At 62.8% G+C, this 57,671-nt stretch carries 50 protein-coding genes and 1 pseudogene (2 of these 51 running past the window's edge); 26 read left to right on the top strand and 25 right to left on the bottom strand.

Annotated elements, in window-relative coordinates; translation table 11 throughout:
• The 4 genes from aztD to aztB form a co-directional block, all read right to left on the bottom strand.
• A protein-coding gene (gene aztD / locus E5720_RS16955; RefSeq protein ID WP_136171615.1) for a zinc metallochaperone AztD crosses the window boundary here: on the bottom strand, nucleotides 1-358 show its beginning. It extends 893 nt beyond the left edge of the window; the window shows 358 of its 1,251 coding nt (coding positions 1-358); the start codon lies at nucleotides 356-358; the stop codon falls past the left edge of the window.
• Between the two features lie 101 nt (nucleotides 359-459).
• Nucleotides 460-1,365, bottom strand: a complete 906-nt coding sequence (gene aztC / locus E5720_RS16950) for a zinc ABC transporter substrate-binding protein AztC (protein WP_136171614.1) — start codon at nucleotides 1,363-1,365, stop codon at nucleotides 460-462.
• Nucleotides 1,362-2,591 carry a hypothetical protein gene (locus tag E5720_RS16945; RefSeq protein WP_247596015.1) on the bottom strand — a complete coding sequence of 410 codons (1,230 nt, stop codon included), beginning with the start codon at nucleotides 2,589-2,591 and terminating at the stop codon, nucleotides 1,362-1,364. The genes aztC and E5720_RS16945 overlap by 4 nt, the downstream gene beginning before the upstream one ends.
• Complete coding sequence (aztB, locus tag E5720_RS16940) at nucleotides 2,591-3,493, bottom strand: zinc ABC transporter permease AztB (protein WP_136171613.1); 903 nt, start codon at nucleotides 3,491-3,493, stop codon at nucleotides 2,591-2,593. The genes E5720_RS16945 and aztB overlap by 1 nt, the downstream gene beginning before the upstream one ends.
• 29 nt (nucleotides 3,494-3,522) lie before the next feature.
• Here aztB and aztA point away from each other — a divergent pair, with 29 nt between their 5' ends.
• On the top strand, nucleotides 3,523-4,155 hold the full coding sequence (gene aztA, locus E5720_RS16935) for a zinc ABC transporter ATP-binding protein AztA (RefSeq protein ID WP_247596014.1): 633 nt from the start codon (nucleotides 3,523-3,525) through the stop codon (nucleotides 4,153-4,155).
• A gap of 92 nt (nucleotides 4,156-4,247) precedes the next feature.
• On the top strand, nucleotides 4,248-5,873 hold the full coding sequence (locus tag E5720_RS16930) for a long-chain fatty acid--CoA ligase (protein WP_136171611.1): 1,626 nt from the start codon (nucleotides 4,248-4,250) through the stop codon (nucleotides 5,871-5,873).
• 61 nt (nucleotides 5,874-5,934) lie between these two features.
• Here E5720_RS16930 and gdhA read toward each other — a convergent pair whose 3' ends face one another.
• Complete coding sequence (gene gdhA / locus E5720_RS16925; RefSeq protein WP_136171610.1) at nucleotides 5,935-7,278, bottom strand: NADP-specific glutamate dehydrogenase; 1,344 nt, start codon at nucleotides 7,276-7,278, stop codon at nucleotides 5,935-5,937.
• A 156-nt stretch (nucleotides 7,279-7,434) separates the two neighbouring features.
• Between gdhA and E5720_RS16920 the strand changes: the two genes are divergently transcribed.
• The 4 genes from E5720_RS16920 to E5720_RS16905 all read left to right on the top strand — a co-directional run bounded on the left by E5720_RS16920 (nucleotide 7,435) and on the right by E5720_RS16905 (nucleotide 11,846).
• Nucleotides 7,435-7,908: an Rrf2 family transcriptional regulator gene (locus tag E5720_RS16920; RefSeq protein WP_136171609.1), complete on the top strand. Its 474-nt coding sequence runs from the start codon at nucleotides 7,435-7,437 to the stop codon at nucleotides 7,906-7,908.
• A gap of 2 nt (nucleotides 7,909-7,910) precedes the next feature.
• Entirely contained in the window at nucleotides 7,911-9,137 is a 1,227-nt protein-coding gene (locus tag E5720_RS16915; protein ID WP_136171608.1) for a globin domain-containing protein, read from the top strand.
• Nucleotides 9,138-9,291: 154 nt separating this feature from the next.
• Nucleotides 9,292-10,467 (top strand): hypothetical protein, encoded by a 1,176-nt coding sequence (locus tag E5720_RS16910; RefSeq protein WP_136171607.1) that lies wholly within the window; start codon nucleotides 9,292-9,294, stop codon nucleotides 10,465-10,467.
• The gene (locus E5720_RS16905) at nucleotides 10,464-11,846 is read left to right on the top strand and encodes a PQQ-binding-like beta-propeller repeat protein (RefSeq protein ID WP_136171606.1); all 1,383 of its coding nucleotides are present in this window, start codon (nucleotides 10,464-10,466) and stop codon (nucleotides 11,844-11,846) included. Before E5720_RS16910 ends, E5720_RS16905 begins: the two co-directional genes overlap by 4 nt.
• 34 nt (nucleotides 11,847-11,880) lie before the next feature.
• Here the strand turns inward: E5720_RS16905 and upp are convergent, their stop codons facing one another.
• Nucleotides 11,881-12,504, bottom strand: coding sequence for a uracil phosphoribosyltransferase (upp, locus tag E5720_RS16900; RefSeq protein ID WP_136171605.1), 624 nt, complete (start codon nucleotides 12,502-12,504; stop codon nucleotides 11,881-11,883).
• 120 nt (nucleotides 12,505-12,624) lie between these two features.
• On the opposite strand from upp, the gene E5720_RS16895 reads away from it, so the two are divergent.
• The 16 genes from E5720_RS16895 to E5720_RS16820 all read left to right on the top strand — a co-directional run bounded on the left by E5720_RS16895 (nucleotide 12,625) and on the right by E5720_RS16820 (nucleotide 35,958).
• Nucleotides 12,625-13,827 carry a CoA transferase gene (locus tag E5720_RS16895; protein WP_136171604.1) on the top strand — a complete coding sequence of 401 codons (1,203 nt, stop codon included), beginning with the start codon at nucleotides 12,625-12,627 and terminating at the stop codon, nucleotides 13,825-13,827.
• Complete coding sequence (locus tag E5720_RS16890) at nucleotides 13,824-15,344, top strand: carboxyl transferase domain-containing protein (protein WP_136171603.1); 1,521 nt, start codon at nucleotides 13,824-13,826, stop codon at nucleotides 15,342-15,344. Before E5720_RS16895 ends, E5720_RS16890 begins: the two co-directional genes overlap by 4 nt.
• Nucleotides 15,345-15,485: 141 nt before the next feature.
• A complete protein-coding gene (locus E5720_RS16885) occupies nucleotides 15,486-16,595 on the top strand; it encodes a ring-opening amidohydrolase (protein ID WP_136171602.1) in 1,110 nt (369 codons plus the stop codon).
• Between the two features lie 103 nt (nucleotides 16,596-16,698).
• Nucleotides 16,699-18,204 carry an amidase gene (locus E5720_RS16880; protein ID WP_136171601.1) on the top strand — a complete coding sequence of 502 codons (1,506 nt, stop codon included), beginning with the start codon at nucleotides 16,699-16,701 and terminating at the stop codon, nucleotides 18,202-18,204.
• Between the two features lie 41 nt (nucleotides 18,205-18,245).
• Nucleotides 18,246-19,964, top strand: coding sequence for a PucR family transcriptional regulator ligand-binding domain-containing protein (locus E5720_RS16875; RefSeq protein WP_136171600.1), 1,719 nt, complete (start codon nucleotides 18,246-18,248; stop codon nucleotides 19,962-19,964).
• Between the two features lie 47 nt (nucleotides 19,965-20,011).
• Nucleotides 20,012-21,406 (top strand): amidase, encoded by a 1,395-nt coding sequence (locus E5720_RS16870; protein ID WP_247596013.1) that lies wholly within the window; start codon nucleotides 20,012-20,014, stop codon nucleotides 21,404-21,406.
• A 149-nt stretch (nucleotides 21,407-21,555) separates the two neighbouring features.
• Nucleotides 21,556-22,728, top strand: a complete 1,173-nt coding sequence (locus E5720_RS16865) for an XdhC/CoxI family protein (protein ID WP_136171599.1) — start codon at nucleotides 21,556-21,558, stop codon at nucleotides 22,726-22,728.
• A 20-nt stretch (nucleotides 22,729-22,748) separates the two neighbouring features.
• Nucleotides 22,749-24,398, top strand: a complete 1,650-nt coding sequence (locus tag E5720_RS16860) for a PucR family transcriptional regulator (RefSeq protein WP_247596012.1) — start codon at nucleotides 22,749-22,751, stop codon at nucleotides 24,396-24,398.
• 142 nt (nucleotides 24,399-24,540) lie between these two features.
• On the top strand, nucleotides 24,541-26,016 hold the full coding sequence (locus E5720_RS16855) for a solute carrier family 23 protein (protein WP_136171598.1): 1,476 nt from the start codon (nucleotides 24,541-24,543) through the stop codon (nucleotides 26,014-26,016).
• A gap of 80 nt (nucleotides 26,017-26,096) precedes the next feature.
• Nucleotides 26,097-27,014: an FAD binding domain-containing protein gene (locus E5720_RS16850; RefSeq protein ID WP_136171597.1), complete on the top strand. Its 918-nt coding sequence runs from the start codon at nucleotides 26,097-26,099 to the stop codon at nucleotides 27,012-27,014.
• Nucleotides 27,015-27,016: 2 nt separating this feature from the next.
• Complete coding sequence (locus E5720_RS16845) at nucleotides 27,017-27,655, top strand: (2Fe-2S)-binding protein (protein WP_136171596.1); 639 nt, start codon at nucleotides 27,017-27,019, stop codon at nucleotides 27,653-27,655.
• Entirely contained in the window at nucleotides 27,652-30,144 is a 2,493-nt protein-coding gene (gene cutA, locus E5720_RS16840) for an aerobic carbon-monoxide dehydrogenase large subunit (protein ID WP_136171595.1), read from the top strand. Before E5720_RS16845 ends, cutA begins: the two co-directional genes overlap by 4 nt.
• Nucleotides 30,141-30,815: a carbon monoxide dehydrogenase subunit G gene (locus tag E5720_RS16835; RefSeq protein ID WP_136171594.1), complete on the top strand. Its 675-nt coding sequence runs from the start codon at nucleotides 30,141-30,143 to the stop codon at nucleotides 30,813-30,815. The genes cutA and E5720_RS16835 overlap by 4 nt, the downstream gene beginning before the upstream one ends.
• A 269-nt stretch (nucleotides 30,816-31,084) precedes the next feature.
• Nucleotides 31,085-33,184, top strand: a complete 2,100-nt coding sequence (locus E5720_RS16830; protein WP_136171593.1) for a hydantoinase/oxoprolinase family protein — start codon at nucleotides 31,085-31,087, stop codon at nucleotides 33,182-33,184.
• A gap of 14 nt (nucleotides 33,185-33,198) precedes the next feature.
• A complete protein-coding gene (locus E5720_RS16825; protein WP_247596344.1) occupies nucleotides 33,199-35,115 on the top strand; it encodes a hydantoinase B/oxoprolinase family protein in 1,917 nt (638 codons plus the stop codon).
• A 9-nt stretch (nucleotides 35,116-35,124) separates the two neighbouring features.
• Nucleotides 35,125-35,958, top strand: coding sequence for an NmrA family NAD(P)-binding protein (locus E5720_RS16820; RefSeq protein ID WP_136171591.1), 834 nt, complete (start codon nucleotides 35,125-35,127; stop codon nucleotides 35,956-35,958).
• A 21-nt stretch (nucleotides 35,959-35,979) separates the two neighbouring features.
• Here the strand turns inward: E5720_RS16820 and E5720_RS16815 are convergent, their stop codons facing one another.
• Nucleotides 35,980-36,609 carry a MerR family transcriptional regulator gene (locus E5720_RS16815; RefSeq protein ID WP_136171590.1) on the bottom strand — a complete coding sequence of 210 codons (630 nt, stop codon included), beginning with the start codon at nucleotides 36,607-36,609 and terminating at the stop codon, nucleotides 35,980-35,982.
• 108 nt (nucleotides 36,610-36,717) lie between these two features.
• Between E5720_RS16815 and E5720_RS16810 the strand changes: the two genes are divergently transcribed.
• The gene (locus tag E5720_RS16810) at nucleotides 36,718-37,200 is read left to right on the top strand and encodes a DUF4188 domain-containing protein (protein WP_136171589.1); all 483 of its coding nucleotides are present in this window, start codon (nucleotides 36,718-36,720) and stop codon (nucleotides 37,198-37,200) included.
• Nucleotides 37,201-37,382: 182 nt separating this feature from the next.
• Here E5720_RS16810 and E5720_RS16805 read toward each other — a convergent pair whose 3' ends face one another.
• The 13 genes and pseudogenes from E5720_RS16805 to E5720_RS16745 form a co-directional block, all read right to left on the bottom strand.
• Entirely contained in the window at nucleotides 37,383-37,997 is a 615-nt protein-coding gene (locus tag E5720_RS16805; RefSeq protein WP_136171588.1) for a TetR/AcrR family transcriptional regulator, read from the bottom strand.
• Between the two features lie 31 nt (nucleotides 37,998-38,028).
• Complete coding sequence (locus E5720_RS16800; RefSeq protein WP_247596011.1) at nucleotides 38,029-39,000, bottom strand: DMT family transporter; 972 nt, start codon at nucleotides 38,998-39,000, stop codon at nucleotides 38,029-38,031.
• A 4-nt stretch (nucleotides 39,001-39,004) separates the two neighbouring features.
• Nucleotides 39,005-40,162: an acyl-CoA dehydrogenase family protein gene (locus E5720_RS16795; protein ID WP_136171587.1), complete on the bottom strand. Its 1,158-nt coding sequence runs from the start codon at nucleotides 40,160-40,162 to the stop codon at nucleotides 39,005-39,007.
• A 94-nt stretch (nucleotides 40,163-40,256) separates the two neighbouring features.
• The gene (locus E5720_RS16790; protein WP_210729891.1) at nucleotides 40,257-41,681 is read right to left on the bottom strand and encodes an aldehyde dehydrogenase family protein; all 1,425 of its coding nucleotides are present in this window, start codon (nucleotides 41,679-41,681) and stop codon (nucleotides 40,257-40,259) included.
• Entirely contained in the window at nucleotides 41,678-43,258 is a 1,581-nt protein-coding gene (locus E5720_RS16785; RefSeq protein ID WP_136171586.1) for a 5-guanidino-2-oxopentanoate decarboxylase, read from the bottom strand. Before E5720_RS16785 ends, E5720_RS16790 begins: the two co-directional genes overlap by 4 nt.
• A gap of 1 nt (nucleotide 43,259) precedes the next feature.
• Complete coding sequence (locus tag E5720_RS16780; protein WP_136171585.1) at nucleotides 43,260-44,066, bottom strand: SDR family oxidoreductase; 807 nt, start codon at nucleotides 44,064-44,066, stop codon at nucleotides 43,260-43,262.
• Nucleotides 44,067-44,120: 54 nt separating this feature from the next.
• A complete protein-coding gene (locus E5720_RS16775) occupies nucleotides 44,121-46,166 on the bottom strand; it encodes an acetate--CoA ligase family protein (protein ID WP_136171584.1) in 2,046 nt (681 codons plus the stop codon).
• A 32-nt stretch (nucleotides 46,167-46,198) separates the two neighbouring features.
• On the bottom strand, nucleotides 46,199-47,305 hold the full coding sequence (locus E5720_RS16770) for an ABC transporter ATP-binding protein (protein WP_136171583.1): 1,107 nt from the start codon (nucleotides 47,303-47,305) through the stop codon (nucleotides 46,199-46,201).
• Nucleotides 47,302-48,093: an ABC transporter permease gene (locus E5720_RS16765; RefSeq protein WP_210729890.1), complete on the bottom strand. Its 792-nt coding sequence runs from the start codon at nucleotides 48,091-48,093 to the stop codon at nucleotides 47,302-47,304. Before E5720_RS16765 ends, E5720_RS16770 begins: the two co-directional genes overlap by 4 nt.
• 41 nt (nucleotides 48,094-48,134) lie before the next feature.
• Complete coding sequence (locus tag E5720_RS16760; RefSeq protein WP_136171581.1) at nucleotides 48,135-49,046, bottom strand: ABC transporter permease; 912 nt, start codon at nucleotides 49,044-49,046, stop codon at nucleotides 48,135-48,137.
• The gene (locus E5720_RS16755; protein WP_210729889.1) at nucleotides 49,043-50,101 is read right to left on the bottom strand and encodes an ABC transporter substrate-binding protein; all 1,059 of its coding nucleotides are present in this window, start codon (nucleotides 50,099-50,101) and stop codon (nucleotides 49,043-49,045) included. The genes E5720_RS16760 and E5720_RS16755 overlap by 4 nt, the downstream gene beginning before the upstream one ends.
• A 413-nt stretch (nucleotides 50,102-50,514) precedes the next feature.
• Entirely contained in the window at nucleotides 50,515-51,822 is a 1,308-nt protein-coding gene (locus E5720_RS16750; protein ID WP_168708370.1) for a plasmid pRiA4b ORF-3 family protein, read from the bottom strand.
• An 86-nt stretch (nucleotides 51,823-51,908) separates the two neighbouring features.
• Nucleotides 51,909-52,040 (bottom strand): annotated as a pseudogene (locus E5720_RS16745) (TerD family protein); the annotation flags it as partial.
• Nucleotides 52,041-52,230: 190 nt separating this feature from the next.
• Here E5720_RS16745 and E5720_RS21835 point away from each other — a divergent pair.
• Complete coding sequence (locus E5720_RS21835) at nucleotides 52,231-52,836, top strand: hypothetical protein (RefSeq protein WP_210729888.1); 606 nt, start codon at nucleotides 52,231-52,233, stop codon at nucleotides 52,834-52,836.
• The gene (locus E5720_RS16735) at nucleotides 52,833-53,408 is read left to right on the top strand and encodes an AAA family ATPase (RefSeq protein WP_136171579.1); all 576 of its coding nucleotides are present in this window, start codon (nucleotides 52,833-52,835) and stop codon (nucleotides 53,406-53,408) included. Before E5720_RS21835 ends, E5720_RS16735 begins: the two co-directional genes overlap by 4 nt.
• Nucleotides 53,409-53,436: 28 nt before the next feature.
• On the opposite strand, the gene E5720_RS16730 is transcribed toward E5720_RS16735, so the two are convergent.
• From E5720_RS16730 to E5720_RS16710, 4 genes are all read right to left on the bottom strand, one after another.
• The gene (locus E5720_RS16730; protein ID WP_136171578.1) at nucleotides 53,437-54,096 is read right to left on the bottom strand and encodes a hypothetical protein; all 660 of its coding nucleotides are present in this window, start codon (nucleotides 54,094-54,096) and stop codon (nucleotides 53,437-53,439) included.
• A gap of 360 nt (nucleotides 54,097-54,456) precedes the next feature.
• Nucleotides 54,457-54,831, bottom strand: coding sequence for a hypothetical protein (locus tag E5720_RS16720; protein WP_136171577.1), 375 nt, complete (start codon nucleotides 54,829-54,831; stop codon nucleotides 54,457-54,459).
• 27 nt (nucleotides 54,832-54,858) lie between these two features.
• Entirely contained in the window at nucleotides 54,859-55,590 is a 732-nt protein-coding gene (locus tag E5720_RS16715; RefSeq protein ID WP_136171576.1) for a hypothetical protein, read from the bottom strand.
• Nucleotides 55,587-55,895 (bottom strand): type VII secretion target, encoded by a 309-nt coding sequence (locus E5720_RS16710; RefSeq protein ID WP_168708369.1) that lies wholly within the window; start codon nucleotides 55,893-55,895, stop codon nucleotides 55,587-55,589. The genes E5720_RS16715 and E5720_RS16710 overlap by 4 nt, the downstream gene beginning before the upstream one ends.
• Before the next feature lie 111 nt (nucleotides 55,896-56,006).
• On the opposite strand from E5720_RS16710, the gene E5720_RS16705 reads away from it, so the two are divergent.
• A complete protein-coding gene (locus E5720_RS16705) occupies nucleotides 56,007-56,630 on the top strand; it encodes a hypothetical protein (RefSeq protein ID WP_136171574.1) in 624 nt (207 codons plus the stop codon).
• A 56-nt stretch (nucleotides 56,631-56,686) separates the two neighbouring features.
• Here E5720_RS16705 and E5720_RS16700 read toward each other — a convergent pair whose 3' ends face one another.
• Nucleotides 56,687-57,671, bottom strand: partial view of an AAA domain-containing protein gene (locus E5720_RS16700; RefSeq protein ID WP_136171573.1) — the final stretch only. Its footprint extends 3,863 nt past the window's final position; only the last 985 of its 4,848 coding nucleotides appear in the window; the start codon falls outside the window, past its right edge; it ends in the stop codon at nucleotides 56,687-56,689.

The following is a 57,671-nucleotide window of genomic DNA, read 5'->3' as shown; positions in this document are numbered from 1 at the left end:
TGTAGGACTGCGAACGGTCGGTCCATGTCCCGGCGTCGAGGGCGGTGAATGCCCCCGAACCGCTGACCACAAGGTGCCGTCCGTCGCCGGCCGGGTTGAGCCGAGTGAAACCTTCGATACCGGAGATGTCCTCGACCGTCTCGAGCGTTGTGGCGTCGAGGATCAGGACGCCACCGTCGTAACTGGTGGCCAGCCGCGGTTGCGGCTCCGAATTGGACTGTACAGCAGCCGTTTCGGTAGCGGCGTCGACAGACTCCGCTTCCGTGCCGGCTTCGGACGAGCAGGCCGCGAGAAGCGCGACCGAAGTGCCCAGCGCGACAACCACGCCGAGGTTGCGATACGAACGAATAAATTTCATGAACGGAAATGTACCGCTAGTTGCAAATGATTGTCAAAACCATTTAAGTACACAGTTCAAGTGTGACAACAGTTTTGGTCTGCTTCGATTCCGCATGGGCGCTAGGACAGGCCAGACGCGACCATCGTCGAGTTGTACTCCATCATGTCCAGGTACGTCGACGCCGCGGAGTTCTCGTCACCCAACGATTCGGTGTACAACTCGACCACCCCGATGTCCACGCCGGCCTCCGACGCCATGACCTGCGCCAACCGGTCGGGCTGCGAGGAGTCGACGAATATCGTTCTCACCCCTGCTGCACGCACCGTCCCAGCCAGGTCGGAGAGGTCCGATGCACTGGGCGAGGCCAGTGTCGTGCCACTCGGAATTATCGCTCCGATGATCTCGAAGTCGTATCGATCGGCGAGGTAGCCGAACACGTGATGGTTGGTCACCAGTGTGCGCTTGTCCGGTGCGATCATTCCGAATCGTTCGCCCATACGCTTGTCGAGTTCGACGAGCTGCGCACCGTATTGCGTAGCAGCAGAATCGATTGCGGACTTGTCCACCCCCTCTACCGAATCCTTCACCGCATCGCGGATCAAGTCGACCACCGCACGCATTCGGTTCGGGTCGGTCCATACATGTGGGTCCTGCACTCCCGCCGACTGCCCGGTCACGTACGCGATGGGGTCGGCGGCCGGCCCTGCTTCGACGACATCCACGCCCTCGGAGCGTGCGGCCTCGATTGTGTTTGCAACGCCGCCCTCCAACCCGAGGCCATTGGCTATCAACAGCTCAGCCGACTCGACCTGCGCGGCCTCCGACGCCGAGATTTCGAACGAGTGCGGATCCGAATTGGGCGGCATCAATACCAGTACCTCGGCCTGCTCACCGACGATGTTCGACGTGATGTCACCGAGAATGTTCGTCGTGACCACCACGGTCGGCTTGTCGGCAGCACCCGAGTCTGCGCATCCAGCCGAGACACCAACGAGCAGAAGAACCAGCAGCACTATCCTTTTCATGCGCCGACCACGCCGAACGATGCAGGCGAGAAGCCGAGATCGAGGGTGCGGGAAATACGCCCTGCGTCGCGGTAGTCGATCTCGACGACGGTGTCTGCTACTGGGTCGGAGACGTACACCCTGTTGCCGCCGACCTGCACCGACGGCACCGGGCCGTCTTCGTCGTACCGCGCAGACAGCACCGGCGTCGACGACAGTTCCGCGCCGGTCGCCCAGTCGAACGTGCGAAAGGTGCCATCCGTCTGCAGTGAGAAAATGGTCTTGCCGTCACCCGACACACCGGATGCCAGTGCCTTGTCTGCGGTTTTCGCCTCGACCCAACGGCCCGAGCGGGTGTCGAGTGCGAGTACACCCTCGGCGATGGCCGCGGAGACGATCGCTCCCTTGCCTTGATGGTCGAACGACCATGCCCGATTTCCGACCGTCGGGTAGGGCAGCTTGGCCGTAGTGAAATCGTCCTCGACCTTCAGCACGCCATCCTCGCATGCGAGCACGAAGTAGCGTGAGAACACAGCCGCGCCATGCATCTCGGGGCATGCCCCATCGAGAGTACGCACCAGTTCGCCTGCCTCGTTGCGTAATTCGAGTGCGTTCGGCAGATCGTCCTCGTCACCCCCGCTCGATACGACGTACTGGTCGGATACTGGGACGGCGATGCCATGGTGGGGCGCGAGAGCATCGATCGTGGTGGCCACGGTGACCTCGCCCTTGCTCAGCGTGTCGAAGTCGACGACGTCTGCCGTTCCCGTGCCGTCGTAGAACACTGCCACCTTGCGGTCACCTACTAAGACGTGGGCAGGATCCTCGCCGTCGAGCGATCCGATCTCGGCCGGGTCCTTGACGTACGAGTGGGAGTGGTCTCCGTGCTCGATGGTCCACGAACCCGGATCCAGGAAGTCGACGCGTCCCCCTTCGCCGTCGACCGCGACGACGTAGCGGCCGTTCACCGTGGTCAGCTGCGCTGGATTCCCGACGTCGAAAGAACCGACGGATTCCTCGGTCGCCAGGTCGATGACCTCGATCCGTCCCGAGTCGGCGTCCGCGATCACCAGCCGCGGTTCCGAGCCCTCGACCTCCGTCGATCCAGCCTCCGCGGCGAGGTCACTCCCGGTGCGTGCAGCACCGGCCGTCGATTCGGCGGGGACTTCTCCCGAGGATTCGGTGCTACATCCTGCAATCGCCACTGTGAGTACACCGACGGTCATGATCAATTTTGGTACAGACATCAAAACTCCTCACTGAAGCGTTTGAGATTCACGGGTCGAGTGCCGTCGGTCGGCCCCATCAGCTGCCCCTCCGCCTGCTTTGCTCTCGAAGCTTCCCGACTCGATTTCACGGCCGCGATCACGAAGAACTGCAACACCGCCAGACCGGCAATGGTGGCGCCCGCTGCGGTGTTCGCGTTCCAAGACACAACGAGACCGATCACTGTGGCCGACCACCCGAGCAGCGTCGCAATAATCATCGACTGCACGATCGAGCGGCCGAACAGGTACGCGGTTGCCGATGGTGCGACAAGCAAGCCGAACACGAGCAGCGTCCCGACGATGCGGAACGATGCCACGACTGCCAGCACGACGAGCCCCAGCAAAACCACGTGCGTCAGGCGGGGCCTGAAGCCGAACGTCTGCGCTTTACGTTCGTCGAAGACGAGCGCGACGAAGGGTCGATAGGCGACGACGGACACAGTCGACGCGAACGCGGCTGCGAACGCGAGGAACACCAAGTCCGTATATGTCGCGGAAAGCACGTCGCCGAATAGGAAGGCCGTCAGATCGACGGCGAAAGACCGCGCCCGCGAGACGATGACGACCCCGAGTGCAAGCATGCCGACGAAGAGCAGTCCGATGCCGGTGTCCTCCGAAAGGGACGAGTTGCGCGACACCCATGCCACTCCCCCGATCATCACCACCGCGCTCGCGGCGGCACCGACCATCAGATTAGCGCTCATCAAATAGGCGATTGCAACACCGGGCAACATTCCATGCGAGATCGCATCGCTGAGAAATGCCATGCCGCGCAACACGACCCAGGTGCCGACGAGTGCGCACAGGATCGACACAAGCATGCCGGCAAAAAGGGCACGCTGCACGAAAGAAACCGCCAGGGGGTCTAGTAGCCAGTCCACGGCGAGGATACTATGTGACAATGATTGTCATGAGCGAATCGGTGTCGGTGCAATCCCTGTCCGTTGCGTATGGATCGACCATTGCGTTGACAGATGTAAGCGCAAGCTTCGTGCCAGGCACCGTCACCGCCCTCGTCGGACACAACGGCTCCGGAAAATCGACGCTCCTGCAGGCACTCGCCGGCATCGTGCGCCCAACCTCGGGAACGGTGAACCTCGGCCGACGGCGCGTCAGCTACGTCCCGCAACGCAGTGATGTCAACGATCGCATGCCCGTCAGTGTGCGTGAGGTGATCGAGATGGGCACCTGGCCGCGGCGCGGCATTCTCGGCCGAGCCGGTTCGGATGACAGGAAGTCCGTCGACGCTGCCATCGCACGGTTGCAGCTCACCGAACTGCATTCGCGCAGACTGTCGACACTTTCCGGTGGCCAGCGTCAGCGCGCTCTCCTCGCCCAGGCACTCGTCGAGCGCGGCGACCTCGTCCTCCTGGACGAACCCACCACCGGCCTCGACGCGGAGGCCCGCGAGATCATCGACAGCGTCATCGACGACGAGGCAGCACGGGGAGCCATCGTGGTGATGGCCACGCACGACGCGGACGACGCCCGACGCGCCCACGCGAGAATCACGCTCGGGCGGGGCGAGATCCTGAACTCGTAGGTGGTTCGTCCGGCGAAGTAGGTACTGTGCATACTGTGATGCACGGCACATGCCGCGGTGTCGTCGTTCGAATCCGAGGAGTGAAGAATTTCGTGAAGAGCACCATGCAGGACACGCCGCTGTCGATCGGTCAACTCGTTCGATTCGGCACCACGATTCACTCTGCCGCCGAGGTCACCACCTGGGGTGACAACGGCCCGACGACGGTTACTTTTGGTGACTTGGGCAGGCGCGCAGCACAACTCGCACATGCACTGCGCTCCATCGGCATCGACGGTGACCAGCGCGTAGCGACATTCATGTGGAACAACGCCGCGCACATGGAGGCGTACATGGCGGTGCCCGCCATGGGCGCGGTGCTGCACACGCTCAACATCAGACTGTTCCCGGAGCAGCTCACCTACATCGCCGACCACGCTGAAGATCAGGTCATCATCGCCGACGCGAGCCTGCTACCACTGCTCACGCCGTTGCTTCCCACGATGTCGACCGTGCGCCATCTGATCGTCGTCGGCGCCGACCCGTCGGCCGTGCAGGCGCCGGCGAGCATGACAGTGCACGGTTACGAGGACTTCCTGTCCGGCCACCCCGAAGAATTCGACTGGCCCGAACTCGACGAACGATCCGCTGCGGCAATGTGTTACACCTCTGGAACCACCGGAGACCCCAAGGGTGTCGTGTACTCGCATCGCTCGATTTGGCTGCATTCGATGCAGGCATGTATGACCGACGCCATGGCAATTGCACAGTCCGACAAGGTACTTGCGATCGTCCCGATGTTCCACGCCATGTCCTGGGGACTCCCCTACGCGGCACTGATGGTGGGCGCCTCACTGATCATGCCGGACAAGTATCTACAGCCCGCACCTCTCGCCGAGATGATTTCCACTCTGCGCCCCACTGCCGCAGCCGCCGTTCCGACGATCTGGCAGGCACTGCACTCCTACCTGACCGAGCACCCCGCCGATCTGTCGAGCCTGCGCGACGTGGTGGTCGGTGGGAGCGCCTGCCCGCCGAGCCTGATGCGCGCGTTCCACGACGAGTACGGCGTTCACATCACCCAGGCTTGGGGCATGACCGAAACCTCTCCGCTAGGCACCTCCGGACGGCCCGACGCCGGACTCTCACCCGAAGAGGAGTTCGATCTTCGTTGCACACAAGGTCGATTCGTGGCCGCCGTGCGCGCCCGACTCGTCGACGACGCCGGTAATGAACTGCCCTGGGACGGCAAGCAGGTCGGCGAACTCGAGGTTCGCGGTCCGTGGATCACTGCCAGTTACTACCGCGGCGATGCCGCCGACAAGTTCGACGACGGTTGGCTACGGACCGGGGACGTCGGCACCATCTCTTCGGGTGGATTCCTGCGGCTTACGGACCGGTCGAAGGACATCATCAAGTCCGGTGGCGAATGGATCTCCTCGGTCGAGTTGGAGAACCAGGTGATGGAACATCCCGCTGTGCGCGAGGCAGCAGTCATCGGGGTTCCCGATCAGAAATGGGACGAGCGTCCGCTGGTTGCCGTCGTCGTGCGCGACGGCGAAAATGTGACCGCCGAGGAACTACGTGAGTTCCTTACCGGCCGAGTCGCGCACTGGCAGCTTCCGGAACGATGGACATTCATCGAGGAGGTGCCCAAGACGAGCGTCGGGAAGTACGACAAGAAGCGGCTGCGCAGCACCCACGCCGATGGCAAGCTCGACGTCGTAGAGCTGCGATAGAGCTGTCGTAGAGCGATCTTCCGTCATCGACGGCAGATCGCTCTACGACCCTCGAAACGGATCAGACGATTCCGAGCGCGATCATCGCGTCGGCGACCTTGATGAAGCCTGCGATATTCGCACCGTGGACGTAGTCGCCGGGCTTGCCGTACTCCTCCGCGGTGGCGATCGTCCGGTGATGGATGCCGCGCATGATCGCCGCGAGTCGCTCATCGGTGTACTCGAAGCTCCAGGAGTCGCGGGATGCGTTCTGTTGCATTTCGAGAGCGGAGGTGGCGACACCGCCCGCATTGGCGGCCTTGCCCGGCGCGAAGGCGACGGATGCGTCGCGGAACACCTGAGCCGCTGCGGGGGTGGTGGGCATGTTGGCTCCTTCGGCCACCACCTTGACCCCGTTCGCGACCAGAGTATTCGCTGCGTTCTCGTCGAGTTCGTTCTGAGTAGCCGACGGCATGGCGACATCGCAGGGCACGTCCCAGATCGAACCCGCCTCGGTGAACGTCGCTCCCGCCACGGTGTCGCAGTAAGTTCCGATGCGTTCCCGTCGTACCTCTTTGATCTCCTTCAGAAGCTCGAGATCGATGCCGTTGGGATCGACGATGTAGCCGGAGGAGTCCGAACACGCGACAACTTTGCCGCCGAGCTGGTGAACCTTCTCTATCGCGTAGACAGCGACGTTTCCGGAGCCGGACACGACCGCGGTTTTTCCGTCGAGCGAAGTTCCGAGCGCTTCGAGCATATCGGCGACGAAGTACGCGACGCCGTAACCGGTAGCTTCACGCCGAACCTGCGAACCGCCCCAGGAGGTTCCCTTGCCGGTGAGCACCGCTGATTCGTACGAGTTGGTCAGACGCTTGTACTGGCCGAACAGGTAACCGATCTCGCGGCCTCCAACACCGATGTCCCCGGCAGGTACGTCGGTGTACTCGCCGATGTGGCGGTGCAACTCTGTCATGAACGACTGACAGAAGCGCATCACCTCGGCTTCGGATCGACCCTTGGGGTCGAAGTCCGAACCGCCCTTGCCGCCACCGATAGGAAGGCCGGTGAGGGCGTTCTTGAAGATCTGCTCGAAGCCCAGAAACTTGACGATTCCCAGGTTGACGGTGGAGTGGAAGCGCAAGCCGCCCTTGTAGGGGCCGAGCGCACTGTTGTACTGCACCCGGAATCCACGGTTGACGTGTACCGATCCCGAGTCGTCCACCCAGGGAACCCTGAAGATGATCTGCCGTTCCGGCTCACACAGGCGCTCGATGAGTCCGGCTTCGGCATATTCCGGGCGGCGATCGATGACGACCTTGAGCGAGTCGAACACCTCGGCGGCCGCCTGATGAAACTCGGGCTCGCCGGCGTTGCGCGTCAGGACTTGCTCGTAAATCGTTTCGATCTGGTCACGCGTGGACACGCACTTGCCTCCTGGGTGAGAAATACGAAACATGACGGTAACAACCAGACCTGACTCGTGGTGAGCCCGGCTACCTTCCAGCATCCCGACGGACCGTTGGTGTCTCGTGGCTCACATAATTGGTATCTGAAATGCATATTGAAATATTGTCGTGACATGCAGTTGACCCGGTTCACCGATCTCGGCCTGAGAATCGTCATGCGCCTGGCCGTCGAACAGCCTGGAGATCGCCCAGGCAGCAAGGACATTGCCGAACAATTGGCAATCTCGTACACCCATGCTGCCAAGGTGATCGCTCGTCTGTCGGAGCTCGGAATCGTCGATGCTCGTCGCGGTCGCGGTGGTGGTTTGGCCATCACCGAGCTCGGTAGAACTGCGTCGATCGGCTGGCTCGCACGCCGTCTGGAAGGCGAGTCGGAGGTCATCGAGTGTGATGGATCGAACCCGTGCCCGCTACGAGCAGGCTGCCTTTTGCGGCCGGCACTGCAGCGCGCACAAGAGGCGTTCTTCGCCTCTTTGGACGAGCTCCTCATCGAAGATGTCATCAGCCAACCGACGCGCGGGGTCCTGCTCACACTTCCTGCTATGCCCAGCAGGTTGCCAACAGTGAAAACAATGATCGGGGAATAGACATGCTTTCCACAGAGTCCAAAGAGGTCATCCGGGCCACGCTCCCTGTCGTCGGTGCTGCCATCGGTGACATCACGACGACGTTCTACCGGACCATGTTCATCGATCACCCCGAGTTGGAACGAAACCTGTTCAACCGCGGTAACCAGAAGCAGGGCGAGCAGCAGAAAGCGTTGGCGGGTGCAATCGCCGCATTCGCGTCCCTGCAGCTGGAAGAGGACCAGGATCGGGTGGACATGATCCTTTCCCGTATTGCCCACAAGCACGCCTCTTTGGGCATCGAACCGGCGCAGTACCAGGTTGTCTACGAGTACCTGTTCGGCGCGATCGCCACGGAACTGGGAAGCGCTGTCACACCAGAGGTTGCGGCTGCGTGGACCGAGGTCTACTGGATGATGGCCGACATGCTGATCTCGATGGAGGCAGGCCTGTACAAGAGCGCGGGCGTCGAGATCGGTGATGTGTGGCGGCAGGTCCGCGTGCTCGATCGACGTTTCGAATCGGCAGATACCGTGTCCTTCGTACTCGCCTCCCTCGATGGCGAGCCGCTACCGAGTTTCATTCCGGGCCAGTACCTTTCCGTCGCGGTTCACCTCGAAGACGGGGCGCGCCAGATTCGCCAGTACAGCCTGTCCTCGGCTCCAATGGACGCTGACTGGCGGATCACCGTCAAGCGCATCCCTTCGAAGGTGTCCGCAGACGGTTCGGAAGTAGCTGCCGGTGAGGTGTCGAACTACCTGTTCAACAACGTCTTCGAGGGTGACATTCTCGATGTGACCACACCGTTCGGTGACTTGATGCTCACTGACGACGATGCACCGCTGCTGCTCGTCTCGGCGGGAATCGGCTGCACTCCCATGATCGGCATGCTGAACTACTTGGCCGAAAGCAATGACACACGCTCCATCTCGGTGCTACACGCCGACCGCACCCAGAGCGATCATGCTCACCGCGCCGAATTGGGTCACCTCGTCGATCGAATCCCCTCGGCGACCCTGCACCGCTGGTACGAGAACCTCGGCGCGCGTCCTTCGGACGATTCGATCAGCATGGGCCGCGCGCAGCTGAACAACATCGACGTCGCACCCGACGCGCACGCGTACGTCTGCGGGCCGTTGCCCTTCATGCTCGAAATTCGCAACGCTTTGATGGACAAGAACGTGGCGACCGAGAACATTCACTTCGAGGTCTTCGGTCCGGACAGCATGGGAATTCAGCGCACCGCGTAAGCAGTAAAAGTTTCTCGCCGGTGAGGTTGGGCACCACAGCCGACCTCACCGGCTCGGTCATGCCCCCATGCCGTACCTCTCGTTACCAAGGCAAATGGTATTTAATGGATGTCACGGCGACCGCCGCCCCTAATGTCGAGATTGATCGAGGACCATGGACGAGCCCGCGGCGCCGGATCGGCACAGCACACTGATGACGGTCCTGGTCATCACCTCGATCGTCGCGACTGGGATCGTCGTCGCCGGTCTCACCACGACACCTCAGGAACCGGAGTTGACGGTGCAGCCCGTCACCTCGACGGTGGCGCCGCCTCCCACACCGGAGGAGTACGTGCTCGTCACCCCCGAAGTCAACTACCCACAAAAGATTCCGGGATGCGCCACTGTGGACGAACCCGAAGAGACCCTTTACTCGAGTCTGTACGTCTCCTCGGTGCAGAGCTACGACAACCCTGCGGCCCCATGGTTCAGCGGCCCCAAGGCTCACCTGATGTCCGAGGCATTGGTCCGAGCCCTGCCCGCTGACACCGAGTTCGAGGACGGGGTGATCCCCTACTTCGACCCGATTCCGGGACGCGAAGGGGCAGCCGAAGAAGAAGTCGTCGACTCGACGAACGCCACGGCTTCCATCGTGCGAGACAACCGGTCGGGCTACCTCAGCGTCGGAGTCTCACAGAGCACACGCTCGGTACCGCCCTGTGTCGCCGGAAATCTCGACGAGCGAACAACCATGTCCGACGGGACCGTCGTCGACACCCATGACACCTGGCAGGAAGTCAACGGCGAGCGAACCTCCGAGCGCAGTGCGTTCGCGTACCGTACCGATGGTTCGTGGATCGCTGTGTATCTCTCCGCGCCCGGCCAGCAGGACGCTCTTCCGATTTCGCTCGACGTTCTCGCCGATATCGCGACCGACCCAGCGTTCATCACCTCGAGCGCTCCCCCTGCCGGTACCCCGGGCAACTCGTCGGACTGCGGATCCTCGGCTTTGTCCGGCACCACCGGATCGTTCACGGCCCCGGACGTCTCCGCATTGAATGCTGCTCTACGGCAGGCGAACGCCGAGTCCCTGGACCCGTCGCCGGCTCTCGGATCGTTGCGCACCCACCACTGGGGTGGTGAATTGTGCCAGGTAGTGAACAGCGCCGCAGGACAGTTGACGATCACCATCGGTGACACTACGCAATCCGATCCAGGTCGGTACATTTCCGGCACGTCCGTCTCTGTGCCGACTCCGTCGGGGCTGACAGTCACGATCATGACCGAAAAGCCCTGGGATACAGCCAGCTTGGAGCAACTGGCGTCGACCCCAGGATTGGACCTGTCGTGAAGCCACGTACTCGACTGATGATCGCTGGAGCCGTGGCCGTTCTCACGGTGTCGGCGGCGACAGTGACACTGACGCAGGACCGCACGGTGACGACCAAGCGCATCACCGATGCCACAGCTGACGCGCCTGGGTTGGCCTGGGCCGCAGAGGCATCCGAGAGCGGTCTGGAGGGTGCGACATTTGCAGACCCTCGCACCGGTTCGGAGTATTCGTGGGGTGCGGGCGCCATCGATGTCGAGGATATGTTCCTCACTCTCGCGGTTGTACCCGATGGAGACTCCCCCAACTCCGACGCAGTCATGGTCGGCATCGAAGCCGATACCGGCGATGTGAAATGGACAAGCCCTGCGCGTGACCTCGCGTCATGCGCCGACACACCCCTGGACGGGCAACTCGTGTGCCACACACCCTCGTACGGTGAGGCACCGGGACTGGTCACGTTCGATATCGAGACCGGTGAGTCTCGGCACTTCGACAGTGCACCGGGCATCTTCGCAGCCACCGTCGCGAACGATCGAGTCTACGTCGCCGAAGGCGATCTCGAAGGCGGCGAGGTTCAGCTCCACCGCGGAACCCTGGACGACTACGACGCCGACTGGAGCGTTCCACTCGACGTCTCGGCCGGCTGGGAAGACCAGTACGCAGACCGACTGACGATCGGTTCCGAACTCGGGCACTTCGATCTCGGCGGAAGCTTCACCACGTTCGACGCTGCGACGGGTGCCCCGGTGTGGTCGTCGGATGTCCTCGGTGACTGCCTCATCGCCGAGTACCGAACATCCGGCGACATCGCCATCGGTTCGACTTACGACTGCGACTCGAGATCCTCCGATGTCACCGGAACGATCGCATTCACGCGCACCGGTGATCCACTGGCCACCTCGTCGAGTGCTACCGAGCACTACTTGTCCATCGACGAGCCCACGGATTCTTCGATTCCCTTCGTCCTGGGCGATACTGCGTTCGACCGTGTGAGCGGTGAACAGCGCTGGCGCAGCGATCGACTCGTCTTCGACAGACCGGCGGACGAGTGGAACGAAGCAAGAACTTTGGGAACGCTGCAGGCGGTGGTCGGCAATGTCGGGCTGCTGCGGTTCGATCAGAGCACGACTGCGATCGACCTACGTTCGGGGCGAGAACTGTGGCATTCCGACCGATCGTGGTCGGTCATCGCGCGCGACGGTGACACGGTGCTCACCTCCACTGGCGGGATACTTGCCGCTGTCGACGTTCGGACCGGTGAAGAGCTGTGGTCGGCCGAGTACGACAAGATGCTGCCCGGGTCGTCGTCATCGATGGACACCTATGTCGGAGGCCGCGACGGGAGGTACGTACTTCAGTCGAGTTCGACTCTGGCGCAGCTGAAACCGTTGCCGTGACAGCGGCAATACACCGTGATTCGAGTACCGAATCTCAGCGCGGTCCGAACTGACGGTCTCCCGCGTCGCCGAGTCCGGGTACGACGATGGCATCCTCGTCGAGCCCTTCGTCGATGCTCGCCGTCACCAGCCGCACCGGGAACGTCGAACTCTCTAATGCTGCAACGCCTTCCGGAGTGATCACTACGCACACGACGGCTACGTCGGTGGCTCCGCGCGCGACCAACAGTTCGATCGTGCGCAACATCGAACCACCGGTGGCCACCATCGGATCGAGAACGAACACCGGGGTATCGGACAGATCGGCCGGCAACGACTCGAGGTACGGCACCGGCTCGAGAGTCTGCTCGTCTCGCGCCATTCCGACGAACCCGACGCATGACTGCGGGATCAGAGCGCTCGCCTGCTCGACCATCCCGAGTCCGGCACGCAGGACCGGTACCAGCAGTGGCGGATGCGCGAGCCGCACTCCCACAGTATGCGCAACCGGAGTCTTCACCTCGATCTGCTTCACCTTCGCATCGCGCATCGCCTCGTACACCAACATGTGGGTAAGTTTCCGCAAGGCGGACCGAAAGGTCGCGTTGTCACTGCGCTCGTCACGCATCGTCGTCAGAAGTGTTGCCGCGAGCGGATGGTCGACCACATGCATGTCCATGGCCGAAGACTAAGGGGTACCGGCCGCTGGCCTGCAGGCGAGAATGTGCCGAGCAGCCCGCCCAGAGTCGGCAACATTTGCCAGGGACTTCCGCACGGCATGCACGTTGACTCGTGACCTATGACACCTCCTGATTCCGTTGGACCCGAGAACACCGTCGGGCCCTTGAGCGATTGTCTCGTCGTAGATCTTTCCCGTGCGCTGGCCGGACCGCATGCAGCGATGATGCTGGGCGATCTCGGTGCGCGCGTGATCAAGGTCGAGTCCCCCATCGGAGGTGACGACACTCGAAGCTGGGGTCCGCCGTTCGTTCCGGACGAAGACGGCGAACGGCACTCGACGTACTTCTTGTCGTGCAACCGCAACAAGGAGTCCATTGCCCTCGACCTCAAGGGCGACGACGGCCGCAACACGCTGACCGAGTTGATCGGGCGTGCGGACGTGCTAGTCGAGAACTTCCGTCCAGGGGTGTTGGATCGCCTCGGCTTCAGCATGGAGAAGCTACATGAGCTCAACCCGCGTCTGGTGGTCCTGTCGATCACCGGATTCGGTCACGACGGACCCGAAGGCGCTCGCCCTGGCTACGACCAGATCGCACAAGGCGAAGCCGGCCTTATGTCGTTGACCGGGCCGTCGCGCGAAGAACCGACACGGGTGGGCGTCCCGATCGGAGACCTCCTGGCGGGGATGAACGGCGCCTACGGCGTGGTCGCCGCACTGCATGAGCGCAACACCACGGGCCGCGGCCGCGTGGTGCGCACCAGCCTGTTGGCCGCCATCGTCGGAGTCCACGCTTTTCAGGGCACGCGCTACACCGTTGCCGGTGAGGTACCCCGCCCGACGGGTGGCCATCATCCGTCGATCTGCCCGTACGGGCTGTTCCACTCGGCCGAGGGTCCGGTCCAGATTGCCGTAGGCAGTGAAGGATTGTGGCGCCGCTTCGCACCCGAGTTCGGACTCGACCGCCCGGAGTGGGCTACCAATCCACAACGTGTCGCCGACCGAGATGCGGTCATCGCCGCGGTCGAGGAAAAGTTCGGTGAATGGCCGAGCGACAAGCTCCTCGGTGTGTTGGACGACCTGGGCATCCCGGCAGGAAAGGTTCGCGATCTTGCCGAGGTCTACACCTGGGAACAGACCCGCTCCCAGGGTCTGTTGATCGACGTCGACCACTCTGCCCTGGGAACGATCAGCCTGCCCGGGCCACCACTACGATTCGACGAAGATTGCGACGGTGCCGGTATGCGGACAACCCACGCCGCGCCGCCCACCCTCGATCAACACGGTGACTCCATCCGCGCATGGCTCGAGGCTGCCCGATGACTCGCGCGGGTGCACCTCCCAGGCTGGGGGCACTCGAACTCGTCGAACTGGTTGTCGACGCCGAAAGCTTCGTCCGATGGGACAGCGAGCCTCTCGCCCCGATAGGGGTGCACGGACCACCGGAGCAGAGCTATCTCGACGAACTCGATGCAGCCCGAACGAGTACCGGGTTGGACGAGGCCGTCCTCACCGGCGAGGCGTTGCTCGATGGCCGTCGAGTCGCAATCGTCATGTGCGAGTTCAAGTTTCTGGCCGGTTCGATCGGGGTTGCGGCCGCGGAACGATTGGTGTTGGCGATCGAGCGTGCCACCGCGGAGAGTTTGCCGTTGCTGGCAGTACCTACCTCCGGTGGCACTCGGATGCAGGAGGGCGCAGTCGCCTTCATGCAGATGGTCAAGATTTCGGCCGCAGTCGCAGCGCACAAGTCCGCGGGCCTGGCCTATGCCGTCTACCTTCGCCATCCGACGACGGGTGGAGCGTTCGCCTCGTGGGGTTCGCTGGGGCACGTGACTGCCGCCGAGCCGGGTGCACTGGTCGGCTTCCTCGGCCCGCGTGTCTACAAGGCGTTGTACGGCGAGGACTTCCCGGCAGGTGTGCAGACAGCGGAAAACCTTGCCGCCCATGGTCTCGTCGACGCAGTGGTGCCCCCGGCGGAACTACGCGGCGTCGCCATCGCAGCCCTCGCTGTCCTGTGCGCTCCCCATGAGCCGCCACCGCCGGTACCGAATGTGCCACTCGAAACCTTGGACGATGTTCCAGCGTGGGAGTCGATCGGTCGGTCGCGGCGTTCGGACAGGCCGGGAGTCCGTCGATTGGTGAAGGCGGCAGCGAACACGGTCACACCGTTGCAGGGCACCGGTGCCGGCGAGTGGGAACCAGGATTGTTCTTGGCATTGGCAAAATTCGGCGCCTCGGCCTGTGTGCTGCTGGGCCAGGACCGCACTTTCGCAGATCTGCCACTCGGTCCCGCAGGCTTGCGGGAAGCCCGTCGCGGGATGCGACTGGCGGAGGAACTTCGGTTACCGCTGGTCACTGTCATCGACACGGCAGGCGCCGCGCTGAGCAGGGAGGCGGAGGAGGGTGGTCTTGCCGGTGAAATCGCCCGCTGTCTGGTCGAACTGACCACGCTGACGGCACCGACGATCTGCCTGCTTCTCGGCCAAGGCGGAGGTGGGGGCGCGCTCGCGTTGCTTCCCGCCGACCGAGTGCTCTGTGCGCAACACGCCTGGCTCTCCCCTCTGCCGCCGGAAGGAGCATCCGCCATCAGGTTCCACACCACCGATCGCGCCGCCGAGATGGCCGATGCGCAGGGCGTGCGCAGCCTCGACCTGTTACGAAACGGGGTCGTCGACCGCATCGTGGCCGAGCGACCGGACGCCGCCGATGAGCCCGCGGAGTTCCTGTCGCGTCTCGGCGAAGTGCTCGAACACGAGCTTGCGCAATTACTGGCCGCCGATCCGAAAGACTTGGTGGCCTCCCGCCTGGACCGCTACCGCCGCCTAGGTGTGCCGCAATAACGAAAAATCCCGCCGGTTTGGGCAATCCTTGCCAGTGCAGGGCCCCCTGCCTGTAAGTAGCGTCACAGAAGTGAGGGTGCCGCACCGTGTGGTCACCGGCTGACTCTGCAGTACCCACAGTTCCCAATAGAGGAGATTTCAGTGCCCGAAGCAATCGAGGTTCGCAAAGTCCCGCTGCACAACGTGTCCGATGCAAGCGAGCTGGCCAAGCTCATCGACGACGGAGTGCTCGACGCCGACCGTGTCATCGCGGTCATCGGTAAGACCGAGGGCAACGGCGGTGTCAACGACTACACCCGCATCATCGCCGATCGCGCTTTCCGAGAGGTACTGTCCGCCAAAGGAACCCGCAGCGCACATGATGTCGGCGAGGTGCCGATCGTCTGGTCCGGTGGAACCGATGGTGTCATCAGCCCGCACGCGACCATCTTCGCGACCGTGCCGGCAGAAAAGGCCGTCAAGACCGACGAGCCGCGCCTGACGGTCGGCGTCGCCATGAGCGAACAGCTGATGCCCGAGGACATCGGCCGCACCGCGATGATCACCAAGGTCGCTGCAGCAGTGAAGGATGCCATGGCCAACGCCGGCATCACCGATCCCGCCGACGTGCACTACGTCCAGACGAAGACACCTCTGCTGACGATTCACACCATCCGTGACGCCAAGAGCCGCGGCAAGACCGTCTGGACCGAACAGACCCACGAGTCGATGGACCTGTCCAACGGCGGCACGGCACTGGGGATCGCCGTCGCCCTCGGCGAGATCGACATGCCCACCGACGAGGACGTCATGCACAGCAGGGAGCTGTACTCCGCTGTGGCCTCCTGCTCTTCGGGCGTCGAGCTGGACCGCGCTCAGATCGTCGTAGTCGGCAACGCGCGCGGCGTCGGTGGCCGCTACCGCATCGGTCACAGCGTCATGAAAGATGCACTCGATCAGGACGGCATCTGGGATGCGATCCGCGACGCCGGTCTCGAACTTCCCGAGCGTCCCCGCACCAGCGACTTGGACGGCAAGCTGGTCAACGTCTTCCTCAAATGCGAAGCGAGCCAGGATGGAACGGTCCGTGGCCGCCGCAATGCGATGCTCGACGACTCGGACGTGCATTGGCACCGTCAGATCAAGGCCTGCGTCGGCGGCGTCGCCGCGTCCGTGACAGGTGACCCGGCAGTGTTCGTATCGGTGTCGGCCGCACACCAGGGTCCAGAGGGCGGCGGCCCCGTTGCCGCCATCGTCGACCTCGGCGACTAGCAACACCCCGTTCGATCGGCGCCGCGCCGAAGCCGCACATCCAGGCTTCGGCGCGGCATCGCCCCCCCGCACCACAGTCTTCGTCCAGTTGAAAGGAACGCGCATGGCGCACGCCATCGAACCCGTCGACGAGGGCGATGCCACCGTCGCGTACGCCGACCCCACGCGGCCGAGTGACGCCCCCAGCGATCTCGTCATGCGCGATGCGCTCGAGCTCAGCGGCATGATCAAGCGCCGCGAGGTGTCGTGTGTCGAAATCATGACCACCTACCTCGACCACATCGAATTGCACAACGGAACTGTCAACGCGATCATCGCGTTGCGGGACCGCGAGGAACTGCTCGACGAGGCGAAGGTGCGTGACCGTCAACTGGCGGACGGGCATTACCTCGGGTGGATGCACGGGTTTCCTCATGCGGTCAAGGATCTTTCGGCGGTCGAGGGCTTGCCGTTCACCTCCGGGTCACCCATCTTCGCGGACCGGATTGCCGACACCGACGACCTGTTCGTCAAGCGGATCAAGTCGGCGGGCGCCATCATCGTCGGCAAGACAAATACACCCGAGTTCGGATTCGGCTCGCAAACGTACAACCCGATATGGGGTACGACCGTGTCGCCGTACGACACCTCACGCACTGCCGGCGGCAGTAGCGGTGGAGCGGCCGCGTCGTTGGCGCTTCGTATGCTGCCCGTGGCCGATGGCACCGACTACATGGGTTCTTTGCGCAATCCAGCCGCCTTCAACAATGTCGTCGGCTTTCGTCCGTCCTGGGGACGAATTCCAGAGGCCGGCTTCATCGCTCAGGGCGCCGTTTCCGGACCGATGGGGCGATCCGTCGCCGATGTCGCACACCTTCTCTCCACTATGGCGGGACCGGATACCAACGCTCCGTTGGGAATCGACGAGGATCCCGAAATTTTCACTCGTAGCCTCGAACGCAACTTCCGTGGGGCGCGCATCGCCTGGGTCGGCGACTGGGACGGCTACCTGGCGACCGAACCCGGTGTCCTCGACATCTGCGAATCCTCGTTCGAGACGTTCCGGCAGATCGGCTGCACGGTGGAGAGCGCCCTGCCGGACTACAAGCCGGAGGACATCTGGGAGTTGTTTCTGAAGTGGCGGTGGTGGGCGCAGCTCGGAATGGTCGATCTCTACGACGACCCACGGACCCGCGCCCTGATGAAGCCCGAGATGCTGTGGGAAATGGAGAACGCCGTCACCCTCACTGCGCTCGACGTCACGAAGGCGGCGGCGGCTCGCAACAGCTGGCAGACGGCGTTGACGAAAATGTTCGAAACGTACGACTTCATTCTTGCGCCGAGCGCACAGGTATTTCCGTTCGACAAGGACACGCATTGGCCGGAGAGCATCGCCGGACGCCGGATGGATACCTACCACCGGTGGATGGAGACCGTCGTTCCGTGGACGATGACCGGCGTTCCCGTCGCCGCGATGCCGGTCGGGTTCGATCCGCGTGGCCTTCCGATGGGAGTCCAGATCATCGGACGCCATGGCGCTGACCGGGCGGTCTTGCAGCTCGCTTACGCCTACGAACAGGCAACTCAGTGGGTTCGGAGCGTCCTTCCTCCCGCGCTTCGGACGAACTGACCCCCACTGCTGGCCTAACGGCGGACAGGTAAAGTCGAACAATGAATGAAACTGTCGGCGATCTCACTCCGCGGACACGGGCTTTGTCGACTCCGGCAAGCTACGCGTTGACGGTGGAAGAACTTCTTGCGCTTCCCAGCCTGACCGGCTCGAAGTTGATCGCGGGCAAGGGCGGTCTCGAGAAGGTCGTTCGACGGGTCAACGTCATCGAGGTGCCGGACATCCTGCCGTGGGTCAAGCCGAACGAACTCTTGGTCACCACCGGCTTCCCCCTGCGACACGCGGACTCCGGTCGCCCGTTCGACGCTCATTCACTGGTCGAACTCGTCGAAGGTCTCTCCGAACGCGGCGCCGCGGCGCTCGGTGTCAAGGAGGGCAGATACTTCGGCGACGTCCCCGCAGCGATGATCGACGCGGCCGATCGACTCGACTTTCCACTGTTCCTCATCCCCCGGGACATCGGCTTCGACGAGGTGATGTCCGAGGTCTACACCCACCTGGTCGACAGCCAGGCGTGGGCACTCGATGTCGCCGACCGCATGCACCGCGCCTTGACCACGATCGTCCTCGAAGGCGGCGATCTACCCCAGATCGCCGACGAAGTGGCGACGCTGTTCGAGACTGCGGTCGTCATCTGCTCCCCCGACGGCAGAGTGCAGGCGACAGCGGGAGCGAGCGCAGACCTCGAAGCCCTCGAGAAGTTGCCGTTGTTCGATCCCTCCGGCCGATTACATACCGAACGTCTCCACCAGGGTCTTCAACCGGCACCCGGAATGGCCTCCGGTCAGATTGCGGTGGCACCGATCAATGCCGGCGGCACCGATCACGGCCTCATCGTTGCGGTTGCACGGTCAGGCGGTCTCGGACCGGTGACCATACAGGCACTCGAGCGCGCTGCGACCGTCGTCGCGTTGGCAGTGACGAAGAAGCTCGCGGTGTCTGCCGTGGAATCGAAGTTCCGCGGTGACTTTTTGCGCGATGTCCTCAACGGTGCAGCCGAGCCCACCGATCAGATCATCGAGTACTGCTCCCAGCTCGATTGGGATGTGAACCGAAGCATGGTCGTCATCGTGGCGCAACTCGACCAGGTAGCCGAAGCCACTGCAGGACAATCGGTTCAACCACCCGTCGTCGGGCGGATGCCACATGAGCGGCTCACCGCTGCTTGGCAACAGGTCGTGCGCCGACGCGACCGGTTCGCTCCGGTCGTCGGATTCAGCCACGAAGTGGTGACGCTGATGCCGGCAGGACAAGGGGATGCGCGCGCAGTCGTCGAGGACCTGATCGCTTCCGTCGCGGGCGACAGTGGTGGCGGCAGAAATTCTTTCGGAACCGGAGTCAGTCGCGTCATCGACTCCGTGGCCGACATTCCGCGGGCCTACGATCAGGCGCGCAAAGCTGTCATGGTCGGCCGCCGCATGAACGGCGCGGGTTCGGTGGCACATTTCGACAGCCTCGGGGTGCACCGGCTGCTGTCCCTCGTCGACGACGGCGACGAGCTGCAGGCCTTCGCGACCGAGGTGCTCGGTTCGCTGGCGGGAGAGGATGCCGACGCAATCGATCTGCGACAGACCCTGCAGGCGTTGCTGGATACGAACTGCAACGTCGCCGAAACTGCGCGCGTCCTGCATTTCCACTACAACACGCTGCGCTACCGAATCGGAAAACTGGAAAGCATCCTCGGTCATTTCACCACGGACCCGATCCTGCGTTTGGATGTCGCCTTGGCGCTGCGGGTGGTGGAAATGAAGGGCTTGTGACGCGGTGATGTATGTCGAGTCCACCGAGCAGCTGAGGAGTTTGTCCTGTGTTACAAGCTAATTCGATCGATATCGATGCTCGCTCACTCGCCGAGGCTGTGTCTTCTCGCTCGATGTCCGCCCATGAGGTGATCGAGCAGCACCTCGCTCATATCGATCGGGAGAACCCGCGACTCAACGCGATCGTCACGGTCGCCGCCGAGTCCGCGAGGCAGGCTGCGGACGAGATCGATGCGCGCCTGGCACGCGGTGAATCCGTCGGAGCTCTCGCCGGAGTTCCGTTCACCGTCAAGGACTTGATCGCCACGGCCGGAGTCAGAACAACAGCAGGCTCGACGGCATTGGCGGGCAACGTACCTCGCGTCGACGCACCGGCAGTCGCCCGGATGCGTGCCGAAGGCGCCATCCTGATCGGGAAGACCAACACCCCGGAGTTCGGTGCCAGCGGACTCACCCACAACGATCTCTTCGGATACACCTTGAATCCGTTGTCGCCGGATGGAATCGACCGCTCCCCCGGCGGGTCCAGTGGCGGTGAAGCGTCGGCGATCGCCTCGGGAATGAGCGTTGTCGGACTCGGCACCGATTTCGGCGGCTCGGTCCGATGGCCCGCGCACTGCACGGGCCTGTGTTCGGTACGGCCGACGGGTGGACGGATCTCCCCCGACGGCCAGTATCCCGGTGTCATGTTCGATGAGCGAGTGCTGACGAACGCAGCCACCATGCACGGCAGCGTGCAAACGATCGGGCCGATGGCGAGAAATCTGGACGATCTGGTCTTGATGCTGCGCGTGACGTCCTCGCCCGAATATCGATGGTTGGATCCGGCAGGCGTGCGTCTCGACGAGCTCGATGTCCGCTGGGCGGCAGGGGAAGGCACCGTCCCGGTGTCTGCGGAGATTGTCGCCGCCGTGACGGAATCGGCGGACAGGTTGGCACCGTCGGTGAACTCGATGCGGCCCTACTCGGGCACGGCATTGCGGAAGGCGAACGATCTGTTCACACGAATGCGCGCCGCCGAAACTCAGACGGACATCCTGCAGTACGGGCCTGCCACTGGATTCGGTGCGAACATTCGAGAAATTCTCGCAGCTGTCCGTCCCGCCCACAGCACCGATGCCGAGGCTCTGTGGGCGGAGCGCAGTGTCCTGCGGCACGAACTTCTGTCCACGATGGGCGATGTACTGATTCTTCCCGTCGCCTCGATCGTGGCGCCGCCCATCGGCGAGACGCGGTTCGACGTCGACGGCACTGTGCTGTCGTGGTCCGAAGCGCTGGCCAGCAGTCGAGCGATCAGCATCCTGGGCGTGCCGTCGGTGGTCGTTCCGGTTGCGACCTCTGAATCCGGGCTTCCCATCGGGGTGCAGATCGTGGCCCGTCCGTGGCAGGAGCACAATGCTCTCGCCGCGGCAGCGCTGTGTATGCGGCCGACTCAGCACTAGCAGCTACCTCGGCATCGGGCAGTTCCTGCCGCGATGGCGATTTCCGACAATCACTTCCACACTATTTGGGCGAACTCTGTCGCTGGTAACCGGACGCCCGGAAGCTAACGTGATGACCATCACTTCACTCCCGAAAGGAGAGCGGCGCCATGCGGGATCTCCTCGACGATCTGGCTCCCTGGCTCGAACGTCACGAGCCGTTCGCTCTCGCGACGGTTGTGCGAACCTGGCAGTCCTCGCCCAGACCTGCGGGCGCTGCGATGGCCGTCTCGAAGTCCGGCGACGTCGTCGGCAGTGTGTCCGGCGGCTGCATCGAGGGCGCGTTGTACGAACTCGCCCAGGAGGTGCTGGCCGATGGACTCGCCAGAACCGAGACCTACTTCGTCGCCGACGACGACGCGATCGGCGTGGGGCTGACCTGCGGCGGCACCATCGAAGTCTTCCTTCGGCTGATCAGCGGACACGCGTGTGCCGAGTTCGCCGAGGTGTCGCGGCTGATCGCCGAGGGTACGTCCGTGGCGGTGCTCACCGACCTTTCTGTCGGTATGCCGACTCGGCATGCCGTGGTCAGTGAAGACCGCACCTGGGACGAATGTGCAGGACCGGGCCTCACCGAAGTTCTCGACGGTGACGAGTCGTTCAAGAGCAAGGTCCGTGACCTCGTTCAGGCAGGCGAGTCCGGGCTCGCAGTCCTCACCCATGGCGAGAGCGAACAGGATCGCCCGCTCGAGGTGATGGTCGAACTCTTCGGACCTGCCCCGCGGATGTACATCTTCGGAGCGATCGACTTCGCCGCAGCGATGTGCCGACTAGGGAAGTTCGCCGGCTTCTACGTCACCGTCATCGACGCCCGCGCAGTGTTCGCGACGCGCGCGAGGTTCCCGGATGCCGACGAAGTCGTGGTCGCGTGGCCGCACAAGTTCCTCGAAACCGCTCCCGTGGACGAACGCACTGTGATCACCGTGTTGACCCACGACGAAAAGTTCGACATCCCGCTGCTCGAACATGCACTGCGAACCACCGCGGTGTACATCGGCGCGCTCGGAAGCCGTGCCACACACGAGCGCCGCGTCGACCTTCTCCGCGGCCGGGGAATGACCGAGGCCGAGCTGAACCTGTTGCACTCCCCCATCGGACTCGATCTCGGCGCCCGCAACCCTGCCGAAACCGCAGTGTCGATCATGGCGGAGGTCCTCAAGACCTCTCGCAACGCCACCGGCCTCGAACTGCGGACGCTTCACGGACCGATTCATCGTGAACGCAACTCACTGTCGGCATCAGTGGACGAGCGTGTAGACCTCGGATCGGGCGCGCGTTGCTGACCCGCTCTATCGCTGACCGGGTGACCGAGGGCGAAGCCGAGAGCACGACGGTGGAGAGCATTCTTCGCACGGACTTTCTGTCCGAAAGTGTGGTGCTGGCTGGGCGCGAGGGTCTCGGCCGGGTCGTCGATCGCCTCAACCTCATCGAGAACCCCGAAAGCATCCGGTTCTGGATCGGTGCGCAAGACCTGGTTCTCACAACAGGATTTGCACTCGCTCAGTCCACCGAGCCGCTTTCTTCCTTCGTGTCGGCCGCGCATTCTGCCGGGGTCGCCGGCATCGTCATCCACTTCGACGAGGACATCACCACGATCGACGACGACACCCGCGCCGTTGCCGATGAACTTCACTTGCCGTTGATCGCCGTGTCGGAATCGTTCGCACTCGATCACGTACTGGTGCGAGGCGTGCGCGATCGGGCGAAGCAGCAGGTGCGGGCGATGTACCGGTCGGAGCGGCTGCGAAGGGTGTTGGTGGCGAAGATGGTTGCCGGAGGCGGTGTAGCCGAGCTTGCGTCGGCGGCAGCCGCGGAGCTCGATGTCGCAGTCTTGACGACCACCTCGGACGGAAGAAGGTTGGCGACGGCCGGCGCCGATGAGGAGGTTAGGGCGCTCTGCCGCAGCTCGGCGCTCGATGCCACCGGAAGGTTGAAGACAGATTCGACAGATGGCGGCTTGGGGTTGCGCACCACGGACGAGGGTGCGATCGCGGTGTGCGCGATCTCGGCGAACGGCATCGACCACGGACGGGTCGCCGCCTTCAGTCGACATCGGACGCTCTCGACGCAGGATCTGCACGTGGTCGACGCGGCGGCCGCGGTGTTCGCACTCGCCGTGACCCGTGACCTCGCGCTGTCGACGATAGAAGAAAAGCACCGCGCCAATTTCTTACGTGATCTCCTGCTGGGCCGGGGTGGGGAACATCCACACGCGGTGGCGCATGCGCAACGCTTCGGCTGGAACATCGGCAGACCTGTGGTCGTCGTCGTCATCGAACCCGCCCCCGGAGTCGATGCCACGCGGCAAGCACCCGACCGCATGCCGCTCGTCGACCGGCAGATGATGGCATTCTCGGGTGCGCTCGCGCAGCGCGATCCACACGCTGCGATTGCAGCGCTCGGTACCGAAACCGTCATCATGATGGGGGCCGGGCCGAACACGGTGAACGCGATCCGCGACATCATCGACAGTGTGCGCGGCGACGGCGGAGGCGGCCGACAGCCCTTCGCCGTCGGTATCTCACGCTCCTGCACTTCGGTGGAAGGCATTCCGGGGATTTACGGTCAAGCCCGAACCGCACTGAAAGTAGGCCGCCAGATATACGGGACCTGGGCTGTCACCACATTCGACGATCTGGGCGTATTTCGTCTACTCAGCTTGGTCGAGAACGACGATGAACTCACCTCGTTCACCAAAGAAACTCTGCACGAACTGACCGAGCAGACAGTGGAAGCACGAGATATGCGAAAGACACTCGAAATGTTGCTCGCCACCAATATCAATATCGCCGAAACTGCCCGAAATCTGCACTTCCACTACAACACTCTGAGATATCGCGTCGTCAAGCTCGAGAAAATACTGGGTCCTTTCACCGAACGCCCTGATTTACGTTTGGACCTGTCTTTGGCTCTCAAGATAATGGCAATGCGCGGTATCGATCAGCACATGTGACGGTCATCCAATCGAAATATTGGCAGATTACGCTCATGGTGGTTCCGCAAGACAGCAATACCGTTCTTTTTCTATAGCGATATAGAAACGCACCTCAATTCGTGAAACTGCTGCGACTACAACGAAAAAGAAAGGCTTCACAATGCCGATCTGGAAGATTCACGGGGACGGAAAGAATATCCTTCCGGGCGAAGTCGTCGCACCGAACGAGCGGTTGAACTGGGGGCGCACTGTCAGCCTCGGAGGACAACACGTCGTCTCCATGTTCGGGGCAACTTTCGTCTTTCCGATCATCATGGGCCTCAATCCACAACTCGCCATTCTCATGTCGGGGTTCTGCACGATCTTCTTCCTGCTGGTAGTCAAGGGAAGGATCCCCAGCTATCTGGGAACCTCGGCGGTCTTCGTCGGTGGCGTCGCAGCAATTCGAGCACAGGGCGGAACATCAGCGGAGGTCACCGGCGCAATCCTGGTGTCCGGGTTGGTGTTGGCGGTCATCGGTGTCGCTATTCACTTCATGGGCGGCGGGGTGGTGGTCAAGATACTGCCCCCGGTCGTCACGGGCGCGGTGGTGATGTTGATCGGATTCAACCTCGCACCGGTGGTAGCGAGTCTCTACTGGCCACAGGACCAGTGGGTCGCACTGATCGTGATGTTCGTACTGATCGTCATGAGCGTTGCACTCCGGGGGTTCCTTGGACGCATCGCCATTCTGCTGTCGCTGATATTCGGATACGCACTGTCCTGGATTCTCGACCTCGCACTGGGACCGATCACCTCGTACGACGCCACCGCAGGCGCGGTGACCGAACACTTCCGCGTCAGCTGGGCAGGCGTCGAGTCCTCACAGTGGTTCGGCCTACCGCCGTTCTCCGATGAGGCCAACGGCATCGTAGGTATCCATGCGCCCTCGTTCTCTCTGGCGTTCATCATCCTCGTGCTCCCGGGTGTCATCGCACTCATCGCGGAAAACGCCGGGCACGTCAAAGCCGTCGCAGAAATGACCGGCGACGATCTCGACCCACTGATGGGCCGGGCACTGGCCGCCGACGGTATCGCCACAGTCATGGCCAGCGCGGTCGGAGGCTCGCCCACGACCACCTACGCCGAGAACATCGGTGTCATGGCGGCAACGAAGGTGTACTCGACAGCTGCTTACACCGCGGCAGGCATCATCGCGATGATCCTGGGCTTCTCGCCGAAGTTCGGCGCCATCATCTCGGCAACACCGGGCGGTGTGTTGGGCGGAATCACCGTGGTCCTCTACGGAATGATCGGCCTGCTCGGCGCCAAGATCTGGAAGGAGAACGGTGTCGACTTCGGCAATCCATTGAACATGATGCCCGTCGCAGCCGGCCTGATTCTTGCCATCGGTGATACCGCCCTGGTCTTCACCGACTCGTTCTCGCTGTCCGGGATCTCGCTGGGCACCATCGTCGTGATCGCCCTCTACCACCTGTGTGCACGTATCGCTCCCCAACATATGCGCCCCGGCAACACCTCTGCCCCTGACGGAACCGGCCCTGAGCAGCGCACACTGGGAGACGCTATGGGACCACGACGCACCAGAGATGCCGGCGACAACGGAGAGGTCGACACCCTCGATCCGGTGCGGTAGCGAGCGATTGCAACTTCACGCAGTGGCCTTTGTCACTTTTAGACGAGACACTTATCAGCACAGGCAGGCAGGATCGGACTATGAAACCTTCGCCACTGAAATATCATCGGCCTCGGTCGATCGAGGAAGCGTGCGAGGTCCTTGCGGGGGTCGATGGCAAGGTCCTCGCAGGTGGGCAATCGCTTATTCCGATGCTGTCGATGCGTTTGGCTGCGCCTGGAACTCTCGTCGACATCACCGGGATCGATCGGCTCGACTCCATCACCGCATCCGCAGAATCAGGTGTGACCTTTCAGGCGCTGGCAACGCACGCGTCGTTGGCTTCGAACCCCGGAGCCAACGACGTGCAACCACTGCTCGGCCGCACGCTGCAGTTGGTCGCGCACGCGACGATCAGAAATCGCGGAACCACCGTGGGATCGATCGTCCACGCCGACCCGTCGGCGGAAGTTCCTGCGGTACTGGTCCTGCTCGACGGTTCGGTGACCGTGCAGTCGGTGCGGGGGCGTCGCGATATCGCCGCTCGTGATCTGTTCCTGGGGCCGCTGGAGTCTTCCCTCGAACCAGACGAGATAGCGATCAGTGCAACCGTGCCGGCGGCCCGAAGGGGCGTTGGAACGGCGATCGACGAAATCGCCCGTAGACATGGCGATTACGCGCTCGTCGGTGTTGCAGCACGCGTCGAGGTCGAAGACGGCGTGGTGACGAACGCTCGCGTCACCTATGTCTCTGCCGGTGAATTCGGCGAAGTGATCGACTATACCGACGTCATCGGCGGCGCATCGGTGTCCGACGACCGGGATCCTTTGTGGAACGTGCTGTCGGAGGCCGCGCGCAAGCGCGTCGAAACCGAGGCCGATATTCATGCCACTGCGCGGTATCGCTCCCAGCTCGTCGCAGCGTTGACTGCGAGGGTGGTCATGGCGGCCGCCCGTGATGGAGCACTTTCTTTGGCAACCAGGCCGTCGACGCTACGTGTCGACGCCGGAGAGAAATAACGATGACAAACCGAGATGTCGAAACACAGCTTTCCGATTTGATGGCCGAGACCGGCGAACAACACGTGGTCGTGTCGTTCACCCTCAACGGTACGAAGCAGACGATCATCGTCCCCGCACGAACCATCGCTTCGGACGCCATCCGACACAATCTTCGGCAGACCGGGACCCACGTGGGATGCGAACACGGAGTCTGTGGCGCATGCACGATCTTGTTGGACGGCAAGCCTGTTCGTGCCTGCTTGATGCTCGCCGCCAGTCTCGAAGGACAGTCCGTCACCACCGTGGAGGGCCTCGTCGAGCCGGACGGCACCTTGCATCCCGTGCAGCAAGCGTTCATGGACTGCCACGGACTCCAGTGCGGATTCTGCACCCCGGGCTTCGTCACCACCATCGCGGCTTTTCTCGAGGAGAACGACGCCCCGACGCAGGAAGAAGCCACCGAGGCGATTGCCGGCAACATTTGTCGGTGCACCGGCTACCAGAACATCAAGGCCTCGGTATTGCGAGCTGCCGAGATCAAGCGCGAGCGGGCGGGCGAGTTCCCTCTCGGTAAAGACGACGAGTCGAGCCGGGCCGCGCTCGAAGGCAAAGTACGGGGCAAGACCAATCCTGTCGGCGGACGGGCAGGAAGAGCATGAGCGTCGCAAGCAAGACCGCAGCCAAGACGTCCAACAGCACCGCTCCCCTGTTCGGCCAGCCATTGGCCCGTTCCGAGGACACTCGGTTGCTCAGCGGTAAAGGCAAATATCTCGACGATCTGGGGCACGGGGCGTTGATCGCCGCGTTCGTTCGCTCACCGCACGCCCATGCGCGGATCACCGACATCGACGTCGACGCCGCGCTGGAAATGCCCGGTGTCCATGCGGTCTACACGTACGAGGATTTGGCCGAGGATTCCGAAGCGATGGCCGAAGGGCTCCCGCTGCTTATCCCCCACCCCGCAATCATCGCTCCCCGCAACGGCTTTCCGTTGGCCAAAGACGAGGTCAATCACGTCGGTGAGGCGATCGTCATGGTGGTGGCACGCAATCGGTATGTCGCCGAGGATGCCTGCGCGAAGATCGACGTCACGTACGAGATCCTCGATCCGGTGGTGGGAATCGATACAGCTCGCCGCGCCGACCGACAGGTCCACGCCGATGTGCCGGACAACGTCGCCGCGCACCTACACCACGGTTTCGGTGACATCGATGCAGAATTGGCGCGCGCGCCGCACCGGATCACGCTGAACCTCGAGGTAGAGCGATCGGCGTCGATGCCGATGGAGGGCAAGGGCGTCTACGCACGGTGGGACAGTGACGAGGAAACCCTGACCTTCTGGTCGTCGACGCAAACCTCGACCTCGGTCCGCGCTGCTGTCGCTGCGCGACTCGGCATGGCCATGAACAAGGTGCACTGCATCGCCCCCGATGTCGGCGGCGGTTTCGGCGTCAAGATCATGCACCCCTGGCCCGAGGAAGTCATGGTGACCTGGGCCGCCCGCCAACTGGGCAAGGCCGGCATCTCGAACGAAGTCAAATGGGTGGAAGACCGCCGCGAACACTTCATTTCGAGCGCCCACGAACGCGGTCAGGTGCAGGAAGTCACGGTCGGATTCGACGACGACGGCCGCATGCTCGCATTCGACTTCACGCTCTGGCACGACAACGGCGCGTACCTGCCGTACGGGATCATCGTTCTCATCAATACTGCGACGCAGGTGCTCGGCCCGTACAAGCCGGTCTCCTTCCGCGTCAACGGCTATTCGCTCTACACCAACACTGTGATCGTCATCCCGTATCGCGGTGCAGGCCGGCCGCAAGGTGTCTTCGCGATGGAGCGGTCGATGGATGCGATCGCCAAGTATCTCGGCAAGGACCGGATCGAGGTTCGCGAGAAGAACATCATCAGGCCCGAGGAGATGCCGTACGACTTCGGTCTGATGTTCCAGGACGGCCGTCCGCTGATCTACGACACGGGCAACTACCAGGCCGGGATCGACAAACTGAAAGCTCTTATCAACTGGGACGACTTCCCTGCCTACAAGAAACAGGCTGCGGCAGAGGGTCGGAGTGTCGGAATCGGTGTCGGCGCCTATGTGGAGGGCACTGGACCCGGACCGTACGAGGGTGCACATGTCCTGATCGAAACCTCCGGCAAGATCAAGGGTGCCACCGGGCTCACCACTCAGGGCCAAGGCCATCAGACGACCTTCGCGCAGATCGTCGCCGACGATTTGGGTGTGGACATGTCCGACATCGAGATCGTGACCGGCGATACTCGTCGATTCGGTTATGCGGTGGGCACTTTCGCTTCCCGTGGCGCGGTCATGGCCGGTTCGGCCTTTCACGTTGCAGCGCAGATGGTGGCGGAGAAAGCGAAGAAGGTTGCAGGCAACGCACTCGAGATCGATCCACTCGACCTCGAACTGCGTGGCGGACACGTCTGCAAGATCGGTACCGAACCGGGCGCAGAAGGGACGTCCATCGCACTCGGAATCGTTGCTGTACTGTCGAATCCGCTTCGGTACGCGTTCGATGCGGAGTCCCGCCTGGCGACACAGTTCGCCAACGTGGACACCGACATGACCATTCCGCCGATCCCGGAAGGCGAGCAGCCGGGGTTGGAGGCCACCGGGTACTACTCTCCCCCGAGGTCGACCTTCGCATCCGGCATTCATGCCGCCATCGTCGAGACCGACCCGATCACGGCCGAGATCCACGTCGAGCGGTATGCCGTCGTGCACGACTGCGGCAACGTGATCAACCCGAGGATCGTCGAGGGCCAGATTCACGGCGGCGTCGCGCAGGGCATCGGCGGGGCGCTCTACGAGAAGATCGTCTACGACGAGCACGGGCAGTTGCTCAACGCCTCCTTCATGGACTTCCTGTTGCCGTTCGTGACCGAGGTCCCCGATTCGATCGAGATCGACCACACCGTCACCCCGTCCGGGCTCAACCCGCTGGGCATGAAGGGCGCCGGTGAGGCCGGAGTCATCCCAACCACGGCAGTCATCGCAGCAGCGATCGAAGACGCCGAGGGAATACCGATCACCTCGATGCCCATTTCCCCATCCGACCTGTTCGAGCTCCGACTCTCACACGCAAATGCCGAGTCGGAAGATGAATCACCCAAGGAGAACTCATGAGAATCGCAGGCACCGCGAAGCTGACAGCACCTCCGGCGGAGGTGTACGACAGCATGCAGGACGGCCGAGTGCTGGCGGCGACGATTCCCGGAGTGCAGTCACTCGATCAATTGAGCGACGACCACTACAAGCTCTCGTTGATTGCCGGTGTGGCAGCGATCAAGGGCACGTACGACGGTGAGGTCCGGCTTTCGCAGCAGAACCGTCCCGAGTCCTTCGTGATGACCGCTTCCGGGGCAGGAGCGCCGGGCACGGTGCGCGCAGACGTCACCATCAGGTTGGAGCCGACGGAAAATGGCGGAACCCTCCTGAGTTACGACGCCGATGCCGTCGTCGGCGGGATGGTCGGCGGTGTCGGTCAGCGGATGATCACCGGTGTCGCCAAGAAGATGGCGGGCGTGTTCTTCAACGGACTCGATGGCGTCATCGCCAACGGGATTCCAGAGGCGACTCCTGCCGCTACGGCAGTGGTCGCTGCAGACGGTACCGCGCCGGAGGCAGCCACCGGCGGTGTTGCTCTACCGATCGGTGCTGGTGCGCAGCGTGTCGGTGCAGGGCCGGCGGCGGCAGGTGCGTCGGCGCAGAGTGTCCTGGTTGCCGCTGCGGCCGGGGCGGCCATCGCGTTGGCCGGAGTTCTCGTGGGCGGCATCCTGGTTCGAAAAGAACGGTAGGTCAGCACTGCTGGTGCAACTCCCAGCGCTACCTCGACGGCGAAAGGCCGCTCTCCTGTGTCAGGGAGAGCGGCCTTTCGCGTTGCCATCGCAATGTGTGCCAGTCCCCCACCCGCTCCTCGCGTCGGGAAACACAAATGAGGCGAGCGAGTTTGGCACCTTGTGACAAAGATACTGACGCGCTGAAGGAGTCCAATATCACTAGACGTCAGGCACGCGCAGACCCGATCAGCGGTCGCGCTGCCTACGAACCCAATCAAGGAGGAAGCGTGGAGCCAAGAAAGATTCGGGTCGGGATCGACACCGGTGGAACATTCACCGATGTGGTGGCAGTGGACGAAGAGTCCGGTGAAATGGCCACCACGAAGACTCCCTCCACTCCGGCAGATCCAGCCGAAGGGTTCCTCGCCGGGATCGACAAAGTCCTACAGCAACTCGGGGTCACGGGTGACTCGCTCAGCGCAGTGAGTCACGGCACCACCGTTGCCACCAACAAGCTGCTCGAAGGCAAGGTCGAGAACCTCGGGTTCATCACCACCGAGGGCTACGAGCATGTGCTCGAGATTGCTCGCCAGTCGGTACCCGACGGTTACGGCAACTCGTACTTCTGGGTCAAGCCCGAACGTATCGTCCCGGCCCATCGCGTCCGCACCATCCGTGGACGGTTGTACTTCGACGGCACCGAAATTCGCCCGCTCAACGAGGACGATGTGCGCGAGGCTGCACGGTTCTTCAAGGCAGAGGGAGTCAAGACCCTCGGTGTGTGCCTCGTGCATTCCTATGCCAACCCTGATCACGAACAGCGCGTGCGGGACATCCTCCTCGAGGAGTACCCCGAGGCGACGGTCAGCATCTCGACCGAGGTTCTGCGTGAGTACCGCGAGTTCGAGCGGTCCATCACGACATTGGTGGATGCGGCCGTGAAGCCGAACATCCGCAACTACGTCAACAACATCGCCACCCGGCTGCGTGAGTTCGCCACCGAGTCGGGCGAAGCCCGCGACGTTCCGTTCTACGTCATGAAGTCCAACGGTGGCGTTCTCTCCGCCAAAGAGGTTGTCAATCAGCCGATCACGACTGTTCTGTCCGGGCCCGCAGCCGGCGCCCTCGGTGCAGCGCTGGTGGCCAGTGCAGCGGGAGTCGATCAGGTGCTCACCTGCGATGGCGGCGGCACCTCCACCGACGTGACCGTCGTGGTCCATGGCGAGCCCGCTTTGACGACCGAAGGACGCGTCGGAAACTATCCGTCCAAGATTCCGATGATCGACGTGGTCACCGTCGGCGCCGGTGGTGGGTCGATTGCCTGGATGACTCCTGAGGGAACACTGCGTGTCGGACCGCAATCTGCCGGTGCCGATCCAGGCCCGATGTGTTACGGCAACGGCGGTTCCGCTCCGACCATCACCGATGCGCATGTACTCCTGGGCCGGATACCTCCCCACCTGCTCGGCGGTGAGATCCCGCTCGATACCGATCTGGCGAGGAAGGGTATCGAACAACTGGCACAGGAGTTGTCGCTGGAGATCGAGGCTTGCGGAACCGGAATCCTCGAAGTGTCCGCTTGGAATCAGGCCAACGCACTTCGTCAGATTTCCGTCAAGCGTGGACTCGATGTACGCGACTTCACCCTCGTGACGTTCGGTGGATCCGGTTCACTGCTCGCCTGCAGGTTGATGGACATCCTGGGACTGAAAGATGTTCTGGTACCGCTCAATCCAGGTAACGTATCCGCCTTCGGTCTGCTGACCGTCGATGTGCGCAACGATTACGTCCAGACTCACGTCAGTCGGCACGACCGTCTCCGTGCAGAGGACTTGCAGTCCGAACTCGAAGTTCTCGCCGAGCGTGCCGATGCAGCACTGGCAGGAGAGGGCTTCGCGCCCGAAGATCGCCAGTACGCACGCACCGCGGATCTGCGCTACTTCGGTCAGGCCTTCGAGGTTCGAGTGCCGATCGTAGACGGCGATATCACCCAGTCGACGATGGATCAAGCAGCGGAGGCCTTCCATGAGGCGCACCGCGAGCTCTACGGTTACGACTTCCGCAGCGACAAGAGCCAGTTCGTCGAGTGGGTCAACCTGCGGGTCAGCGGTATCGGCCCGATCAAGCGACCGGTGTTGTCCGAGATTGCCAAGGGAAGCGGCGCCGAAGTCGCACGAACGGGAACGCGTCGGGCCTACTTCGATGGCTGGCACGAGACCGCGATTTACGATCGCCCGGCGCTCGGTGCCGGTGACTCCATCGAAGGACCGGCCGTCATCGAGGAGTTCAGCTCCACTGTGCCGGTGGATCCCGGATTCTCCGCTCACATCGACAACTTCGGCAACATTCGCATCACCAGGAATCTCGACTCGAACGGAGCGCACTGATGACTGTCATCGACATGGTTAACAACAAGCCCTACCGATTGACTCCCGTCGACGCACCCGCGCCCGACCCCGTCCTCGTCGAGATCGTGGCCGGGTATCTCGCGAGCGTCGAAATGGAGGTGGAGACTGCCATTGCGCGAACCTCCCGCTCGCCGATGATCCGCGACGCGCACGATTTCCGCGCGGGAATCTACGACCGGAACATGCGCAAGCTCACCGGCCGCTCCTACTCCGCCCTCGTGCAGCCCGTGGTCCGCGACTTCCCCATCGACACGATGAAGCCCGGGGACGTCTTCTTCCACAACGACGTCTACCTCTCCGAAGGCGGCATCGGCCACCTCCCCGACCTTTGCGTCACGGTGCCCGTGTTCGCGACGCTGCCCGGGGCGGACAAGCCCTCGGTCGTCGCGTTCGTGCAGGCCTTCGGCCACCACGACGATATCGGCGGCTGCTGCCCCGGGTCCATGCCGTCCGGCGCCACCTCGGTCTACGAGGAGGGGCTGATGGTCCCGCCGATCAAGCTGTGGGACCAGGGCGTGCCCAACGAGGCGGCGCTGCGAATCATGACCCGCAACTCTCGGATGCCCGACGCGTTGGCCGCCGATCTGGACGCCGAGTGCTCGGCCTGCCTGATGGGTGCGCGCAGGCTGACGGAGCTGTTCGAGCGCTACGGCGTCGAGACCATCGAGGGTTGCTTCGACGCTTCGATGGATGCCTGCACCGAGACCTATCGGCGCGAGATTCTGTCCAAGATCCCTGTCGGGGAGTACACCTGGGAGGACTACGCCGAGCATGACGGCGTCGATGAGCCGATGCTGCACGTGCAGCGGATCACGATGACCAAGACCGCGCCCGAGGACGAGGGCGGCGAGCGGCTGATCCTCGACTTCACCGGCACCGGCCCGCAGGCGAAGGGGCCGATCAACCACTGCGGTGACTACGCCGACGGCAACTTCCTGGCGAAGTGGCTGGCGCCGGTGCTTCGCAGCCTCGCCGACACCCCGGAGCGGATGGCCGAGCTCGACGTCAACGAGGGCATCATCCCTCTGATCGAGATGAAGTTCCCGGAGCCGGGCACGCTGATCACTCCGATCTTCCCGGCGCCCACCAACGCCCGCACGTTCGTGATCCTGCGGCTGCTCGGCGTGCTCACCGGTGCCATCGCGAAGGCAGTCGACGGCAACATGCCCGCCGACCAGGAGACCATCCGCTACACCGGTGTCTACGGTGAGGATTTCGAGGGCCAGTCCTACCTCATGCGTGAGGTGCTCGGCGGTGGCTCGGGCGGTCGCTATTACGCGGACGGTGAGGACACCATTCACGTGGTGCCGGACTCGCGAAACCTGCCCACCGAGTTCACCGAGAGCCGTTTCCCCTTCATCGTCGAAAAGCTCGGTCTGGCAAAAGATTCGGGCGGAGCCGGACGCTACCGCGGTGGCCTCGGGTACGAGAAGCACATCCGCATGCTCAAGGATGCGCACTTCATGTCCATCGCCGACCGCTCCATCCTCGCCTGCTGGGGTGTCAAGGGCGGCAAGGCCGGGTCGCCGTTCTCCGTGGTGATCAACCCGGGTGAGCCCAACGAGCGGCTCTTCGACGCGCTCACCGACGCGGAGCCGATCCGTGCCGGGGAGACGTTCCGGATTCGCACCACGGGCGGCGGAGGCTGGGGCGATCCGCTCGAGCGTCCCGTCGAGGAAGTGGAGCGCGATGTGTTGTGGAACAAAGTATCTCGCGAAGCTGCTGCCACAGACTATGGTGTGGTCATCGCCGAGGGCGAGGCGAACGCCGATGCGTCGGCGACGGAGAAGCTCCGCGGCGAGATGCGCGGCGCACGCGCGGACAACGAGCCCTTCTTCGATCGGGGGCCCGGTTACGAACGGCTCTCCGGCGGTGCGAAGTTCGCCAAGTACGACTTCCTCGACAGCTGACGTTCACCTGTGAACAGCGATAGCGCCGGTGGCACCGACATTGCAGTCGTCGGTGCCACCGGCAAGACCGGAGAGGCCGTGGTTGCCGCCATCGAAGGGCGGGCCACGGTCCGGCCGCTCAGCCGCACCTCCCCCGAGCATCCGATCGATCTGGACACCGGCGAGGGTCTGAAGGCGGCTTTCGCCGGATGCACCGGGATGTACTTCATCGCACCCAATCTGCATCCGGACGAGCCCGCCGCACTTCGGCGAGCACTGGAGGCCGCGAGTGACGCTGGGGTGCACCATGTTCTCTATCATTCGGTCGCGTGGCCATACAGCCCGCGGATGCCGCACCATATGGACAAGGCCCGATGCGAGGACGACCTGCGGGCGTTCGCCTCGCGTCACGGAATGCGTTGGACCATCCTGCAGCCCTGCGCCTACGCGCAGAATTTCGAATCGATACTCACCGGAGAATCCACCGACCTTGTGGTGCCGTACAGCACCGAGTCGAAGTTTTCCTTCGTAAGCCTCGGCGACGTCGCCGAGGTGGCCGCCCGAATTCTCCTGGCAGCCGAGGAGCATCACGGGGCCACGTACGAACTCGGCGGGCCCGAGACAATGAGCGTCGGCGACGTGGTTCGACTCATCGAGGAGATGACGTCACGGTCGGTGGCGGTGGAACAACTCGATGTCGAGCAATGGATGCACACTTTTGGGCAGAGTCTCGGCGTCGATGGCCGCGCCAGGCTCGGGGCGATGTTCGAGTTCTACGACGATCGAGACTTCCTGGCCGGCGGAATGGCAACCAAGGCCTTGCTCGGACGGGACCCGACACCGGTGCGTGCCCTGGTTCGCTGAACCGCCCAGTTACGCAAGCGCCTACTTGTCCCTATCGATCCGGAAGCTGGCGGCTTCGAGCGCGAGGCGTCGAATCTCGGCGAGGGCTCGTTCGAGTATCACGGTCCCGAGAAGCATCGTCTCGACGGCAGCCGTGCGGTCCGGCATGGCTCGGGCGTATTCCACTTGCGCCTTGGCGGTCCGCTCGACGGTATCGGCTGCTGCATCGAAGTCCGTGAGCGTTATCGGAAAGTCGAATCTGCGCAGTGTGGCAACAAGTTCGGCCAGCCGGTGTGGCGCGGGAGCATTCGGCTCGATATTCCAATCCCTGTCGGCGAGCCATGTCTGCACCTCACCATAGGCAGTCTTCACCTCGACCGGCTCGTCTTCGTCGGGGAGCTGGTCGAGGCCATGCATGACCGCCCCGAATGCGTCGTGGATCGACGTCGAGTCATCTTCGACTGCGGCCAGTGTTGCGCGCACATGCGAGATCGAGAGTCCCCCGATGTCGATCAGGGAGCGAATCAACCGCAGTCGGCGAATGTGATGTTCGCTGTACACAGCTTGGTTGGTCGCCGTCTGCGCGCCACCGACCAGCAGACCCTCACGCAGGTAGTACTTGATGGATGCAATGGACACCCCGCTGCGCTGGCTGAGTTCGGAAACCCTCACCGCTGAACCCTTGACATCATTTATCGATAGTAGCACTATCCATTATGGATAGAGACGCTATCGGTGCCGTGTGATCGACTGCGGAGCCGTCAACGAAGGGATGCGTACATGATCCGAAGTCGAGTCCAGACCGGCCGGTACACCGCAGTGGTCGAAAGTGAGTTCGTCGTCTTCCTCATCGGCATACGCCTCAACAAGCTATGGAAGATCCACAAGTGGATCGGCCCATTCCTCGCCATGCCGCGAATGCTGCAAGAGTTACAACAGCACCCTGACAAGGGCCTGCTGGGCGCTCGGATGTCGTTGGGGGGCCGCACGATCACCGTGGTGCAGTACTGGCGCAGCTTCGACCAACTCGAAGCATTTGCGAAAAACCCGAACGATCCACACCTACCGGCATGGAAGGCGTTCAACAAACGCGTCGGCGCCGGCGGCGACGTCGGGGTCTACCACGAGACATACCGTGTCAGCCCTGGTCAGCACGAGTCGATCTACTCGAACATGCCCATCATGGGGCTAGCCGCAGCCGGCAGATCGGTCGCAGTAGGAAAGCGCAGTGAGACAGCGAGAGCACGCATCGCGGGGTCATGAACGGGGATTCCGGATGTGGCAGTTCGGTTCCGAAACCGACCAATCATGTAGGACCCTTCTGGCACAGCACCCAGCATGAAGTCCTCCCTCGAGGCTGCGCGGACGACCGGCGTCGTGCGGTCGAAGACGCAGATGATCGTTGCTCGCTTCCAACGAAACGCGTTGTGCTGCCTACCAGGGCTTCAGGTCCGGATGGGGTCGGCGGCGAGCATGATCGAGTCGATGTACGAGTCGCATAGTTCGAGCATGCGTGCTTGCGTCACGTGGGTGGACTTGTTCAAGGCCTGAATTGCCAAGCCGTCGAGCATGCTCAGAAGCATGTCCGTCAGGTCGGCAGGGTCGGCGGCCTGGTTGAGAACGCCCTCTGCTGCGGCATCGTCGACGGTGGCACGAACAATTCCCCGCCAGGTTTGGTAGATGGTGTCGTTGAGCGCTTGTAGCTCCGCGCTGCCGAGTGCTGCCGCCCAGAGTTCCACCCACACTCGCCACGCTGTGATGGTCTCGGGTCCAGCGGGTAGGTAAGACTCCACCAAGTGGTGCAGGTGCGCACGAGGTGATTCTTTGCCCTCCCCGATCCACTTGCGGCGCTGGAGCGAGTTCTCGAAGTTGAACGCGAATGCTTCGTGTAGCAACGTGTCTTTCGACTCGAAGTAATAGTGGACGGTGCCACTACTTATGCCGGCTCCCTTCGCCACATCGGCTACCCGGACGCCCCGGAACCCCAACTCCGCGATGCTTTCACATGCGGCCTGCAGGATTTGCTGCCTACGCTCGGCCTCGACACTCGGGCGTGCCATGTTGATCACCACTCCTTCTCATCACTGTTGGCTACCGTATCGGACAAGCAGTGGAGTGACTCGCGGACGAAAGCGTTCGCGTCTGCCTTTTCGTGGAGGTCGCCCACGGCAGTACCCCGCACGCCAGCAGAATTACCGCCATTCCGGCCCATTGTCCAGGCATCAGGGACTCTGCGAGGACAAGGCTTGCAGCCAGCACACCCACTATTGGCTCGAGCAAACCCAGCAGGCTCAACGAGACCGCACCGAGCCTGCGCACCGCATAGAACGCACAGCCGATGCCGACCGGAATCATGAAGACCCCCTGCAGGATCACCGACACCCACCCCATCGATGTGATCGCCAGGCTCTGCCAGGTCACCAAGGCGACCGCCCCAGCGGTCAGCCCAGCGCCCGCCGTAACCAGACCGCCGGCGACCACGGCTCCCACTTCTTGCACCCACCGCTCACCGAGCACTAGGTACAGGGCATAGCCCAAAGCGCTGGCCACTGCGAGCCCGATGCCCGCCAGCTTGACGTCTGCCGCCCCGGTCCAGCCGACCAGCCCGATTCCCCCGATCATGACGAGGCATAACGCGATAACCAGCGGGCTGTGCCGCTGGCGGTAGGTCAGCCACACCATCAGGAGGACGAACACCGGGTAGACGTGTACCACTACGACCGCGACCTGCACGCCGGTGGACTGAACGGCCGCAAAATAACAGAGGAGCTGAAAGCCGAACAGGGGCCCGCACACCAGCATCAGCTTCGCAGGTGTCCGCCACGACGTACGTCGAATCCGGCCGGTGGCCCAGGCGAACAGCAGGATCGCTGCTGCCCCGAAGAGGCTGCGCAGCGCGACGAGCATCGTCGGTGTCAATCCGGTTTCGTAGGAGAGTGCGGCAATCGTCGGTGTGAGTCCATAGACTACGGCCGACAAGACGCCGCACGCCCAGGCGACAGCGACGTGCGGCGGGGTGGCCGGATTCGCTTCGACGCCTGGGCGTTTGGTCGACAGTGACACGTGGCTAGAGCTTCCGCGAGATCACGAGTCGCATGATGTCCGAGGTTCCTTCCTCGAGCTCTTCGAGCTTGACGTCGCGCATCCACTGCTCGACGGGGAATTCGCGGGAGTAGCCCCAACCGCCGAGAGTCTGGATCGCCGCGTGGGTGACGAACATGGCCATCTCCGAAGCCGTCAGTTTGGCCATTGCAGCCAGCCCTGTCGAATCGTGGCCGGCGTCGAGTGAACGAGCTGCATGCAATACCAGCAGGCGCGCGGACTCGATGCGATTTGCCATGTCTGCCAACCGAAATGCGACGGCCTGGTGCTCGATGATCGGCTTGCCGAACTGGGTGCGGTTACGGGCGTAGTCGAGTGCGAACTCGTAGGCCGCGCGCGCTGAGCCGACGGCCGCTGCGCCGAGCACGATGCGCGAGATATCGAAGGTTTTCATCAGACCGATGAAGCCTTGGCCTTCGTCTCCGAGTCGATCCTCGTCGGGGACGAAGACGTCGTCGAAGAACAGCTCGCGGCAGACGATTGCGCGCTGGCCCATCTTCTTCATAGGCTCGCCCCAGCTCAGACCCGCCACGTCGCTCTTGATCAGGAATGCGGTAATCCCCTTGGACCGCTCGTTGCGGTCCGTCTTGGCGAAAACTACGTACTGACTGGCCGCGCCGGCGTTGGAGATCCACACCTTCTGGCCCTTGATCTTGTATCCGCCGTCGACCTTGGTGGCGTAAGTGACCATGGATGCGGCGTCCGAACCTGATCCCGGCTCGGTGGTCGCGAGAGCCGTCAGCAGGGGCGAAGTGCCGGTCAGTGGACGCAGCCACTTTTCCTTCTGCTCATCGGTACCGAGCTCGAGGATCGGGTCGGAGAAGAAGCCGTTGGAGCATACGAAGTTGCCGATACCGGGATCACCGAAGCACAGTTCCTCTTGGACCAGGCACTGGGTGAATACATCGGTGAACCCGCCGCCGCCGAACTCCTCCGGGATCATGTAGTCGGTGATGCCGACCTGCGCGGCCTTCTGGAAGATGTCGACGGGTGTGACCGTGTCGGCCTCGTCGACCTCGCGGCCACGGGGGCGGATCTCCTTCGCTGCGAAGTCGCGGCAGAGCTTGACGATCTCGCGCTGCTCGGTGGTGAGGGCCCAGGGCTCGAACGCGGTGAGGGTCATCTTGATGGCCTTTCTTAATTGACTGGTCAGTTAACTATGTACCGAAGTGTCTGAAATGTAAATAGATGCGCGAAAGTTGCTCGTATTCAATGGTTCACATCTGCACCGACGTCCATTCCGTGAACTCCTCGAAGCCGATCACACCGAGCTCACGGCCCAGACCGGAGAGCTTCCAGCCACCGAACGGCGCCAGCGGGTTGAACAACGCGCCGTTGATATCGACCTGCCCGGTATCGAGTCGTGCCGCAATCTCCAGTGCAGCTTCCGCATCCGCCGACCACACCGCGCCGGCCAACCCGTAGTCGGTGGCATTGGCCAACGTCACTGCATCGTCCTCGTCCTCGTAGGCCTCGACGACCAGGACCGGGCCGAAGATCTCCTCGGTGGTCACCGGATCACCGCGTTCGATACCGCACAGAACCGTCGCGCGCACGTAATGCCCGTCGAGTCCGGGGATTGGATCCGAGCCGCCTGCCGCGACCCGCGCGCCGCGCTCGATCGCGCCGTCGACCGCAGCCAGCACCGACAGTCGTTGCTTGTGCGAGACCAACGGACCGAGATCGGTGCTGCGATGGGTCGGATCCCCCACCACCAGCGCGTCGGCACGCATCGCGGCCAACGTCACGGCCTCGTCGTAGCGCTCCTGCGGCACCAACAACCTGGTCCACGCGCTGCACGTCTGTCCGCTGTTGAGCATCGCGGCGTCCACAGTGGCGGGTACCGCGACTTCGAAGTCCGCGTCGGCCAGCAGCACCGAGGCGGACTTCCCGCCGAGTTCGAGGCACGCCCGCTTGATCAGCTCGCCCGCTGAGCGGCCCACCTGACGGCCCACCGTGGTGGAGCCGGTGAAGGACACCACTGCGACATCGGGGTGCTCGGTCAGCGCAGGTCCGAGCACGGTTCCGGAGCCGGGCAGCAGGTTCACCACCCCGGCGGGGAGCGAGGTCTCGAGCACCGCGTCGCAGAACAGGTACGTGGTGATCGGAGTCAGCTCGGCGGGTTTGAGCACCGTGGTGCACCCCGCTGCCAAGGCCGCACCGACCTTCGCCGCCAACTGGTAGAGCGGATAGTTCCACGGCGTGATGCATGCGACCACCCCCGCCGGGCGACGCAGCAGCACCGAGTTGCCGGTTCGCTCACGTAGCGGGGTGTCCCGTGCAATGACGGCGAAGGACTCGATGATCTCGATCGCCAAATCCACGTGGGCCTCCTCGGCCACCGTGATCGGCGCACCGACCTCTGCGATCGTTGCTGCGACCAACTCGTCCCGGCGATCACGTAGTGCGGTCACCAGTTCTTCCAGTGCCGCCGAGCGCTGCTTTCCGGTGGTCCGGCCCCAGCCCACACCTGCGGCGACTGCGGCCGCGACAGCAAGGTTCACGTCTGCCACGGTGGCGGACGCGGCCCGGCCGACGATTTCACCGGTGGCAGGATTCTCCACATCCGTCGTAGTCGAGCGCGGTTCCCAGCGCCCGCCTATCAATACGGTGTCGCGCATCCAGTTCTGCGGTGCGGTCATGACTTCTCCTCGCGAATGTGAATGACGGTGGGCCTATCGGCCGCGAAAGCTTTCGTGACCGCGTCGGTCAAGTCGGCCGAGGACTCCAGGCCGACACCCAGACAACCCATCGAGCGGGCCAGGGCAGGGAAGTCGATGGCGGCCAAGCCCACCGCGTGGACGGGGTCGGATCGTTCGATCATCTCGTCGCGGATCTCGCCGTAGCCGCCGTTGTCGACCACGATGATCGGCAGCGGCACAGCGAGTTCCGCGGCCGCGGCAAGTTCGGCGATGGTGAACATCACGCCGCCGTCACCGAGCATCGCCACAACTTGCCGGTCACCCGCCGCGATCTTTGCGCCGATCGCTGCGGGCAGTCCGTAGCCGAGAGTGCCGACACCCGTCGGGTAGAGGAAGGAACGCGGCCGGTGCAACGGCAGGTTCGCCATGGCGCCGTAGTAGCAGGCCATTGTGGAGTCGCCGACGAGTATCGCGTCCTCGTCCAGCGCCTTGTCGAGTGCGGCGAGAATGCCCAGGTAGTTTTTGCCCTCGACCTCTGAATCGGACCGCAGCCTGATACGCCACTGCGCAGCACGCTGCGTAGCGGGTTCGCGAACCAACCCGTCGGTGAGCGCGCGCAAAGTCGCGGACGCGTCACCGATCAGTGCCACCTCGGGAATCGCGTTGGTGCACACCGAAGTCGGGTCGATATCGATACGGATCAACTTCCCCTCCGCCTCGAGCGGCCCGTACCAGAAGTCCGAAGGCGCGAGCTCGGTGCCGACGGCGAGTATCGCGTCGGACTCCGTGACCAGCTCCTTGACCGACGGCAGATGCACGCCCGCCCCGAGCGAGAGGTCGTGACTTTCCGGCAGTACGCCTTTGCCATTGGTGGTGGTCAGCACCGGAGCTCCCAGCAGCTCCGCCAACTCCCGCAATGGGGTTGCCGCACCAGAAGACCCGCCGCCCGCGATGATCAACGGCGAGTCTGCCGCTGCCAACAATGCGCGGGCCGTCTCCAGTGCAGCCACGGGCGCAGTCACCGCGGACTGAGCAATCGGGCCGAGGATGGTCACGGGTGCCGCCTCGTCGAGAATATCGAGAGGGATCTCCAAGTACGCCGGTCGTGGTCGGCCAGAGGTCATTGCGGCGAAACATTGAGCGACAGCGAGCGGGATCTCCGCGACGCTTGTCACCCGTTGGCTATGTCCCACAACCGAATCCATTGCGCCGGTCTGGTTCTTGATCTCGTGCAGGATGCCGTTGCCATTGCTCGGGTGCCGCAGGGGTAGTCCTGGCGAAATCAATAGCACCGGAATGGAATCGGAGTATGCCTGGGCTGCAGCGGCAGCGGTGTTGAGGATGGCCGGGCCGGACGTCGTAATCGCCACTCCCGGCTTGCCCGACGTGCGCGCGTAACCGTCGGCCGCGTACCCGGCCCCCTGCTCGTGCCGGGTGAGCACGTGGGTGATCTGCGACTCCGCGAGCGCGCCATAGATCGGCAGGTTGTGGGTACCGGGAATACCGAATACCGTCCGGACGCCATGAGCTTCGAGCGCGGCAACCAGCGCTTGGCCGCCGTTCATGTCGGTTGCCATTTCAGGCCTCGTTTCGAGGATCGGTGTAGATCGCCTTGCCCAGCCACTGCCCGCCATCGACGACAAGGGTTTCGCCAGTGACGTAGGCGGCCCGGTCGGACAGCAGGTAGGCCGCGGATTCCGCTACCTCCTCGGGTGTGGTGAACCGGCCCGCCGGCACGCTGGAAAGTACACGGGCACGGGCCTTCTCGTCGGGCCACAGCGCGGCGCCGGCGCCCTCGGTCTCCGTCGGTCCCGGCGCGATGCAGTTGAGCCGGACACCGCGCGCAGCCCACTCCACTGCCAAGGTTCGCGTCATCGCAACCACCCCAGCCTTTGCTGCGGCGCTGTGCACGGTGCCAGGGTGTCCGTGCCACGCATAGGTGGCGATGGTGTTGAGGATCGCGCCCCGGCCGGCGGCGAGCATGTGCTTGCTGGCAGCGCGAGTGCCGTAGAAACTGCCGTTGAGGACGATGTCGATGACCGCCTTCCAGCCGCCCGGTGACAGGTTCTCACCGGGCACGACGAAGTTGCCAGCGGCATTGTTGACCAGCACGTCGAGGCGGCCGTGCCGTTCGACGACGCCGTCGATCAACGCCTCGACCGCTGCGGCATCGCGTACGTCGCAGGTCAATGCTTCACCTTTCCCTCCGGCAGCCTCGGCGAGGCGGACGGTCTCGAGCAACGGCTCTTCGCGGCGCCCGACTACGGCTACGGTGCCTCCCGCTGCGGCGTAGCGTACTGCGATGGCCCGGCCGATCCCCGATCCCCCGCCGGTGATAACGGCGACGCGGCCGGCGAACTCGTTACGAATATCTGGTGCAGTCATGTCGATGTCCTTGCTTGTCAATGCTTCTGAGAAGATTTGGGCTTCTGAAGAGATTCAGTAGGAGGGTTCTTCGATGATCAGTGCGTCCACCGCAACGATGCCGTTCGGTCCTACGCGTAGCGGATTGAGCTCGATCTCCGAGATGCTCGAGTGGGCGGCGGCAAGTTCGGAGACTGCCACGACAAGATCGGTCAGTCCGGAGATGTCCACCGCAGGCTTGCCGCGCCAACCGAGTAACAGTGCGTGGCAATGGAGTCGCTCGATCATCGCCGCGGCGGTGCTGCGATCCACGGGCGCCATTTCGATCGCGACGTCACGGTAAACCTCCGCCTCGGTGCCTCCAGCTCCGACGACCACGACAGGTCCGAGGTCACGATCGCGGCGTACACCCAGCAGGATTTCCACGACGTCCGGGCGCCGGTCCATCTCCTCGAGGATGTACTCGCCGTCGCCGAGCGTGCCGTGCATCTGGGCAAAGGCTTCGCGGGCATGCGTCACGTCTCGCAGACCGACCGCTACGCCGCCGACCTCGCTCTTGTGCTCGAGCCAAGCGGCTTTGAGGACGAAAGGAGCCGTGAGCTCAGCGGCTACTCGGTCGATGTCCTGGGCCACGAGAACGCGGCCACTGCCGGGGAACTCGACCCCAGCTCGACGCAGAAACGATTGAGCCGCAGGATATCCCGGGCCGATCGGAGTGTGGTCTGGCGCCGATACGGTCATCTCTCGACCGGATCGTTGCAGGGCGGTAACAGAGGACAGGGAGGACACCGCAGCCTCGATACTGGCGTAGGCCGGGATACCGTGTTCCCACATCGCCTCGATCGCGGGGCCCTCTGCCACCATCGAATGCACCAGCAATGGCTTACCTGCCGCGCGTGCCGAAGCCGCCATTCGCTCGACCAAATCGGTTTCGCAGGCGGCAAGAGTTGGTGTGTCGACGCCGTAGCTGCCGAAGTAGCCGGTCAACAGTACCGAGTCCACTTCCTCCGATGCCAGCATCTGCTCGACGACGGTGGCGTAGGTGGTCAAGTCCTTCTCGCCGGCTCCGGCGAGATCGACGGGATTGCTGACCGCAGCACCGTCCGGCAGCATGTCCGTCAGGGCGCCCGCCAGTGGTTCGCTGAACGCCGCAACTTCCAACCCGGCCATGGATGCAACGTCGGCCGCGATACCGGTCTGTCCCCCGCTGTCACCGACTACGCCGACACGGCCGCCGGCGGGTAGGTGCGCCGACATCAGCAGTCGCGCCACCTGAATGATCTCGGTGGGGGTATTCACTCGCACCGCGCCCGCGGCACGCGCCGCCGCATCGACGACATCCAGTGCGGAGGTCATCGATCCGGTGTGCGAACGAGCCAACCGGGTGCTGGCCGCGCTCGCGCCCACGGTCAACAGGATCGTGTGCTTACCGGCCGCGCGCAGTCGGGCGATCGTCGAGATCAGTTGCCTGCCGCCGGCGAAGCTTTCGAGATAGAGAGCAACGACTTTGGTGCGCTCATCGCCGATCAGGTCTTCGAGCAGCTCGGCCGCTATTACGTCGGTCTGGTTTCCGATGGAAACGAAACGTGAAATACCCAGTCCGGCGCGATCTGCGAGTGTCGCGATCTCCGAACCGAGCTGGCCGCTCTGCGAGATGATCGCGATGGAGCCTGGAGTGAATTCACCCCAGGCCAGCTGCAGCGTGGTCGAAGCGTCGAAGATGCCGAGGCTGTTCATGCCGACCATTCGGGCCCCTGCTGCCTTGATCCGCGCGCCGATCTCCTGCTCGCCGGGTGCTCCGGCGGTGATGCCGAGAAATCCACGCACTCCCAATGCGAGCGCTTCGTCGACGACCGCGCCCACCGTAGCCGGCGGCACGCACAGCGCCACGAGCTCCGGCACGGCCGGTAGATCCGCGATGCTCCGGTAGCTGCGCTCGCCGAGGATATCGGCCCCGCTGCGGTTGATCAGATACACGCTGCGCCGATCGCGGCCTTTGAGTGCGCCGCGTGCCAGCCAGTATCCCCACTTCGACAGATCCGCCGACGCCCCGATGACGGCGACCGATTCCGGATCTGTGAACACGCGCAGGCTTGCGCCGGCGATCGTGGTAGTAGCCATAGCGATGGAACTCCTGAGTTGGTGAGGCTGGTTCAGCGATCGAGGACGGTGAGATCGACGGTGGGCCAATGCGCGTGCACTGCGGCACCGGCCGTCACCGCGTCTGCTGTATGCGGGACGGGGGTGCGGGCGATCAGCAGACGACCATCCGATGTCCGAACCTGCACCTGACGGCAATTGCCGAAATAGACTGTGTCCTCGACAGTTCCGTCGATCTTGTCGTGGTCGGCGGCGACGGTCTCGCCCGCACCGATGATGCCGATGCGCTCGGGACGCAGCATTACGCTGGCCGCTCCGCTGGGCGCGGTGGCCGGTACCTGGAAGCGGTTCGAAGTCTCGTTCTCGGTGAAGACGCCGCCCGTGATCGTGCCCGTGAAGATATTCGACGCGCCGATGAATTCTGCCGCATAGGTGCAGTTCGGGGATTTGTAGAGCTCCTCGGGAGTACCTACCTGGACGATCGCGCCGTCGCGCAGCAGTGCGATGCGGTCGGACATCGCGAGTGCCTCGTCCTGGTCGTGGGTGACGAACACGAACGTGATGCCCAGTTCCTTGTGCAGGCGACGAATTTCCAGTTGCAATTGTTCGCGCAGTAGCTTGTCGAGCGCGCCGAGAGGCTCGTCCATCAACAGCACCGGAGGGCGGAAGACGACCGCGCGGGCCAGCGCCACTCGCTGCTGTTGACCGCCCGAGAGTTCCGACGGCATCCGCGCGCCGAGGTGGCCGAGCTGGACCAACTCCAGTGCGTCGGCGACGCCCTTCTTGATGTCCGCTTTGTTCCAACCGTGCCTGCGTAGCGGGAAGGCGACGTTCTCGGCAATGGTCATGTGCGGGAACAGTGAGTAGTTCTGGAACACCACGCCGAAGCCGCGCTTGTGGGGCGGCACCTTGGTCAGCATCCGTCCATCGACTTCGATGTTGCCGTCGGTGGGCTTGATGAACCCCGAGATGATGTTGAGAAGTGTGGACTTGCCGGAGCCGCTGGCCCCGAGCAGTGTGAGGAACTCGCCGCCGCGGATGTCGAGGTCCAGGTTGTCCAGCACCGTGGTGGTGCCGTATTTCTTGGTCACGCCGGTGACGGTGATGCCCGCGCCTGGCTTGTCGGTTGCGGCCGGGGTTTTCAGGGTTGCGGTGCTCATGACGTTGCTCCAATCGTGGCGCCGGCGTTGCGGTGCCGGTACGTGCGAATGCTCAGGCGGATCAGCTTCATCGCTCCGAACAGGAGGAATGAGCCGATGATGACGAACAGGGTCAGGCCGGAGATGGCGGCGACCGTCGGGTCTACGGAGACCTTGACGCCGGACCAGATCCGCACTGGCAGCGTGGTCATTTCCGGTCCGGAGAGGAAGATCGCGCTGACAACCTCGTCCCACGAGGTGATGAAGGCGAACAGGGCTCCGGCAAAGACGCTGGCTGCGATGTTCGGGAATGTCACGCGGAAGAAGGTGGAGATCGGTCCCGAACCGAGGCTTTGCGCCGCGAGTTCCAACCCTCGGTCGAAGCTGACCAGCCCGGAGGCCACATTGATAATTACGTACGGCACCGCCAGCGCGGTGTGCACGAGCACGAAGCCGAGCGTCGTCTCGGTCAGCCCCATTTTGAGGAAGACGATGTAGACCGCGAGGCCGACGATGACGTACGGCACGATGACCGGCGCCAGCAGCAGTGCGGTGAGCGCCCCGCGGAACGGGTACTTGCCGCGGACCAGGCCCAGCGCGGCCAACACGCCCAGCACTACCGCGCAGATCGTCGAGAGGACCGCCACTCGCAGACTTACCAGCGCCGACTCGATCCAGGTCGGATCGTTGATCAGCTGCTCGTACCAGCGGGTGGAGAACGCCTTCGGTGGAAATTGCAGGAAAGCGCTGTCCGAGAAGGACATCGGGATCACTACCAGTACCGGCAGGAGGAGGTACGCGATGGTCACCGCGGCGACGAGAATCAACGCCGCCCGGGTCAGGAGTCTAGTCATGATTGCCCCATCAAATATTTCTTCATGTCCACGAATCGGCTGGCGATGGCGAGGAGCACGAGGGTGCTCACGAGCAGTAGGACACCGAGCGCTGCCGCGAAGCCGAACCGCAGCACTGTGCTGACCTGTTGGACGATGAGCTCGCCGATCATCGTGTTCTGCGGACCGCCCAGCAGGGCGGGCGTGATGTAGTAGCCGAGTGCCTGGATGAAGACGAGGATCACGCCGGCGAACATGCCGGGCATCGTCAGCGGCACGTAGACCTTGGCGAATGCCAGCGAGGGCCTGGCCCCGAGACTCTCTGCCGCTTGGAGCAGCCGACGGTCGATCCCGCGCATCGTGGCGTATAGCGGCAGCACGGCGAACGGCAGCGTGATCTGAACCATGCCGAACAGCACCCCCGACATGTGACGTAGCAGCGGCAGCGGTTCGTCGATGACGCCCATCGAGTCGAGGGCGGTGTTCAGAGCGCCGGTGTCCCGCAGCACGAGCACCAGCGCGAAGCTGCGTACCAGCAGGCTGGTCCAGAACGGTACGAGGACCGCGATGATCATCACGGCTCGCCAGAACGGGGTCGCCAGAGTCATCAAATACGCATAGGGGAACGCGATGAGCAGTGTCAGCACCGTGGTGCCGATTGCGACGACGAAGGTGTTCTTCAGGACCTTCAGGTAGAGGGAGTTTTCCCAGATCGCCCGGTAATTATCCAGTCCGACAGTGGGATCGGTGAAACTCTTGGAAAACATCATGATAAGTGGCGCGATGAAGACCACGAGTAGGAACACCACGACCGGCAACAGCAGCAGCGACCACCCGTTGGTCTCGAAGCGTGACCGCCACGGCGGCTTTGCACTCTTCGGCAATTTGGGAGCCGTCACTTCGACCGGGGCTTCGAGAACATGACTCATGAGATGGCCCACGCATTCAGTCGCTCGGTGACTTCGTTGTAGTGCTCGGCCCAATAGCGGTAGTCGATCGCGCCGGCCGATTCTTCGATGTTGGCCGGGTAGGTCGAGAGTTCCTTGGCAATATCGGAGGGGACCTCGTCGAGCGCCGCGGGATTGACGGGTGCGAACAGACTGCCTTCGGCATCACGGGCCTGGCCCTCGACGTCGCCGAGGAAGTGGACCATCCAGTCCATCGCCAGTTCTGTGTTCGGGTAGCCCTTGGGAATGACCACCTGGTCATGCGAGATCAGGTTCTCTCCCCACTCGTTTGCGATGGGTTGATCTTCAGCCGCAGCTTGGCCGACTCGACCGTTCCAGGCTTGGACCAGGGGCGCTTCGCCACTGGCGACCAGTTGAGCTTGCTCGTCTCCAGTGTCGTAGAAGACGATGTCATCCTTGATCGTGTCCAGCTTGCGGAATGCGCGATCCAGATCGAGAGGATAGAGATTCTCCGGCTCTACCCCGTCTGCCAGCAGTGCGGCCTCGAACATGCCGCCGGTGGCGTAATTCCAGAAACCGCGTTTGCCAGGAAATGTATCGGTGTCGAAGAACTGAGCCCACGTGGTGGGGTGAGCGTCGGGGAAGGTGTCCGTGTTGTAGGCGATAGTGAACGCGTACAACAAGACTGGGATACCGCAGTCGCTCATGAACTTCGGATCGATGTTCGCGGCGACGGCCGCGGCCTTCACCTCCTCGGACAACGGGGTGAGGGTGCCGTTCGCGCAAGCAGTCTCTGCGTAGTTCGGCTCTACCTCGACCACGCCCCACTTGACGTTGCCATTGTCGACCTGGGCGGCGATCTTCGCGTAGTCCGAGGGCGAGTCTTGGCGGACCTTGAGACCGTTCGCCTTCGCCCACGGAGTCACGTAGCTCTCGATGTGGGTCTGCTGACCTGCCCCTCCCCACATGGTGACGGTGAGGGTTTTCGACGGATCACCGCCTACCCCGCACGCAGACAGAGCTAGCAGTGCGGCCAGCCCGACTGCGACTCGGGATCCAATTTTCGCTGATCTCACGCTCGACTCCTTAGTTGACTGACGCGCCAGTTAGTTATGAAGTGTGGCGTGCGTCATGATGAAAGTCAAGATGTGATGCCCGTCTAGTTTCAAGCTCGCCGACAATCGGGTGGGCTACGTGAATCCGCTCCAATAGGCCGGGCCTCGAACGTGAGTGACCGTGACGCAGTACTCCATCTTCTCGCGTGACCGAACAGTGCTGGAAAAAGAACGTTCGACGCGAATGTGCCGGCACCGGTGATTCACCTACAGTTCGTGGACCAAGTTGTCGCATAACACAACTCGTCCGCGCGCAGACCGTTTCCAACAACGGCATGCTTCGATCGGGACTAGTTGACGGCCGCGCCGATCGGCCCGAAAGGATCCCGAATTCCGTGCAATCCTAGGTCACGATATGCGTGTCGACGGCGCAACTACCCGAGGCACTGTCGTGCGAACGACCGACCCCAGTCAGGTCCGGCATCTCGTCGTCCGAGACCCGATCCAACAGCTCCTACGAGGGTGAGAAGGTCGAGTGTCGGCCGTGCGAGGTATTGCGTGTACGGACGCGCCGAGTCCGGCACCCTCCACCCGATGGCGGACAGCGAATCGAAAATCGCCGCGTTACGTTCGGTCCCATCGCATCCTGCTGCCACAGTCACCAGAAGCAGAATCCCGGCGTCAACTTCCAGGTCGGACTTACCCAGTGGGGATCTCGAGACTGCCCGGCGCCACAAACCTACGGGATCGTTGGCGAGTTTTCGACCATCCTGTGTCAGGATCAGTCGCCCCTTGAGCACTCGGGCGAGGCCGAGGTCTTTCAGTGCGGTACGCATCCAATGAACCTGATGATTGTCGATTTCACGCGAGGAGTTGCCGATCCAGTCCCGCCCCCAGTCCAACTCGTCCCGCATTGCCGCGACGTCAACGGGTCGTAAGTAGTTGGCAGCAGTCAATTGAAGCCCTTCCGGGCCGATGCGAGCAAGCATCCAGGACAGCTTCTCCATGGCGACGCCGGAGATGACTGGGTCCACGTCGACGTCGTCGAAATCGATGAGTCGAAGCATAGGCGTGAGAAGTCGGTGGTAGTCGAGCGGCGCGCGGTCGAGGATCGTTCCCAACAACGGCGTCGCACGGGTGACCAGTCGACTCAGGTCACTGAGATCGCGCCTGGACACAATCCGCGCGTTGGCCTCGTCCACCTCGAATCGACCTGCCTCGAACATTCCCGCCCACTGGCGATAGTGCTCGTGCTCCTCACGCCCCGGGTCGGCGAGGGCCTCCAGGAAGTCCTTGTATCCGTACGGTCCCCCGCAGTCCTCGGGAGGGCACGCGCGCTCACCGCCGAGGCAGCGGACGCCGTCGTCACCCAGCCCGCCGATTGCCTCCACGACGAGCCGGTGCTCCCAGTTGTCGCCGAAATCGTATTGATATCCGAGGCTGTCACCCACCCGGGACAGCAACCGACCTATCGGGATGTCGTCCTCGGCAATCCCGGTACCGTCGTCGCCTTCGTCGAGCGAGAACTGCATCTCGAACCGTTGACCATCACCGGCACCGCCTTCCCCTGAAGAGAATGCGTGTAAATGTCGGCCCTCCCAGCCCATCGCATCCTGAATCACGTTGTGCAACTCGGGAAGAAGCAGGTTCGAGGGCAGAGCAACACGCCGCCACACCGGTGGCTCCACTTCATCCAGTGTCACCTTGATTGTCAACAACACAGGCCGGTCAGTCTCCGTCACCCGCACGACATTAGCTCAACCGCAACCGCCGGCCTTTGAAGGCCAGATCAGCGAACTTGCAACCAATCCCTCCCGAAAATCGATGGCTAGTCGTCCACCTCGACGCCGTATCGCACGGCAAGTTCCGCCAGACCGTCGTCGTACCCTTGACCGATTGCGCGGAACCGCCAGCTCGCTCCTCGACGGTAGATCTCGGCAAGGAGCAATGACTGTTCTGTCTTGTTCGTCGCCAAACGGTAGGTGGGTAGTTGACCCTAGGCTTGCTGCAGCACGCTTTATGAACCCTCTGAAGGGGGTCGGCCCTTGGGTATCGGCTTACGCATGGCATTGCAAGCTTAATCGGTCAAAGACGATCGAAATCGGCCCACATTCACATAAAGCGTGGCACGACACGCTTAGGAGGAGCCCATGGTGCAACCGCGCCTGAATATTCATGCACGCCCTCCCCCACTAGCAGAGACAACGGTTCTACAGGTTCAGACGCAGATGATCGCCGTCCTGTTCCACCCGCAGAACGACTTGACGAATATAGCTGAATTCGGTGATGGCCACGAGACCGACCACGTACTACGGAAGCGGTCTGGCAGCATCTGTGGCAGATTGCTACAGTGGAGTTCCACCCGGTATCGATCGGAGATCACCATGGGCACCACCTCGTCCCTACGTATAGACGACGACCTCTACGCCGCCGCCAAAATCGCGGGATCGGCAGCCAGTCGAAGCGCCGCCCAGCAGGTCGCACACTGGGCGCTCGTCGGCCGCGAGATGGAAACTTCACATCATGTGTCCACCCGTGAAATCTCCGCTGTCCTCGCTGGTAGGAGAAGCTACGACACTTTGTCTGCGCGAGAGCAGGCTGTGACCCGAGCAGCGTGGTCCGAGCGAATCGAATCAGTGACGGAGTCGCTCAACTTCGAGGGTGAGTTCAGCGCCGAGGGGCGCCCCTTCGTCGAGGCCGACGAAGATGGAAATGTGCGCGCCGAACAATCGGAGCCGGGTCTACCTCGAGCATGAGCCCGGACCCGGTAGTCCACCTACTCGCCGGCCCTAACGGCGCTGGAAAGAGCACCTTCTATACGCGGGTACTTTTGCCTGCAACCCATCTGCCATTCGTGAACGCCGACGAGATTGCGCACGCACGTTGGCCCGGCGACGAGGCGGCCCATGCCTATGATGCTTCCCGCGCCGCCGCAGCGGAGCGCACACGCCATGTTGCCGATAGAACGTCGTTCGCGACCGAAACCGTATTCTCACACGAGTCCAAGTTGAATTTCGTCGAGTCTGCTGTCGGCGCAGGCTTTCTGGTCACTGTGCACATCGTCGCGATACCAGTCGAACTCGCCGTGGCGCGAGTAGCCAATCGAGTACAACTGGGCGGCCATTCAGTTCCCGAAGTGAAGGTGCGCGAGCGGTACGACCGACTGTGGACGCTCGTTCGCTCCGCAATCGAAGTGGCGGATCACGCACGGGTGTACGACAACTCGACAGCGCGCAACCCTTTTCGCACCATCGCGACATTCGATCGAGGCCGACTGGTCGGGCACGCCGAGTGGCCGAAGTGGCTGCCGGTCGCGCTTCGCGACTAACACTTGGACCACCCGGCCCGAGACGCCGTCAGTTGCCCAGCTGCTCCCTGCACTGGTCCATGGTCGCGCCGGTGTCGAGACAGGCGACCCATCCCCCTTGCACGTCACCTGAGGTCGGCGCCTCGCCACAACCCACACCGCAGCGTTGGTAGCCAGGCACCGTCAACCCGTCAGGGTAGGTGCATCCCGAATCGTCGCACGTGTAGCCGCGACCCGCAGTCGTACCTGGATCCGCAGGCGTTTCCTGCTGTTGCGCCTTCTGCTGTTGGTTGTACGCATTGCAATCGGACGTGTACATCAACGAGCCGTCGGACATGTGGGCAGTCCCGAACTCGTAATGTTCGCTGATATCAGCGCACTCCACAACCGTCGCGCAGATGCTCGTGCCGTTGGACATCGGAGCACCGAACTGGTCCGTCGGAGCCTGCATCGGCTGGCTGCAATCGACAGCATCAGGTTCGCTCAACACGGATTCGGGCAGAGGTTCGGGGGGTGCGACCTCGACAGGCGGCGGAGCCGGAGGCGTAGAGGTCGTAGTAGTCACCTCGATAGTTGTCGAGCTGATTGTCGCAGCCTGAGGGGAATCGGCAGATTCGCTGCCGCATCCCGCCGCGAACATCGCAAGACAGGCTGCGGCGGCAGCCACTAGCGCATGGGTCGTGCTCGGGGACTTCGACAGCTGACGCATGGTTGCCTCCGTTGATCGAGCGTGTCCCCTACCCTCCCCTCGCATCGGCCCGTTCGAGCCGAGTGTTACCCGGTGAATGAACGCACGCAACTGATAATCGTGTCCTACTCGAGCGAGCGATTCGTTCACGCAGGGACGCATCTACAGGGCTCCGCCTTGAATCTCCCGATGCGTCTACCTGATCAACGACTTCCACGTCGCTTCGCTCGCCCGGTAGCCTGCCTCGTAGAGCCACGGCCATTCCGCGAAGTCCTCGGGGTTCACGACGATCGATTCAACCCCGCCATTTCCGCGTCGCTTTGTTTGATTCGCCGGATAAGACGGAAACGCTCTCGTTGGTTGAACGTCAAAAATAGCGGTCTACCAACCCGATTCCATAATCGAGCCGCGGTTCCGAAAATAATCGACACTGTCTTCTGGAACCGATGCTGGACGACCTGACGTCGCTCGAACCTGCGCCTCGTACTCCGCATCGACCTGGAGGCGACCTTGCTTCGCCATCGTTTCCTTCTCGTCGTCCGTCATGTGAGCAGCATCGGTTACCGCTGATTCGGCATAGGGACGAAACATTTCGGAGAAGTCTGTAGCCGCAACGACGTCGCGCAAGCTTTTCTCCCCATCGAGCACCTGCTTTAATATCTCACCCATTGCAGGGTCCGGTGCATTATCGGCCAGAAGTTCGACTGACTTTCTCAGTTGGGCAGCCAGCGATGGATCATCGAGAAAAATATCCAACAGAGGCTCTTTCGGCGGCTCCATGCGTCAGGCTCCTCCGAACTGGTAACCGGAAGTCGGAAGCTGAGGTAACGGCGTGTCTCGAACGGCCGCCACTTCACCCGCAATCAACCCAATTGCGGCCTGAGCGCCCATCCAGGCACGGCCAAGCCACTTCTGAATTTCAGTGACAAAGGTCCATGCAATCTTCGCCGTAAGTAAGGCTGTCGCAAGGAAGCCAGCAGCGGCGGGGGCACCTAGTCCAGTAGCCGCTGCTACAACGGAAGCCGATAGCGAGACGCCAATCATGATCAAGTAGTCCACGAGGCTACTGAGCAAGTCTTTGATCGCTTCTGAAACCTCGTACAATCCGATCGACGTCTGATCAAGCTGATCCGCCATATTCTGGATGGAATGACTCTGACGGGCAATCACATCACCCAACTCCGAAAAGTAATGCTCAGCATGGTCTGCTGCATCACCCTCCCACGACTTCATCACAGCAGATGTGCTCGACGCCAGCTCTTCAGCCATAGCGGCGTTGAACTTCGCCAAGCCTTCCAGCGATTTACCTGCAGTCTGAACAGCCTGCCAATTGCCGGACAGCTTCTCAGTGATGAAGGCCCATGGATCGTTCGAACCAACCATCCCGCAAAAGACCATAGCCTCACCGACGAGGTATGCCGGGCTTGTCAAAGATCCGTCCAACGCGTTCTCGAGGAGATCTGGTACTGGATCGTCCGTAACGGGCGCCACAAGGTGCGAAACAGGTTCGGTCACGGAAACCAGCTCCCCACGCCGTCGAGTTGGCCGGCATTGGTTGCTTCCTGCGCACGGTATTGCTTGGCAGCATCGACAAGGCTCTGCGCCGATGTTTCAGTCAGATGCCGGATCGAATCAATATTGGCCACAATCACATCCCGAATTTCATCAAGCTGCTGTAGCACCGGTAAAAATATGCTACCTACATCGGACACACCAATCGACAAGTACTTCTCCTCGTAGTCCGCGGCTGTAACACACTGACCCGATAAGTCGCTTATTCTATGCCCAAAACGTTGCAGCTCCGCTGGGTCTACATTCATTCCACCCACCCCCGTTCGCAATTCGGGTGAAACTACCATTCCAGCCGCAGAGTTCGACGACCGGCGTCGGCATGATTTGCTCAGTGACGACACATGTCGCACTATCACTACGTGCCCGAGCCATCCATCGCCTTCTCGCTACGTCACCTCCTCGCTACCGAGAGTCCCAAACGAGATCACAAAAACATGCGAAAGCTCGATGCCACGCTGCCGTCGGTCTGCGTTCGGCACGGCAACCTAGGGACTTGGTCGTTCACGGCGTTTGTGCCCTCACGCCCAAGCATCCCCTGGGACGACCTCTCGATACCACGAAAGATCCTCAGTAGCATCGGTCCTTGGGCAGGGCGTGACCGCATCGCGGCGCGAAGGTCACGCACAATACGCGCAGAGACCCACTGGTCAGTCTGCCCAACCTGCCGCTGGTACGTCTTCGGGCGGCGAGTACTGAGTCTTGTACTGGTTGCCCTGACCGCCGTCATCATCACCGGGCCTATCTCCCCCCTGATGGAATGGATCCCCGAAGGCCCCCGCTCCCTGCTGCTCATTGTTGGTATTGCCCTGGCCATCCCAACCATCCGAAGCCTGAGCACTTTTCGAGAGATCACCCGAGCACTCACCTCCGAGGACGGAACCGAACTGGTGGTTCGGAACCCGCATCCTGCATTCGCCCAGGAGGCAATCACGTTGGGGGCGAGGCGATATCAGCCCGAAGTCACTCCGGCCAAATCGCAGTAACCGCTGCGGCCTGCCGAGTCAGCTTTCCAGAGACGGAAGGATTTCGTGTGCGGTCATCATTTCGCCTCTACCTGCTGCACAGTGCGGTACTGCCCGCCGATCTCTTCCAGGGCGCCTTCGACCACCAGTCCCCTACCCACGGCGCGCACGATCGCCTCGTCGACCCCCAGGTCAGTTGCGATCTCATCGGCTGACACTTCCGCTGCAGTACAACGCTGGAGTAAGTACTCGCGGATATCCTTCCGAGATAGGATTCCTCGCTTCGGCTGCGCTGGTACCGCACCGTCGGGATGGCGTGATGATTCGGTTGATTCACTTATTGGAGTTTGTAATTCACGCACAACCTGCGCCGAGGAAACCCCGGAAACCTGAGCAATCGGCGCTGTCCTCCGCGCCCGAGTTGCCGCCACGCCAGACATCACGGGGGCACCAGCAAGGGCCTCCTCTTCTGCAATGTCTTCCACGACCGATTCGTCAGCGGTCAGTGTTATCGGGGCCCACGTCGTCGGCACCTTTTGTCCTGCGGAGGCGTTCACCGAGTACGGGGAGATACCGAGTGTGTCGAGCGTTTCCCATAGAGACGAAAGCGCAGCCTCCTGGTCCAGGTAGTACTCGGATTCGCGTAACCGCCAGAATGTCCAGCCGACGCGTTTGATCTCTTGTTCGCGCTCCAGGTCGGCGTTCCGCTGTTCGGGAGTCGAATGAAACGCGTCGCCGTCGCACTCGACGGCCAGCCTCGACGCGCCGCCGGTGACAACCAGATCGATTCGGCGGCTGTTGACCTCGACCTGGGGGTTGACGTGATAACCGCGAGCGACGATATCGTTGAACACTCGCTGCTCGAAGAGACTGTCGAACGGTGACTGGCGAAGGTCACGACTGACGCTCTCCGGCATGGCTTCTGCCGGAACCGGCGAGGTCGAGCTGATATAGGTCAGCAATGATTTGCGGAGGTCACCTGATTTCAGTCGATCCGCCGTCACAGAGTGGAACAGCCAGAGCTGATCTTGCGCGCGTGAGGCAGCCACGTTGAAGCGGCGT

It is taken from the genome of Rhodococcus sp. PAMC28707 (assembly GCF_004795915.1).
In the GTDB taxonomy this organism is placed as follows: domain Bacteria; phylum Actinomycetota; class Actinomycetes; order Mycobacteriales; family Mycobacteriaceae; genus Rhodococcoides.
Note: the sequence above shows the minus strand (reverse complement) of the source record. Positions and strands in the feature narration are given on the sequence as shown.

Excerpts from the sequence above, each read along its gene's own strand:
- aztC (WP_136171614.1), bottom strand. The coding sequence starts at position 1,365 with ATGAAAAGGATAGTGCTGCTGGTTCTTCTGCTCGTTGGTGTCTCGGCT.
- E5720_RS16945 (WP_247596015.1), bottom strand. The coding sequence starts at position 2,591 with ATGTCTGTACCAAAATTGATCATGACCGTCGGTGTACTCACAGTGGCG.
- aztA (WP_247596014.1), top strand. The coding sequence starts at position 3,523 with ATGAGCGAATCGGTGTCGGTGCAATCCCTGTCCGTTGCGTATGGATCG.
- E5720_RS16920 (WP_136171609.1), top strand. The coding sequence starts at position 7,435 with ATGCAGTTGACCCGGTTCACCGATCTCGGCCTGAGAATCGTCATGCGC.
- E5720_RS16915 (WP_136171608.1), top strand. The coding sequence starts at position 7,911 with ATGCTTTCCACAGAGTCCAAAGAGGTCATCCGGGCCACGCTCCCTGTC.
- E5720_RS16910 (WP_136171607.1), top strand. The coding sequence starts at position 9,292 with ATGGACGAGCCCGCGGCGCCGGATCGGCACAGCACACTGATGACGGTC.
- upp (WP_136171605.1), bottom strand. The coding sequence starts at position 12,504 with ATGGACATGCATGTGGTCGACCATCCGCTCGCGGCAACACTTCTGACG.
- E5720_RS16895 (WP_136171604.1), top strand. The coding sequence starts at position 12,625 with ATGACACCTCCTGATTCCGTTGGACCCGAGAACACCGTCGGGCCCTTG.
- E5720_RS16890 (WP_136171603.1), top strand. The coding sequence starts at position 13,824 with ATGACTCGCGCGGGTGCACCTCCCAGGCTGGGGGCACTCGAACTCGTC.
- E5720_RS16880 (WP_136171601.1), top strand. The coding sequence starts at position 16,699 with ATGGCGCACGCCATCGAACCCGTCGACGAGGGCGATGCCACCGTCGCG.
- E5720_RS16875 (WP_136171600.1), top strand. The coding sequence starts at position 18,246 with ATGAATGAAACTGTCGGCGATCTCACTCCGCGGACACGGGCTTTGTCG.
- E5720_RS16865 (WP_136171599.1), top strand. The coding sequence starts at position 21,556 with ATGCGGGATCTCCTCGACGATCTGGCTCCCTGGCTCGAACGTCACGAG.
- E5720_RS16855 (WP_136171598.1), top strand. The coding sequence starts at position 24,541 with ATGCCGATCTGGAAGATTCACGGGGACGGAAAGAATATCCTTCCGGGC.
- E5720_RS16850 (WP_136171597.1), top strand. The coding sequence starts at position 26,097 with ATGAAACCTTCGCCACTGAAATATCATCGGCCTCGGTCGATCGAGGAA.
- E5720_RS16845 (WP_136171596.1), top strand. The coding sequence starts at position 27,017 with ATGACAAACCGAGATGTCGAAACACAGCTTTCCGATTTGATGGCCGAG.
- cutA (WP_136171595.1), top strand. The coding sequence starts at position 27,652 with ATGAGCGTCGCAAGCAAGACCGCAGCCAAGACGTCCAACAGCACCGCT.
- E5720_RS16835 (WP_136171594.1), top strand. The coding sequence starts at position 30,141 with ATGAGAATCGCAGGCACCGCGAAGCTGACAGCACCTCCGGCGGAGGTG.
- E5720_RS16825 (WP_247596344.1), top strand. The coding sequence starts at position 33,199 with ATGGTTAACAACAAGCCCTACCGATTGACTCCCGTCGACGCACCCGCG.
- E5720_RS16810 (WP_136171589.1), top strand. The coding sequence starts at position 36,718 with ATGATCCGAAGTCGAGTCCAGACCGGCCGGTACACCGCAGTGGTCGAA.
- E5720_RS16805 (WP_136171588.1), bottom strand. The coding sequence starts at position 37,997 with ATGGCACGCCCGAGTGTCGAGGCCGAGCGTAGGCAGCAAATCCTGCAG.
- E5720_RS16795 (WP_136171587.1), bottom strand. The coding sequence starts at position 40,162 with ATGACCCTCACCGCGTTCGAGCCCTGGGCCCTCACCACCGAGCAGCGC.
- E5720_RS16790 (WP_210729891.1), bottom strand. The coding sequence starts at position 41,681 with ATGACCGCACCGCAGAACTGGATGCGCGACACCGTATTGATAGGCGGG.
- E5720_RS16785 (WP_136171586.1), bottom strand. The coding sequence starts at position 43,258 with ATGGCAACCGACATGAACGGCGGCCAAGCGCTGGTTGCCGCGCTCGAA.
- E5720_RS16780 (WP_136171585.1), bottom strand. The coding sequence starts at position 44,066 with ATGACTGCACCAGATATTCGTAACGAGTTCGCCGGCCGCGTCGCCGTT.
- E5720_RS16775 (WP_136171584.1), bottom strand. The coding sequence starts at position 46,166 with ATGGCTACTACCACGATCGCCGGCGCAAGCCTGCGCGTGTTCACAGAT.
- E5720_RS16770 (WP_136171583.1), bottom strand. The coding sequence starts at position 47,305 with ATGAGCACCGCAACCCTGAAAACCCCGGCCGCAACCGACAAGCCAGGC.
- E5720_RS16760 (WP_136171581.1), bottom strand. The coding sequence starts at position 49,046 with ATGAGTCATGTTCTCGAAGCCCCGGTCGAAGTGACGGCTCCCAAATTG.
- E5720_RS21835 (WP_210729888.1), top strand. The coding sequence starts at position 52,231 with ATGGTGCAACCGCGCCTGAATATTCATGCACGCCCTCCCCCACTAGCA.
- E5720_RS16735 (WP_136171579.1), top strand. The coding sequence starts at position 52,833 with ATGAGCCCGGACCCGGTAGTCCACCTACTCGCCGGCCCTAACGGCGCT.
- E5720_RS16730 (WP_136171578.1), bottom strand. The coding sequence starts at position 54,096 with ATGCGTCAGCTGTCGAAGTCCCCGAGCACGACCCATGCGCTAGTGGCT.
- E5720_RS16710 (WP_168708369.1), bottom strand. The coding sequence starts at position 55,895 with ATGAATGTAGACCCAGCGGAGCTGCAACGTTTTGGGCATAGAATAAGC.